The organism is Micromonospora sp. LZ34 (assembly GCF_052981855.1).
Window position 1 is genome coordinate 1 of the sequence record NZ_JBRIQN010000035.1, and the last position, 56,570, is coordinate 56,570.

Here is a 56,570-nt window from a genome sequence, read left to right on the forward strand (position 1 = left end):
GGGACCGTGGGTCATTCGAGCACCGTACTTTGAGTAGCTTAGATGGCGACGGCCGCGTGCAGGGCAATCAGCACTACTGGGCAGGTAGATGAGTCCGTCCTGGTTGACCATGGACACCCGTGTGGGGGGTCGCCCGACCCCTGGGGGTCGCCGGAGGGGGAGTTTCGGCCGGGACAGCGAGGGTCTCGGTTGCACGCCGTTTGCGTGCAACCCTCCCCCCACCGGGTCTCTGTGATCTCGCGATGCGAGATCACGATGTTTGATATGAGCCAACTCATCGATCAGTCGTCATGTCGATGTGCATCGACATGATGGTCATCGTGGGGGTGCACGTGGGTGTACTGGTGCAGTGGCACCACCCTGCCCGGCGGGGTGCCCAGGGTTGCCGGGGTGCCGCGCTGCCGGGTGCCGGGCGCGCGCGCCCAGGGCCAGGTTGGCGCTGGTGGTCCTGGTGCCGGTGCTGGTGTTCGTCAGGGTGTTCGTCAGGGTCTAAGCCGTGTTCGGCCATGGTCTACGTCGCCCCGCTGAGACGGGACGCCCCCCGGTTTTGCAGGCACGCCCCGGATCGCAGGCACGCCCCCTGGGTATGTCCCGCAAAGGGGTAGCCCCTTCGAGCGGACATACCCCCTATCGACGTTGCCCCTGCAACGCGGCCGTTATGGGAGGGTAGCCCTTTGCGCGGGGAAGGGTGGGGGCTTGTCCCCGGCCCCCTTTTTTGCGGCCCGCTGAGACGCACGCTAACGAGATCAACTCACCATGCCGGGCTGTTGCGTCGCCTCCAGATCAGATGCGGTTCTTCACCGTGGTAGACACCCGGCCGTCCTTTTCGGCTGCCTCGCAGGTCAAGCTCACCGAGTTCTCGACGGTGGGCATGAGCGGGGCCATCATGGTGTATCGCATGGTCCCGTTCACACCCCAGCCATTGTCGGTCTCCCACGTCTCCTGCAGGTCGACGCCCTTCACGATGATGATCAGGCGATCACTGTCGCTGTTGCTGACACGCCTGTGGGCTTCCCGCTCAATCGCAGTACGGCACTCCCGCTGCGCGGTCTCCTTCGACAAGCCCGCCGCACGGACCCGCCACACGACGGCGGCGGTTGCCACGACGGCGACGGCTGCCACGACGAGCAGCACGATCCCCGCGCCGGCCGCGATCCACAGCCAGCGCCGCCGCTCGGCCGGCGGCGCCGGCGGCGGGGGCGCGGGCGACGGGGCGAGGCCGACGGGGAATCGATGCAAATCGTCGTTCACTAGCTGGTCCTTCCGGGCTGTTCGTAAAAGGCAGGGCAGGAGTCGGACGGCGAAGCTTCTACCCGCGCATCTCAATAACCGGGATGGGCCGTGTCGGGTGATGGTCAGCGGCGATGCCTCGGCGCGGCGGCTGATGAAGCCGCCGCGTCTAGTGGCTTACTTCGAAGTCGTTTCCGGCGGATCGGCAGGGTCTACATCGCCTGCCCCGCGCCGTAGGTGGATGACGATGCCCGCCGGACCGGCCGCGATGGCTAGCGGGGCACCGACGAACCGCAGCGCCCAGGGACAACACGGCTGGTGGGTGACGGTGACGGTGAGCACGGGCTCGCCGGTGATCCCGCTCTGCCGATGGAAGGACAGCGACGTCTGCCGGACAGTCGGGACAGGCGTTGGCTGCGACCTCGGTTTTGATCATCGGGTTGGTGGTCACGTAGATGTATCCCTTCATCGAGAACGGCAGGGCGTCGTCGGGGCAAGTCACCAGAGGGGTAGCTCCTTCTCCCCCGAGTCGAGCCTTGACGCCGTCGCCGACCGGCACTCGGGGCACCGGTCGACTCCGACGGCGCGCATGATCTGCCGATCGCAGCCGGCGCACGGTCCCCAGCCAGCCGATTCCGAAGGGAGCACCGAAGGGAGCGAAGGGAGCAGGGTTTCGGACTGTGCACTCTTCGCTCCCTTCGTGCTCTCTTCGTCGTCGGCCAGTCGCCACATCCAGCCGGCGTCGAAGTGGTCCTTCTCCGACTTCACACGGGCGCGGCGCTTGGCCCGCTTCAACGTGTCCTTGCTGAATCCGGCCTTGTCGCCGGCCTTGTAGACGTCGTTGGCTTCGGCCTCCCCGCCGGCCAACTACCAGGTGACACCCGAGGGTCCGGTGACCACACCGTCCACCGTGCGGCGGTGGATTCGCGGGCACTCACCGCTCAGTGGCTTCGACGACGGTGCGTCGGTGCTGCGGTTCTTCAGCCACGCGCCCAGCAACGAGGCGGAGGAGTTCCTGCTGCGCGACCTTGGGCGCGGCCTCGCCCGGCTGATACCCGAGAGTCCTCCTGCCCGTGACCAACGTGATGATGATGATCTGATTGGAGACGGTGACGATGGCCGTCGATGACCTGTGGTACCTGAGCAAGCGCGGCCCGGACGGCAAGCGTCTACCGAGTAAGCGGCACGGGCGGGGGAAGCGGTACCGGGTCCGGTGGACCGACCCGAAAACCGGGCGGCCGGTGACCCAACTCTTCGAGAAGAAGGCGGCGGCCGAGGCGCACGATGCGAAGATGCGGGCCGACGTGGCTCGCGGCACGTACAAAGACCCGAAGGCTGGCCGGGTGACGCTGGCTGAATACGCGCGCGGCTGGCTAGACGCGCAGACGTGCGACCCGGCAACGAGGGAGGCGCTGGAGATCCGCTTCCGGCTGCATATCCTTCCGGCGCTTGGCCACCGGGAGCTGCGCGACCTTGAATCACACCCATCGATCATTCGTTCGTGGGTTCGCGGACTCAGGAACACCCGTGATGACCGGGCCATGGCGGCGAGCACGGCGAAGACCGTGTTCGCGAACCTGTCCGCAGTCCTGTCGGCGGCAGTCGATGACGAGAAGATTTCGCGGAACCCGTGCCGGGTCAAGTCGGTGAAGCCACCGGCACCGGAGCGGCGGAAGGCCGTCCCGTGGTCGTACGACCGAGTCGAGGCGATTCGGTCGGGCCTCGCCGACCGGTACGCGGCGACCGTGGACTGTGGCGCTGGCATCGGACTGCGCCAGGGTGAGGTCCTTGGCTTGGCGGTGGAGGATGTGGACTGGCTGCGCCGCGTCGTTCACGTGCGTCGACAAGTGAAGCAGATTCGCGGTCGGCTGGTGTTCGCGCTGCCCAAGGGGCAAAAGGAGCGTCAGGTGCCCCTGACCGAGCCGGTGGCGCTGCGGCTGGCGGCGCACCTGAAAGCCTGGCCAGCCCGATCGGTGACGCTGCCGTGGGGCGTGCCGGACGGCAGGCCGGTCACCGCAAACTTGATCTTCACCAGCCGGGAAAGCAAGGCGGTCAACCGCAACTACTACAACGCCCATCTATGGAAACCGGCGCTCGTCGCGGCCGGTGTGAGCCCGAAGCCGAAGCCGGGGGAGAGGTACGCCCCGTCGCGGGAGAACGGGTTTCACGCGCTGCGGCACCGGTACGCGAGCGCAATGCTGGCCGATGGCGTGGACATCCGGGAGCTTGCCGAGTACCTCGGTCACGACGACCCCGGATTCACCCTGCGGACGTACACGCACCTGATGCTGTCGGCGGAGGAAAGAGCACGACGGGCCACCGGTCGCGCGTCCGGCGCGGCGACCGATGGCCCGTCGTCTGTACCCAATCTGTACCCAGGGGTCTGCGCGGCGCATAATCCCTGGTCAGAGCGTTGTTACCTTAGCAGTCGAAGTACATCGCGAACTCGTGCGGGGTCGGGCGCAGGCGCACCGGGTCGACCTCGTTGGTCCGCTTCCACTCGACCCAGGTCGAGATCAGGTCCGGCGTGAAGACGCCGCCGTCGAGCAGGTAGTCGTGGTCGGCCTCGAGCGAGTCGAGCACGGCCGACAGCGAGCCCGGCACCTGCTTGACGTCGCCCCACTCCTCCGGCGGGAGGTCGTAGAGGTCCTTGTCGATCGGGGCCGGCGGCTCGATCTTGCTCTTGATGCCGTCCAGGCCGGCCATCATCATCGCCGAGAAGGCGAGGTAGACGTTCGCCGACGGGTCCGGGACCCGGAACTCGACCCGCTTGGCCTTCGGGTTGCTGCCGGTCACCGGGATGCGGGTGCAGGCGGAGCGGTTGCGCTGCGAGTAGACCAGGTTGACCGGCGCCTCGAAGCCCGGCACCAGCCGGCGGTACGAGTTGACCGTCGGGTTGGTGAAGGCGAGCAGCGACGGGGCGTGGTGCAGCAGGCCGCCGATGTACCAGCGGGCGGTGTCCGACAGGCCGGCGTACCCGGTCTCGTCGTAGAACAGCGGCTCGCCGTTCAGCCAGAGGCTCTGGTGGGTGTGCATGCCGGAGCCGTTGTCGCCGAAGAGTGGCTTCGGCATGAAGGTCGCGGTCTTGCCGTTGGCCCACGCCTCGTTCTTCACGATGTACTTGAAGAGCTGGAGCTGGTCGGCCGCGTGCAGCAGGGTGGAGAACCGGTAGTTGATCTCGGACTGGCCGGCGGTGCCCACCTCGTGGTGCGAGCGCTCCACGGTGAACCCGGTGTCGACGAGCCGGCGCACGATGCTGTCCCGCAGGTCGGCGTAGTGGTCCACCGGCGGCACCGGGAAGTAGCCGCCCTTGTACGCGGTCTTGTAGCCGCGGTTGCCGCCCGGCTCGTCGCGGCCGGTGTTCCAGGCGCCCTCGATCGAGTCGATGTAGTAGAACGACTGGTGCGCCGAGGTCTCGTGGCGGATGGAGTCGAAGATGTAGAACTCCGCCTCCGCGCCGAAGTAGGCGGTGTCGGCGATGCCGCTGGCCGCCAGGTAGGCCTCGGCCTTCTTGGCCACGTTGCGCGGGTCCCGGCTGTAGGCCTCGCGGGTGAACGGGTCGTGGATGAAGAAGTTGAGCGCGAGGGTCTTCTGCGCCCGGAAGGGGTCGATGAAGGCGGTGGCGACGTCCGGGAGCAGGAGCATGTCCGACTCGTGGATCGCCTGGAAACCGCGGATCGACGACCCGTCGAAGGCCAGGCCCTCGGTGAAGAAGGCATCGTCGACGGACTCGACCGGCAGGTTGAAGTGCTGCATCACGCCGGGCAGGTCACAGAAACGTACGTCGACGAACTTCACGTCCTCGTTCTTGAGGTATCGCAGGAGTTCCTCGGGATTGGCGAACACACGTCCTCCTGGCACGTCCACGGGTGGCTAGGCTCTTGGCGACGCTATGGCCGCGCGGTTGCCCGGCCATGTCTTGAGTGTTTCTGCCGTGTTACGTCCCTCGCGCAGCGTCATCCGCGCCGCTCAACCGGGGCTGGGCGGCCGACCGGGAGCAACCGGCTGTGCCAGTGTATGGACACTTGACATGGTTGGTCCCTTTTTGCGCGGTGGGTACGGCTGATCCCACCCGGCCGCCCTCCATACCGCCTACTACCCTTGATCGCTGTGACCACGCCGCATGACCGCCCTGCACCGCCCGCCGCGGATCCCGCATTCACCCCGCCGAGCCTGGGGCGCCGGTTCGGGGCGCTGGTCATCGACTGGGTGCTCTGCCTGCTGGTGTCGAACTTCTTCGCCGACCCGGTACGCGACGGCTGGGCGCCGGTGCTGGTGCTGATCCTCGAGTACGGCTTCTTCCTGGGCCTGTTCGCGCAGACCCCGGGCATGTACATCACGAAGGTCCGCTGCGTCGCCTGGGCCGACGGCGGCCGGATCGGCCTGCTCCGCGGCCTGCTGCGGGGCCTGCTGCTGGCGCTGGTGGTGCCGCCGCTGCTGATGGACGAGCACCGCCGCGGCCTGCACGACCGGCTCACCGGCTCGGTCGTCACCGACGCCCCCCGTCCCTGACCACGTCCGCCGCGCCGCGCCCGGCTCCGCTGTGCCGGATCCTGGCGGCGCCATGATCGGCTGTCCCCGGGCAGGTCGCTGACCGCGGGTCCGCCCAGCTCACCGTCAGACGATCGAGGACCACCGGAGGCCGCGCGGACGGCAGGAGCCGGGGCCGACCGGCCCCGGCTCCTCGCGTACGTGGTGGGTCAGCGACCGCGCGTCTGGCGGAAGGCGCCGCGCGGCGGCCGCATGTTCTTCGGGACGGCGCCCTTGGGCATCTGCGGCCGGGCGGTGAGCGCCTTGAGCCGCTTGTCCAGCGAGTTGACGTCCTTGCCGCTGAGGTTGCGCGGCAGCCGCATCAGCGTCATCCGCAGCTTGCGGATCGGCAGCTCGCCCTCCTCCTGGCCGATCACGTAGTCGTAGAGCGGCGCGGAGCCGATCACCTTGGCCAGCCGGCGCTTCTCCTGGCCGAGCAGGCCCCGGACCCGCTGCGGGTTCCCCTCGGCCAGCAGGATCACCCCGGGACGGCCGATGACCAGGTGCACCATGTCCATCTGGGTGGTGGAGCTGACGGCCGGGGTCACCCGCCAGTCGCCGCGCATGCTCTCCATGATCTGGGCCGCCGCGCCGGGCTGGCCCTCGGCCGCGTTCATCATCGCCCGGTTGGACCGCAGGTTGAGCACGATCAGCAGCGCCAGCAGGGCGAACAGGATGCCCACCGGCAGCCAGACCCAGCCCCAGAGGACGACCGCGACGACGGTGAGCGCGAGCGGGATCAGCACCGCGGCGGCGGCCAGCGGCGCGAACCACCTGTCCTGCTTGGCGGTGAACTTGAACACCATCCCGATCTGCTTCAGCCGCTGGCCGAACGAGACCTTCTCCTGGGGCTTTGCCATGCCCCAGAGTCTAGTGGTCGGCGCCCGTCGGGTTGATCCGCGGCCGGTGGTCGGTGGACTGAGTACCTTACGTCGCCGACCGGCCCGGTGAGCCCCGGCGTAAGGAGGGGGAGCGGCCGAAGATCAGGCAGCGTGCCCATGCCCCGGTGGCACCTTCGCGCGGAGAGTCAAGGTCAGCAGATGACACGACGCACGACAGGAGCCCGACATGTTCGGCAACGACGCGGAATTCCTTCTCTCCCTGCACCGCACGCACGCCGCGGAGCTGCGCGCCGAGGCGGCGGCGGACCGGCTCGCCCGGTCGCTGACCCGGCGCGGAACCCGGGGCTGGCTCGGCCGCCGCCACCAGGCGGGCAGCACCGACGACGCACGCCGGTGACCGCCCCCGCCCCGCCGGCGGCCGGCCCCGGTGCCGAGCCGCCGGCCGAGCCGCCGGCCGGGTCGACCGGCGGCGCCGGCGGCGGCGCCGGCCGTGGCATGCTCGGTGCCGTGACCGCACGCGCCGCCAGCAGCGTCCTCGTCGGCCGTCAGAGCGAACTGACGGCCCTACGCGACGCCCTCGCCCGGGCCCGCACCGGGGAGCCCACCACGGTGCTGGTGGGCGGCGAGGCCGGGGTGGGCAAGACCCGGTTGCTCGAGGAGTTCGGCGGGCTGGCGGGCGTCGCCGGCGCGCGGCTGCTGATCGGTCAGTGCCTGGAACTGGGCGAGGCCGGCCTGCCGTTCGCGCCGTTCGCCGCCGCGCTGCGCGAGGTGCTGCGGCACGACGGCCCCGGCGTCCTCGACGGGTACGAGGCGGAGTTCGCCCGGCTGCTGCCGGAGCTGGCCCGGTTCCCGGCCGGAGCCGCCGCGCCCGCCCCCCTGCCGATCTCCGACGCCCCGCGCGGCTACCTGTTCGACCTGGTCGCCGGCCTGTTCCACCGGCTCGCCGCGGCCCAGCCACTGGTGCTGGTGATCGAGGACCTGCACTGGGCCGACCGGTCCACCCGCGACCTGATCGGCTTCCTGGTCCGGGCCGCCCGCACCGCCCGGCTGCTGCTGGTCTGCACCTACCGCACGGACGAACTGCACCGCGGGCACCCGCTGCGCCCCTTCCTCGCCGAGCTGGACCGCGCCCGCGGCGTCGAGCGGGTCGAGCTGGGCCGGCTGGACCGGGACGGCACCGCCGCGATCCTGGCCGACCTGCTCGGCGCCGAACCGGCCGCCCGGGCCGTCGACGACGTCCACGACCGCACCCAGGGCAACCCGTTCTTCATCGAGGAGCTGGCCGCCGCCGGCGACCCGATCGGCTGCGCCGCACTGCCGGACACCCTGCGCGACCTGCTGCTGGCCCGGGTGGACCGGCTGCCCGACGCGGCCCAGCGGGTGCTGCGCATCGCCGCGGCCGGTGGCACCCGCTTCGCCCACCAGCTGATCGCCGAGGTAGCCGGCCTGCCCGAGGCGGAGCTGGAGGACGCCCTGCGCGCCGCCGTCGCCGCCCAGCTGGTGGTGGCCGACCCGGACGGCGACTACGAGTTCCGGCACGCCCTGGTCCGCGAGGCCGTGCACGACGAGCTGCTCCCCGGCGAGCACGCCCGGCTGCACGCCCGGTTCGCCGCCGCCGTCGAGGCCCAGCCCCACCTGGTCCCCGCCGGTCGCGCGCCGGCCGAGATCGCCCACCACTGGTACGCCGCGCACGACCACCCCCGGGCCCTGGTGACCGCCCGCGCGGCCGCGTCCGCCGCCGCCGAGCGGTACGCGTACGCGGAGCAGAGCCGGCTGCTGGAACGGGTGCTGGAGCTGTGGGAGCTGGTGCCCGACGCGACCGACCGGCTCGGCATGGACCACCTCGCGGTGCTGGAGGAGACGCTGACCGCCGCCACCACCGCCGGCGACTACAAGCGGGCGCTGACCCTGACCCGCGCCGCGCTGGGCGAGGTCGACGCCGCTGCCGAGCCGCTGCGCGCCGCCCGGCTGCTCGACCGGCACGCCCGGATGCTGGCCATGCTGGGCAAGGCCGACGGCGCCGCCGAACTGCGGGAGGCGTACCGGCTGGCCGGCCTGGTGCCGGACGGGCCGGAGCGGCTGCGCCTGCTGGCCGGGATCACCGCCCAGCTGGCCCGGATCGATCCGGTGGACGGCACCCGGCTCGCCGGCGAGGTGCTGGCCACGGCGGAGGCGGCCGGGATCGACGCCTCGCTGCTGCCGCTGCAACTGGCGGTGCTCTGCCGCCGCGACGGCTCGGCCGACCTGGGGCTGGCCGACCTGCGCCGCGCCGAGGAGCTGGCCCGGGCCGCCGGCAACCCGGAGGCCCTGGTCAGCGCGTTGGTCTACAGCTCCGACGCGCTCTTCGAGCTGGGCCGCTACGCCGAGTCGGCGCAGGCCGCCGCGGACGGGGTCAGCGAGGCCCGCCGGGTCGGGATCAGCCGCTCCACCGGCGCGTACCTGCTCTCCAACCAGGCCGAGGCGCTGCTCGCCCTGGGCCGGTGGACGGAGGCCGAGGAGGTCTGCGCCGAGGCGGCCCGGATCGACCCGCCCGGCGTCTCCGGCCTGCACTGGCTGCAACTGCGCGCCGGGCAGCGACTGGCCCAGGGCCACCCGGGCGCGGACGAGGCGGTCGGCCGGGCGTTGAGCTTCCTGACCCGCCCCTACCTGCACCCGCACCAGCGGTTGCCGCTGCTGGAGCTGCGGCTGGAGGCGGCGCTGGCCGCCGACGACGGCACCGAGGCGCGGCGCGCGGCCGAGGCGGCGCTGACCGACCCCGCCCTGTCCAGCTGCCCCCGGTACGGCTGGCCGTTGCTGACCGCCCTGGCCCGAACCGCCCGGTGGCTCGACGACGCGCCGCTGGCCGCCCGGGTCGCCGCGCTCGCCGCCACGGTGCCGGTCCGCTTCCCGGCCGAGCGGGCGCACGCGGCCGAGGTCGCCGCCACCGTCGCCGGCGGGGACGACCCGCTGGCCGCCTGGCGGACGGCGGTCAGCGCGTGGCGGGCCGACGGCCAGCCCTGGCCGCTGGGCCGGGCGCTGCTGTCGCTGGCCGAGGCGGCCGCCGCGGCCGGGGAGCGGGACGAGGTGTCGGCGGCGGTGGCCGAGGTCGCCACGATCGCCGACCGGCTCGGCGCGCCGCCGCTGGCCGAGCAGGCCGCCACCCTGGCCCGCCGGGTCGGGCTGCGCGGCGCGACCCGGGGCCGCCCCGGCGCCGACCTGCTCACCCTGCGCGAACAGGAGGTGCTGCGGCTGGTGGCCGAGGGGAACAGCAACAGCCGGATCGCCGAGCAGTTGTTCATCTCGCCGAAGACGGCGAGCGTGCACGTCTCGCGGATCATCGCGAAGCTCGACGTGAGCAACCGGGTCGAGGCCGCCGCGCTCGCCCACCGCCTCGGCCTCCTCGCCGAACCCGCCACCCACTGACCCCCCACCCACCCTGAGGGCTCGCGCACGTTCACGGAAAGAGTGGCCATGACGCGCGGAACAGCCACTCTTTCCGTGCACGAGCGGCTCTCTCCGTGCACGAGCGGCTCTCTCCGTGCACGAGCGGCTCTCTCCGTGCACGAGCGGCTCTCTCCGTGCACGAGCGGCTCTCTCCGTGCACGAGCGGCTCTCTCCGTGCACGAGCGGCTCTCTCCGTGCACGAGCGGCTCTTTCGTGCACGAGCGGCGGGCCGCTCGGGGCGTCGGGATGGAGGTCAGCGGCGGGGCAGGTAGATCCGCCAACCGTCGACGGTGACCAGGTCGAGGCGGCCCGGTTCGGCGCGCATCCGCTCGTCTAGGCGGGCGGCCAGCGGCGAGCCGGCCGGCGCGACCCAGGCCGGCGCCGCGGCCCGCTGCACCGCCTCCCGGTACGGCAGGTAGCGGTCGTGACCGGGGCGCAGGTCGTCGCCGACCACCGCGCAGACCACGTCCTCGGCGCTGGCGAAGGTGAGCCGGTTGCAGGTCCAGTAGCCGCCGTACACGTGCCGGACGCCGCGCTCCCGCAGGGCGGACACGAGTCCGGCGTGCCGGGCCTCGGCGGCCTGCGCGGCCGGGGCGGTGCGGACCGCGCCGGCCGTGGCCACCGCGGCGGTGCCGACGCCCGCCGCGAGCACGCCGACGGCCGCGACCCGGAGCGCCACCGCAGGCCACCGCGCCGCGGCCGAGGTGGCCGACCGGAGACCGGCCCCCCGGGCGGCCGCCCAGAGCGGCCAGAGCAGGGCCGGCAGCGAGATCAGCAGGCAGGACAGGTAGCGGGAACTCTCCACCGGGGTCAGCCCGGCCGCGCTGCTGCCGGCGTACGTCGCGAGCGTGGCGACGCCGGCCACGACGAGGGCGAGCCGCACCGCCGCCCCCACCCGCACGTCCACCGTCCCGCGCCGGGCGGCGGTGCGACCGGCGCGGAGGGTGTGCCAGGCGGTGGCGGCGGCGATGACGGACAGCACCGGGAGGGCCGCCGCCCACCACAGCTGCCAGCCGGCGCAGTGGCTCGGCGAGCAGAAGCCCATGCCCAGCGGCGGCCCGAGCACCAGCGCGCCGTGCAGCCGGTCGGCCCAACCGGCGGGCTGGTCGGCGCCGCCGGCGGTCAGCACGGCGGCGAGCGGGTTACGGCCGGCCAGCAGGCTGTGCCCGAGCAGCGGGGCGGCGCCGAGCACGGCGGCCAGCCCGAGCAGCACCCCGGCCCGGCCGCGCAGTTCCCGCCACCGGAACCCGACCAGCACCGCGCCGGTGGCCGCCACGTACGGCAGCACCAGCGGGTCCACCCAGACCATCAGCCCGGCGAGGAACCCCCAGGCCGCCCAGCGGGGCAGCCGCCGGCCGGGCCCACCGGCGGCCAGGTCGTACGCCAGCAGCGCGAGCGCCACCCCGGCCGGGTTCATCTCGGGGTAGCCGCCGCCGGCGATCAGCTGGTTCTTGACGATCCGGTCCGAGCCGAGCGCGAGCAGCGCGACCACCAGCAGGGCGAACCAGCGGTCCCCGGTGAGCCGCCGCGTCAGCCGCCAGGCGAGCAGCAGGAACACCGCGTACAGCGCCAGGGTGGGCAGGCGCAGCCCGAGCAGGGACGGCCCGGCCAGCGCGAACACCGGCGCGGCCAGGTACGCCTCCAGGGTGCCCATGTACGCCTGGCCGTAGAACCAGACCGGGAACTCCCGGCCCTCGGCGATGTGCAGCGCGGCCAGGCCCATGGTGGCCTCGTCGCTGTTCGTGGGCGGGACGTCGTGCAGCAGCAGCCAGAGGCGGTAGCCGACCCCGGCCACGATCGCCGCCACGGTGAGCAGGATGGGCAGCCTCGGCCACGGGGAGCCCGGCAGCGCGCCCGGCGCGGCGCGGTGCTGCTGGCGTACCCCCGTGGTCATGGGCCGATCATGGCACCCGGTCGGCCACCGGCAGGGCAGCGGTGCCGGCGGGTCAGCCGGCGGTGGCGACCGCGGCGCCCTTGCGGGCCTCGAGGGCCTGCTGGTAAAGGCGGCCGGCCCGGTACGACGAGCGCACCAGCGGCCCGCTCATCACCCCGGCGAAGCCGATCTCCTCGGCCTCCTCGCGCAGCTCGACGAACTCCTCCGGCTTGACCCAGCGGGTGACCGGGTGGTGCCGGGTGGAGGGGCGCAGATACTGGGTGATGGTGATCAGCTCGCAGCCGGCCTCGTGCAGGTCGCGCAGCGCCTGGGAGACCTCGGCCCGCTCCTCGCCCATGCCCAGGATCAGGTTGCTCTTGGTGACCAGGCCGGCGGCACGGGCCTGCCGGATCACGTCCAGCGAGCGCTCGTAGCGGAACGCCGGGCGGATCCGCTTGAAGATCCGCGGCACGGTCTCCACGTTGTGCGCGAGCACCTCGGGGCGGGATCCGAACACCTCGGCGAGCTGCTCCGGGACGGCGTTGAAGTCGGGGATCAGCAGCTCCACGCCGCAGCCGGCCTGCAGCGCGTGGATCTGGCGCACCGTCTCGGCGTAGAGCCAGGCGCCGCCGTCGGGCAGGTCGTCCCGGGCCACCCCGGTGACGGTGGCGTAGCGCAGGCCCATCGCGGCCACCGACTCGGCGACCCGGCGCGGTTCGTCGGCGTCGAACTCGGCCGGCTTGCCGGTGTCGATCTGGCAGAAGTCGCAGCGCCGGGTGCACTGGTCGCCGCCGATGAGGAAGGTGGCCTCCCGGTCCTCCCAGCATTCGTAGATGTTGGGGCAGCCGGCCTCCTGGCACACGGTGTGCAGCCCCTCGCGCGAGACGAGCCCGCGCAACTGGGTGTACTCCGGGCCCATCTTGGCCTTGACCTTGATCCACGGCGGCTTGCGCTCGATCGGCGTCTCGGCGTTGCGCGCTTCGATCCGCAGCATGCGCCGCCCCTCGGGGGCGGGCGTCGCGGTGCGCGCGGCCGGGCCGGTCGTCGGCGCTGAGTGCTCGATCGTCACGAATCCGAGCCTACGCCGGACGGCCGCCGTCGATGTACGTCGGGCGACCGGCGTCACGCCGCCGGGCTTGTGACGGTCGACACCCGGCCACTGTGAAAAGGCGTCACATCCGAGCCGGCCGGCCTGCTACCGTCCCCGGCAAAGCTGTGACGGAGCCGAGTACCGGGCCGATCCGCCAGTCCAGAGAGCCGCCGATTGCTGCGAGGCGGTCTGGCGCCGGCCCGCGAAGACCCTCCCGAGCTGCGGGAAGAACGGCGCCTGCGCCCAGTAGACCCCGCCCGGCTGGCCCCGGTCACCAGGCGACGAACGAGGCCCCCGTTCGCGGGGGCGAAGGTGTGGTGGCACCGCGAGGTTCCCGCTCGCCCACACCTCCCGGGGATCGCGTTGCGACCAGACCGAGGAGGTAAACGCCGTGCAACGCATCCTGTCCCACCAGCTTCCCGCCCATGTCGGCGCGCCCGTCCGGATCGCCGGCTGGGTGCACCGCCGCCGACTGCTCAAGTCGGTGGCCTTCCTGATCGTCCGGGACGCCGCCGGGCTCGCCCAGGTGGTGGTCACCGACCCGGCCGTCCGCGCCCAGCTGGCGGCGCTGACCGAGGAGACCGTCGTCGAGGTCACCGGCACAGCGGTCGCGAACGACACCGCGCCCGCCGGGGTCGAGGTCACCGCGCCGGTCGTACGACCGCTCGGCCCGCCCGCCGAGCCGCCCCCGTTCGACCTCTACCGGCCCGCGCTGACCGCGACCCTGCCCACCCAGCTCGACCACGCGCCGGTAGCGCTGCGCCACCCGACCCGCTCGGCGGCGCTGCGTGTCTCGGCGGCGGCGGTGGCCGGCTTCCGCGCCGCGCTCGACGCCCGCGACTTCGTCGAGATCCACACTCCGAAGGTGGTCGGCTCGTCCACCGAGAGCGGGGCGAACGTGTTCGGGCTGGACTGGTTCGGCCGGCCCGCGTACCTGGCCCAGTCGCCGCAGTTCTACAAGCAGCTGATGGTGGGCGTCTTCGAGCGGGTCTACGAGGTGGGGCCGGTGTTCCGGGCCGAGCCGCACGACACCGTCCGGCACCTGGCGCAGTACACCTCGCTCGACGCCGAGCTGGGCTTCGTCGCCGACCACCGGGACGTGATGGCCGTGCTGCGCGACGCGCTGGCCGGGATGCTGGGCAGCGTCACCGAGCGGGCCGGTGCCGCGCTGGCCGTGCTGGGGGTCACCGCCCCGGCGGTGCCGGCGGAGATCCCGGCCGTGCACTTCACCGAGGCGCTGAAGATCGCCGGCGCGCCGGCCGACGAACCGGACCTGGCCCCCGCGCACGAACGCGCGCTGGGGGAGTGGGCGCGGCGCGAGCACGGGTCGGAGTTCCTCTTCGTCACCGGCTACCCGATGGCGAAGCGGCCGTTCTACACCCATCCGGACCCGGCCCGGCCGGCCTACTCCAACGGCTTCGACCTGCTCTTCCGCGGCCTGGAGCTGGTCACCGGCGGGCAGCGGCTGCACCGGCACGCCGACTACCTGGCCGCGCTCGCGGCGCGCGGCGAGCCGGTCGAGCCGTACGCCGGCTACGTCGACGCGTTCCGGCACGGCATGCCGCCGCACGGCGGCTTCGCCATCGGCCTGGAGCGCTTCGTCGCCCGGCTGACCGGCGCGACCAACGTCCGCGAGGTCACCGCCTTCCCGCGCGACCTGCACCGGCTCACGCCGTGACCGGTGCGCGGATCAGGTCCCGCCCGCGGGCACGCTAGGGCGCGATCGGGAAGCGGCGCTTGTGGTCCGTGGCCCGGTAGCGGGCCACCAGCGCCGCCTCCACCTCCGCCGGGACCGGCCGGCCCTCCAGGTAGTCGTCGATGTGCTCGTACGCCAGGCCGAGCGCGTCCTCGTCGAGCCTGCCGGGAGCCAGGCCCTCCAGGTCGGCGGTGGGCGCCTTGCCGACCAGTTCGGCAGGGGCGCCGAGCGCCGCGGCGAGCGCGCGGACCCGGCGCTTGGTCAGCCCGGTCAGCGGGACGACGTCCGCCGCGCCGTCACCGTGCTTGGTGAAGAAGCCGGTGACCGCCTCGGCCGCGTGGTCGGTGCCGACCACCAGCCCGCCCGCCGCCCCGGCCACCGCGTACTGGGCGATCATGCGCTGCCGGGCCTTGATGTTGCCGTGCACGAAGTCCTGCTGAGCGGCGTCGCGGAAGGTCAGCCCGCCGGCGACCAGCGCCTCCAGGGCGGCGTCGGCGGCCGGCTTGACGTCGACCGTGAGCACCCGGTCCGGCCGGATGAACTCCAGCGCGGCCTGCGCGTGGTGTTCGTCGGCCTGCACCCCGTACGGCAGGCGCATCGCGACGAAGACGGCCGGGTGCCCGGCGTCGCGGGCCCGTTCCACGGCGAGCTGGCAGAGCCGGCCGGCGGTGGTGGAGTCCACGCCGCCGCTGATGCCGAGGACCAGCGCCGCCAGCCCGGTGTCGACCAGACGGTCGGCGAGGAAGACGACCCGGCGCTCGATCTCCTCGGCGGCGTCGAAGGTCGCCGGCACCTGGAGCTCCTCGGCGATCCGCCGCTGGGTCGACAGCACGTCGGTCATCGGGATTCCGTTCTCCGTCTCAGGCGGGACCGAGCAGGTCCCAGAGGTTGCCGGCGAGGTCGCGGAAGACGGCGACCCGGCCGTACGACTCGGTGCGCGGGGGTTTCACGAACTCCACCTTCGCCTCGACCATCCGCCGGTAGGTGGCGTCGAAGTCGTCGACCTGGAGGAAGAAGCCGACCCGGCCGCCGGTCTGCGCGCCGACCGCCTCCTGCTGCCGCTCGCCGTCGGCACGCGCCAGCAGCAGCCCGGTCCCGCCGCCCGGCGGGCGGACCACCACCCAGCGCTTCGGTCGGCCGTCGTTGGTCAGCGAGGGCTTGTCCTCCGCCAACTCGAAGCCGAGCACCTCGGTGAAGAAGGCGATCGCCGGGTCGTACTCGGCGACGACGAGGGTGACGAGGTCGATCCGCACGGCCGGTCAGGCCAGCAGCGCCGGCAGCCGGCGCTCGACCACGGGCAGCACGTCGGCGACGGTGACCGGGCGGCCCAGCTCGGCGGTGAGCGAGGTGACCCCGGCGTCGCGGATGCCGCACGGCACGATCCGGTCGAAGTAGCCCAGGTCGCAGTCGCAGTTGATGGCGAAGCCGTGCAGGGTCACCCCGCGGGCGACCCGGATGCCGATGGCGGCGACCTTGCGGGCCGGGCCCCGGTCGTCCTCCGGCACCCAGACCCCGCTGCGCCCCTCGACCCGGCCGGCGGTCAGCCCGAACTCGGCGCACACGTCGATCAGCAGCTGCTCGGTGCGGCGGACGTAGGCGACCACGTCCACCGGGTCGGGCAGGCGCAGGATCGGGTAGCCGACCAGCTGCCCCGGGCCGTGCCAGGTGATCTTGCCACCGCGGTCCACGTCGACGACCGGGGTGCCGTCCACCGGACGGTCCCACGGCTCGGTGCGCTTGCCCGCGGTGTAGACGCTCGGGTGCTCCAGCAGCAGCACGGTGTCACCGCGCTCGCCGGCCACCACCGACTCGTGCAGCCGGCGCTGCTCGTCCCAGGCGGCCTGGTAGTCGAGGACACCGGCGCGGACGGCCGTGAGGCCGGGGGTCGTCGTGGTCACGGTGTCCAGCGTAGTCCCGTACTCGCCGGTCACCTGGGGTGAGCCGGCTCACCACGGGCGGCTCAGGCCGGCGGGACCCGCCACAGCCAGACGTCGTCCACCCGCTGCGGCTCGCCGAGCAGCGCGGTCACCGTGCGGCGCACGGTGTCCTCGTGCACGTCGTACTTCGCCCCGTGCACCCGGTCCGGCAGCACCACCACCTCGACCCCCCAGTACCGCAGGTCCGCGCGGACCGCGGTGACCGAGCCCGCGGTGATGATCGGCGTCAGGCCGTCCCGGCCGGCCTGATCCACCAGGGCGTCGAACGTGCGGGGGACCGGGCCGATCCGGCCCCGGCCGTCCGGGCCGCCGGGGCCGAGGAAGAACCCGGACGGGATGGCGAACTCGCCCTGCCGGTGGGAGAGGGCGTACGCCTGCCAACGCTGGCCGTCCGGGTAGACGTCCAGGGTCAGCGGCACCGGGGTGAGCACCCCGCCGGGGGAGACGTGCTCCCGCCAGGTACCGGCGGTGATGAACCGCGGGATCGGCTCGCGCTCGGTGGTCAGCAGTGGCGCCGGCACCAGCGGCACCAGCGCCACGGCGAACCCGACCGCCCAGGCCCGCCGCGCCGACGGGCGCCGGGGCGGGTCGGCGCGCAGCCGGTCTACGGCGTGCGCCAGCAGCAGCCCGATCATCGGGGCCACCACCAGCGCCAGCCGCGCGGGCAGGGCGGCGTTCACCACCGGCAGTTGCCCGACCAGGTCGAAGGGCATCGGCAGGTCGGTGCGGCGACCGTCGACCTTCGCCTCCGGCCCGAAGGAGAGCACGGTGAAGACCACCGCGGTGACCCCGATCGCCCAGAGCGTGGCCCGACGGCCCGGGTCCGCGCGCCGCCACACCGCCACGAAGCAGGCCACCGCGAGCAGCAGCAGCGGTACGCCGAAGAACGAGTTCTCCTCGGTCGGGTTCGGCGCCAGTCGGGTGCCCAGCCCCACCTCACCGGCGAGCGACCGGCGCGGGTACGCCCCGTACGCGGCCACGTCCTCGGAGTGGATCACCGCGTCGAAGCCGGTGCCGTGGAAGCGCTGCGGGCCGGCGAAGTGCAGCCAGAGCGGGTAGGCCAGCAGCACCCCGGCGACCACGGCGGTCACCGCCAGCCCGCGCAGGAAGGTCGGCAGTGCGGCCCGGGCCTGGGCGCGGCGGGCCGGGTGCAGCGCCCAGACGGCGAGGAAGACGCCGAGCGCGAGGGCGGTGAAGAAGAGTCCCTCGGCCGCGATGGAGAAGGCGATCGCGACCAGGACGCCGAGCACCATCCCGTCGCGCAGCCAGTGCTCCGGGCGGCGCAGCGCGAACACCCGCCAGACCAGCAGCGGCACCAGCCAGCCGGCGGTCCAGTTCAGGTGGGCGTTGGCGTGCGAGACCATGCCGGGGGAGAAGGCGATGAACAGCGCGCCGACCGCGGCGGCCAGCGGGCTGCGCACCAGCTGCCGGGAGAGCAGCCAGTACCAGGCCAGCGCGGTGGCGGTCAGGTTGAGGGTGAGGATCACCAGGAACGTCGCCGGCGGCCCGATCAGGTAGGTCAGCGGGGCGAAGACCGCCGCGTACACGGTGATCGAGGTGTTGACCGCGAGGTTCACCCCGTCCGGCACGTTGATCAGGTACGTGAAGAACGGGTTCTCCCCGTGGGTCAGCGCGTGCCCGCCGAAGGCCAGCAGCCACTCGAAGAGCGCCTGGTCGCTGGAGTTGACCGTGATCGTGCGGACGTTCGGGTCCCGCCACAGCCCGCTGGTCACCCAGACGGCGAGAGCGAGCGCGGCCAGCGCCACGAACAGGTCGGCCCGCCGGTCGCGGGCGACGCGCGGCGGCGAGGCGGGCGAGGGCGCCAGGGACGGGGAGATCGGCACGCAGCGGACGTTACCAACCGGACCTGGACACGCCGGTCAGACCCGAGGGCTCGGCGGCTGTGTCGGGCCACCCGGGCGCCCCGCCCTGCCGACCGGCCGGAACGCCGGCCGGCGAAGCCGCCGCACACGTCGATCACGATGAATGTGTGAGCGTGCCCCATGTCACACCATCGACACATCGACGTAACGTCGCGGCAATTCGCGGGTGACCCAGTTCACAATCCCCCGTCAGGAGGCCCCCCGTGCGCCGCTCCCCATCCCTGCTCGCCCGCCTCACCGGCGCCGTCGCCGGCGCCGTGCTCGTCGCCGCGGCGGCGTTGACCGTCGCCGCGCCCGCCCAGGCCGCCAGCCTCACCCAGGTCACCGGTTTCGGCTCCAACCCCGGCAACCTCGCCATGTACGCCTACCGGCCGGACAACCTGCCGGCCAACGCGCCGGCCGTGGTGCTGCTGCACGGCTGCACCCAGAACGCCGCCGGCTACTTCGCCAACTCCGGCTGGCAGAAGTACGCCGACCAGTGGAAGTTCGCCCTGATCGTGCCCCAGCAGTCCAGCAGCAACCAGCCGCTGAGCTGCTTCAACTGGTTCGTCGAGGGGGACATCACCCGGGGCCAGGGCGAGGCGCTGTCGATCAGGCAGATGGTCGACTACGCGAAGAACACCTACGGCACCGACGCCAAGCGGGTCTTCGTCAGCGGGCTCTCCGCCGGCGGGGCGATGAGCGCCGTCATGCTCGCCACCTACCCGGACGTCTTCGCCGCCGGCTCGGTCATCGCCGGCCTGCCGTACCGCTGCTCGCCGCCGGCGTCGACCAGCACCTGCCAGTACAGCGGGGTGGACAAGACCCCGGCCGCCTGGGGTGACCTGGTCCGCGCGGCCTACCCCGGCTACTCCGGCCCGCGGCCCCGGGTGTCCATCTGGCACGGCACCTCCGACTCGACGGTGGTGCCGGCCAACGCCGTCGAACTGCGCGACCAGTGGACCAACGTCCGGGGCGTCCCGCAGACCCCGACCAGCACCGCGTCGCTGCCCGGCAACACCAGCCTCGAGGTGTACGGCAACAACGACGTCCGCCTCTACCGGGTCTCCGGGATGGGCCACGGCACCCCGGTCGACCCCGGCTCCGGCGCCCAGCAGTGCGGCAGCACCGCCGCGTACTTCCTGGACACCATCTGCTCGACCTACCGGGACGCGGTCTTCTTCGGCCTGAACGGCGGCGGGACAGACCCGACGCCCACCAGCCCGACGCCGACCCCGACCAACCCGCCCACCTGCGTCACCGCCAGCAACTACGCCCACGTCACCGCCGGCCGCGCCTACCACTCCGGCGGCTACGCCTACGCCAACGGCTCCAACCAGCGGATGGGCCTCTACAACACCTTCAACACCAGCACCCTCAAGCAGACCGGCCCCAACTACTGGGTGATCGGCTGCTGACCCCCTGAGGAGGAGGGCCCTTCCCGACCCGACGGGCAGGGCCCTCCGCGTCACTCGGTGAGGGCGGCGCGCAGCGCGCTGGGCAGGTCCGGGTGGCGGTAGCTGAAGCCGGCGGCGGTGAGGACGCCGGGCAGCACCCGGGAGCTGGACAGCGCCTCGGTGGAGAAGCCGCCGAGCGCCACCTTCAGCGCCAGCGCCGGGATCGGCATGAACGCCGGGCGGTGCAGCTGCCGGGCCAGCTCCCGGGTGAACTCGGCGTTGGTCGACGGCGCCGGACCGACCATGTTGACCGGTCCGGCCACCGTGTCGGAGTCGAGCAGGAACACCGCCGCCGCCAGCCAGTCCGCCATCGAGATCCACGGCCACCACTGCCGGCCACTGCCCAGCTTGCCGGAGACGCCCAGCCGCATCGGCAGCAGCTGCGGCTTGAGCATCCCGCCGTCGCGGTGCAACGGCAGCCCGATCCGCAGCCGCACCACCCGTACGCCGGCGTCCTCGGCCGGCCGGGTGGCGGCCTCCCAGACCCGGCAGACGTCCGCCAGGAAGCCCTCGCCGGCCGGCGCGTCCTCCTCCACCGCCCGGTCGCCGGTGTCGCCGTACCAGCCGACGGCCGACGAGTTGAGCAGCGCCTTCGGCCGGTCCTCCGCGGGCAGGCCGGCGATGGTGATCGCCAGCGTGGTGGTGGTGTCCACCCGGCTGGACCGGATCACCTGCCGGTACTCGGCGTTCCAGCGCCGGTCGCCGACGCCGGCGCCGGCCAGGTTGACGACCGCGTCGGACTCGGCGACCAGCGCCGGGTCGAGCTGCGCCGCCGACGGGTTCCACTGCCGCTCGCCCGCGCCGCGTGCCGGCCGCCGGACCAGCCGGGTGACCTGGTGCCCGTCGGCGGCGAGCCGGTCCACCAGCCGGGTGCCCAGGAAGCCGGACGCGCCGGCCATCAGGATCCGCATGCTCATATCTTCGGATACGGACGGCGGCCCGGATGCGTTGAGCCGGGTGGACCTTCTCTCATCCCACCGGCGCCGGCCGCAGGTCGGCGAGCAGCCGCTCGACCTCGGCGTACGCGCCGGCGGGCAGCGGGCCCAGCGCGAGCGTGGCGTAGTTCTCCTCGGCCTGCGCGACCGTGCGGCAGCCCGGGATCGGCACCGTCCGGGGGCTGCGGGCCAGCAGCCAGCCGAGCGCGCCCTGAGTGAGGGTACGGCCGTCCGCGGTGAGCGCCGCCCGGATCTGCTCGACCCGGGCCTGCCACGCCGGCGTCGGGCGCCCGTCGGTGAACCAGACCAGCCACTCCGGTGCCATCCCGCGCACGTCGTCCCGGCCGACCGCCCGCTGCGAGCCGGTGAGCAGCCCCATCGCCAGCGGCCCACGGTTCAGGCTGGCCAGGTCGTACGCGTCGCAGACCGCCAGCGTGGCGGCGTTGTCCAGCAGCACCGACTGGTCGTGCTGGATCGCCGCGCAGTGCGGGCCGGCCTTCGCGAACGCCTCGGCCGAGGCGGGGTTGTCGGTGCTCCACCCGTACGCCCGGATCTTGCCCTGGCCGACCAGGTCCTCCAGCGTGTCGACCACGTCGAGCGCCGCGGTGGCCGGCAGGTCGTTGATGTGCAGTTGGTAGAGGTCGACGTGGTCGGTGCCGAGCCGGCGCAGCGACTCCTCCAGGCTCCGCACGCAGTAGGCGGGACTGGCGTCGGTGCCGGTCCACCGCCGGGTCGCCTCGTCGGCGCGGTTGCCGAACTTGGTGGCGATCACCGCCCGGTCGCGGCGGCCGGCGAGCGCCCGGCCGAGGACCCGCTCGCTGTGCCCGGCGCCGTAGTTGCTGGCCGTGTCGAAGAGGGTCACGCCCGCGTCGAGCGCGGCGTGGATGGTGCGGACGGACTCGTCGTCGTCGACCTCACCCCAGCCGAACGGCTGGCCGCCGTCGCCCCACAGTTGCCCGCCGATCGCCCAGCACCCCATGCCGAGCGCGCTGACCTCGATCCCGCTGCGACCCAGTGTCCGTGTCATCGTCATGCGCCCAGCTTTCAACCTGGAGCGCGCTCCAGGTCAAGCGCTAGGCTGCCGCCATGTCCGGCTACGCCCCCTCCGAAGCCGCCCGCCGCAGCGGGTTCAGCCTCGACACCCTCCGGTACTACGAGAAGATCGGCCTGCTCAGCGGCGTCGGCCGCACCTCCGGCGGCCGGCGGATCTTCACCGACGACGACCTCAGCTGGCTGGTGCTGTTCCGCTGCCTGCGCGACACCGGCATGCCGATCGCCGAGATGTGCCGCTACGCCGAACTGGCCCGCGAGGGCGACCACACCGCCGGCGAGCGGAAGGCGCTGCTCCAGCGGCACGCCGAGCGGGTCGAGGAGCAGATGCGCCTGCTCCAACGCCAGTACGACCACCTCCGCGAGAAGATCCGCTTCTACGAGCGCCCGGCGGACTAGGGGTGCGCAAAACGCCTCATACCTGGCGGAAAGGGGGAAAGATGGCCCGGTAGGCCAGGCGACACGGGGTGGCCGGGGAGCCGACAGGAGAGGACCATGAGCAGGTTCGAGCACTTCGGATTCGGGGTTCCCTGGGAGGACGCGGCGAACTACTCGCAGGCGGTCAGGGCCGGCAACCTGCTCTTCATCTCGGGCCAGCTCAGCCACGACATGGGCGGCACCTTCCGCCACGAGGGCGACTTCGCCGCCCAGGCCGCTGCGACCTTCGACAACCTCGACGCCGTCCTGCGCCGGTTCGACGCGCAGCGCGCGGACATTGCCGAGATCAACGCCTTCGTGGTGGACCTGCCGGTCAACTTCGAGGCCTTCGGTGCCGCCTGCCGGCACTACTTCGGCGACCACCGCCCGGCCAGTAACGTCTTCGGGGTCACCGCGCTCGCCTTCCCGCCGCAGCTGATCGAGGTCGCCGCGACCGCCGTCCTTGCGTCCTGAGCCGAGTCTTCGTCGCCGAGCGGCCGACGCCTTGAAGCTGGCAGAGCGTGATACCGCTGAGTCATATTGATGACTCACAGGCATCACCCTCGATCCCGAAGGTTGCCGCCGGGACGGTGGTCGCTCAGCTGACGGAAGCGAGGCGGGCGAGCACCGGGGCGAGCGGGTCGAGCGCGTCCTTGCGTACGACGAACCGGGTGACGCCCCAGCGGCGCCGGTGCTCGGCGACCGCCGCGACGATCTCGTCCTCGGTGCCGATCAGCACGAACGGGGTGGCCAGCAGTTCGGCGACGGTCAGGCCGGTCTCCTCGGCGGTCTTCGCCGCGGCCGCCTCGGCATCGTCGGTCACCACGACCTGCTGCACCAGGGCCTCCAGCACCGGCGGCTCGGTGCGACCGGCCGCCCCGGCGGCCACGCAGTCGAGCTGGTGCTCGATCTCCGCCGCGCGCCAGCGCACCTCGTGCTGGTGCCCGTCGGGCAGGGTACGGCCCAGCCCGGCCAGCCCGACCACGTCGGCGTGCGCGCCGGCCCAGCGCAGCAGCGCGGAGTTCGCCCCGCCGAAGGTCAGCGGGATCCGCCGCTGCACCGGGCGCGGGGTCTCCAGCCGGGCCGCCCGCATCGTCAGCTCCGGGGTGTCGACGGTGACCTCGTCGCCGTCGAGCAGGGCCCGCACGGCTTCGGCGACGGCCACACAACGGCGGACCCGGCCGGCGACGTCGGGGCGCTCCCGACCGATCGCGCGCCACTCGGCCGGGGTGTGGCCGGCACCGAGACCGAGCCGGGCCCGGCCGCCGGAGAGCAGGTCGAGGGTGGCCACGTCCGAGGCGAGCAGCATCGGCTCGCGGACACCGGCGTTCGACACGTACGACCCGAGCCCGATCGTGGAGGTCACCGCCGCCGCCGCGGCCAGCGCGACGAACGGCGACGCGACCGCGCCGGGGTGGTCGGCGGCGAGCAGCGCGTCGTAGCCGGCGGCCTCGGCCCGCCGGGCCAGGTCGAGCCAGCCCGGGCCGTCGGTGGGCTGGGCCTGGAGGGAGAAGTTGGCCATCCGCCCACCCTGCCGCCCACGCGGCCCGCCCGGCCAGCCGGTCCGCCCCGATTCTGCTACCGGCAGACCGCCCGTCAGGTCGACGGCTCGTTCTCGACGTGTTCGTGCCAGCGGGCGCGGACGGCGGCCTCGTGCGCCTCGTGCTCGGCCTTCTCCTGGAAGACCACGTCCCGCAGGGCGCGCCGGGAATCGGCCATCACCACCACCTCGACGGCCACCAGGCCCACGCAGATGGCGGTGAGCAGGGCGAGGGCGGCGAGCCCTGGCAGGTGCGTGGCGACCGGGATGGCGGCGAGGAGCAGCACCACCGTGCCGAGCCGCGACCAGGAGACGGTGCGCAGGGTGCGCAGCTGGAAGAGCATGTTCGCGGACAGGTAGCAGGCCACCCCGCCGAAGAGCAGCGGCACACCCGGGCCGTGCGGCGGCTCGGTGACCGGCACCTTCGGGTCGGCGACCTCGTGCACGATCTCCTCGGCGCCCAGCGCGAACAAAATGATGCCGGCGATCATCACCAGGTAGAAGTAGGCGTAGGCGTCCCGGGCCATGGCGACCCGGGCTCGGCCCTTGGTCACGTGCAGCGCGATCCGGGCGGCCGGTCCGATCACGTCGTAATGCGCCCACCAGAGCGCGGCGGTGAAGAAGATGCCGAGCACGGCCGCGGCCACCGCCGGCCAGGTCGGCGGCTGGCCGAGCAGGTTGCTGCCGACGCCGACCGAGATCACCGACTCGCCCAGGGCGATGATCAGGATGAGGTCGTACCGCTCGGTCCAGTGCTCGGCGGAGGTGACCGTCCAGCCCCAGGGGCCCGCCACCAGCCCCATGCCGTACTGGAGCAGGATGACACTGACCCAAAGGCCGTCCCGCACCATCCCGGCCAGGCCGGGGTCGTCGATCATCGGCGGGATCAGCGCGGCGCCGACGAGCAGCAGGGTGCTGATCATCAGCTCGGGCGAGTACTTCAGCAGTAGCCGGCGCTCGCCCGGCCTCTCCTTGGCGACGTGCCAGTAGAGCAGCAGGTGCACGGCGCGGATCGCCACGTAGCTGAGCGCGGCCACCATTGGCCCGGCGGCCATCTGCTGCGTCGGGCCGAACGCCTGGGGGAGGGAGAGCGCGAAGCAGAACAGGGCCGCCATGGCGACGACCATCAGCGCCGGGACGAAGCCCTCGCCGAGCCGGACCCGGGTGGCCACCACGCAGTGCACCACCCACACCCACCAGAGCACGGCGAGCACCAGCATGGCGTGCAGCAGGCTGCGGCCGGAGACGTCCATCGCGGTGGCCCGGGTGATGATGAAGAACGAGAAGACGAAGACCAGGTCGAAGAAGACCTCGAACCGGTCCACCCGGGCGCCGGGGGCGATCGCGATGGCCGGACCCAACCGTCCGCGCCACCGGTCTCCGCCCATCAACCCACTGTCGCAGCGCCCCCACCGCCGGGGGCCGGAATCCGGCTCAGCCCGGCGCTCGGTACCGCAGGCCGTCCATCAACAGGTCGAGCAGGCGGCTCGCCTGCTCGCGCTGGGCCGGCTCACCGGCCGCCAGGGAGACCCCGCTCAGCCCGGCCAGCACGTCCTCCGGTCGGACGTCCGCCCGGACCGCACCGGCCGCGGCGGCCGCGTCCAGCAGCCGGGTGAGCGCGCCGAGCAGCCGGTCCCGGCTCTGCGCGTACGGGTTGGCGCCGGCGGCGATCACCAGGCGCAGCGCGTCGGCCATGCCCCGCTTGGTGGCGAGGTAGTCGACGAAGCGGTCCATCCAGGCCCGGGTGGCCAGGTCGGGCGGCAGCTGGCCGAGCAGCGCCTCCGCCGAGTCGCAGAGCTTGGCCAGCTCGCTGCGGTAGGCCGCCTCGACCAGCGCCTCCCGGATGGGGAAGTGGCGGTAGAGGGTGCCGATGCCCACCCCGGCGTCCTTGGCGATGGCGTCCAGGGTTACCTCCGCGCCGGGCCGGGAAAACGCCCGTACCGCGGCGTCGAGCAGTCGCTCGCGGTTGCGCTGCGCGTCGGCGCGCAGCGGTCGAGGGGCGGTCTCCGGCACGGCTCCTCCTGGCGTCGTCCGCGGCCCTTGTCGCGGGGCGCGGGGTGGCAAACGGAGGAGCCTCCGGTTAGTCTCGACCGTAACGGAGGATCCTCCGCTTCTCATCGTAGCGGCCGGACGGGCGTCCGCGCCGCATCGGACAAGGACGGATCATGACCACCAGCACACCTGTCAGCACGCCCTTCAGCCGCGAAAGCACGGCGATGGAGGTGGTGCGGGGCATCGACCTCGCCGGTCGGCGGGCCGTCGTCACCGGCGGTGGATCCGGCATCGGGGTGGAAACCGCCCGTGCCCTCGCCGCCGCCGGGGCCGACGTCACCCTCGCGGTCCGCAACCCCGAGGCCGGCCAGCGCGCCGCCACGGACATCATCGGCAGCACCGCCAACGACCGGGTCCTCGTCGCCCCGCTGGACCTGGCCGACCTGGGATCGGTGGCCACCTTCGTGGCGACCTGGGACGGCCCGCTGCACATCCTGGTCAACAACGCCGGCATCATGGCCTCGCCGGAGATGCGCACCGCGCAGGGCTGGGAGATGCAGTTCGCCACCAACCACCTGGGCCACTTCGCGCTGACCACCGGGCTGTACCGGGCGCTGGCCGCGGCCGGCGGCGCGCGGGTCGTCTCGGTCAGCTCGGCCGCCCACCTGCGCTCTCCGGTGGTCTTCGAGGACATCCACTTCCAGCGGCGGCCGTACGACCCGTGGCAGGCGTACGGGCAGTCCAAGACGGCCAACGTGCTCTTCGCGGTGGACGCGACCCGGCGCTGGGCCGACGACGGCATCCTCGCCAACGCGCTGATGCCGGGCGCGATCCGCACCAACCTCCAGCGCTACATCAGCGAGGAGGAACTGGACCGGATGCGGGCGCAGAGCGGCGGCGGGGCCGCGTACTGGAAGAGCACCGAGCAGGGCGCCGCCACCTCGGTGCTGGTCGCCACGTCGCCGCTGCTGAACGGCGTCGGCGGGCGCTACTTCGAGGACTGCCAGGAGGCCGGCCCGAACCAGCCCGGCACCCGCACCGGCTACGCGCCGTACGCCCGGGACCCGGAGGCCGCGGAGCGGCTCTGGCAGGTCTCCGAGGAGACCCTCGGAGCCGCCTGACCGCCCGCCGGAACGACGAAGGGCGCCCCGGTCACCGGGGCGCCCTTCGCATGCTACCGAACTACAGGCCCAGCTCGGCCTCGAAGTTGCCGGCCTCCAGCCGCTCCTTGACCGCGACCAGGAAGCGCGCCGCGTCCGCGCCGTCGATCAGCCGGTGGTCGTAGGAGAGGGCCAGGTAGACCATCGACCGGACCGCGACGACCTCGCCCAGCTCCGGGTCGTTGACCACGACCGGCCGCTTGACCACAGCACCCGTGCCGAGCATCGCCGACTGCGGCGACGGCACGATCGGGGTGTCGAAGAGCGCGCCCCGGCTGCCGGTGTTGGTCAGCGTGAAGGTCGCCCCGGCGATCTCGTCCGGGCTGATCTTGTTGGTCCGGGTGCGCTCGGCCAGGTCGGCGACCCGCTTGGCGATACCGCCCAGGTTCAGGTCGCCGGCGTTGTGGATGACCGGCACCAGCAGGCCCCGCTCGGTGTCCACGGCGATGCCGAGGTGCTCCGCGTCCGGGTAGGTGATCGTCCCGCCCTCGAGGTCCATCCGGGCGTTGACGATCGGGTACGCCTGCAGCGCCTCGACGGCGGCGAGGGCGAAGAACGGCAGGAAGGAGAGCTTCACGCCGTGCCGCTGGAGGAACGAGTCCTTGGCCCGGGCCCGCAGCTTGGCGATCCGGGTGACGTCCACCTCGATCACCGTGGTGAGCTGCGCCATCTCGTGCAGCGACTCGTGCATCCGCTTGGCGATGGCCGTGCGGATCCGCGGCAGCTTCTCGGTGGTGCCCCGCTTCGTGCTCGGCGTCGGCTTCGCGGCCGGCTTGGCCGGGGCCGCCGCCGGGGCGGGCTGCGCCGGGGCCGGCGCGGCCTTGGCCGCCTTGGCCCGCTCGGCCGCCTCCAGCACGTCCTGCTTGCGGATCCGGCCACCGACGCCGGTGCCGTTGACCGAGGACAGGTCGACGCCGTGCTCGCTGGCCAGCTTGCGCACCAGCGGGGTCACGTAGCCGGCCGCCTCCTCGCCGCCACCGGCCGGGGCGGGCGCGGCCTGGCGCTGCGGGGTCGGGGCGGCCGGAACCGCCCGCTGCTCGGCCTGGGCCGGCTGCGCCGCGACCTCGGCCTCCGCCGACGGCTCGTTGTAGGACAGGCCCGGGGTCGGCTCCTGCACCTGGGGCTCGGGCGCCGGCGCCGGCTTCGCCTCGGGCTTCGGCTCGGGCTTGGGCTCCGGCTTCGCCTCGGCCTTGGGCTCCGGCTTGGGCTCGGGTTTCGCCTCGGCCGGGGCGGCGCCGGCGGCACCGATCACGGCCAGTTCGGCGCCGACCGCGGCGGTCTCGTCCTCGGCGACCTTGATCTCCAGCACGGTGCCGGCGACCGGGGACGGGATCTCGGTGTCCACCTTGTCGGTGGAGACCTCCAGCAGCGGCTCGTCCACCTCGACGGTCTCGCCGACCTGCTTGAGCCAGCGGGTGACCGTACCCTCGGTGACGCTCTCGCCGAGGGCCGGCATGGTGACCGGGGTGCCGCCGCCCGACGGCGCCGGGGCGGCCGGGGCCGGCTCCTCGACGGCCGGCTGCTCCGCCTCGGGCTGAGGCTGCGCGGCCGCCTCGGCGGCCTGCTCGGCCGGCTGCTCCTGCGGCGGGGCGGCCTCGCCCTCACCGGAGATCACCGCGAGCTCGCTGCCGACCTCGGCGGTCTCGTCCTCGCCGACCACGATCCGGCTCAGCACGCCCGCCGCGGGGGACGGGATTTCGGTGTCGACCTTGTCCGTCGACACCTCGAGCAGCGGCTCGTCGACCTCGACGGTGTCGCCCTCCTGCTTGAGCCAGCGTGTGACGGTGCCCTCGGTGACGCTCTCGCCGAGCCGGGGCATGGTGACCGATACCGGCATCTCTTACGACTCCTTCATTCCCCTGGTGCGATCTCGCCCGTCTGCCGCCGGACGCCGCGGAATCAGTTCTCGATCAGGCGTGCGCGTGCAGCGGCTTGCCGGCGAGGGCCAGGTGCGCCTCGCCCAGGGCCTCGCTCTGCGTCGGGTGGGCGTGCACGAGCTGCGCCACCTCGGCCGGGTACGCCTCCCAGTTGTAGATGAGCTGCGCCTCGCCGATCAGCTCACCGACCCGGGCGCCGACCATGTGGACGCCGACCACCGGCCCGTCCTCGACCCGGACCAGCTTCACGAAGCCGGCCGTCTTGAGGATCTGGCTCTTGCCGTTGCCACCCAGGTTGTAGTTGTAGGACTTGACCTTGTCCGCGCCGTACTGCTCCTTGGCCTTCGCCTCGGTCAGGCCGACCGACGCCAGCTCCGGGTCGGAGTAGGTGACCCGCGGGATGCCGGCCTCGTCGATCACGGCCGGGTTCTGGCCGGCGATCTCCTCGGCCACGAAGATGCCCTGCTGGAAGCCGCGGTGCGCGAGCTGCAGACCGGGCACGATGTCGCCGACCGCGTAGACGTTCGGCACGCCGGTGCGCAGCCGCTCGTCGGTCAGCACGTAGCCGCGGTCCATCTTCACGCCCTGCTCCTCGTAACCGAGGTTGGCCGTGTTCGGGCCGCGGCCGACGGCCACCAGCAGCAGCTCGGCCTCGACGGTCTCGCCGCCGGCGATGGTCACCTTCACGCCGTTGTCGGTCTTCTCGACCTTCTCGAACGGCTTGCCGACCTTGAAGTTGATCTTCCGCTTGCGGAAGGCTCGCTCCAGTGCCTTCGACGACTCCTCGTCCTCGGCGGCTACCAGCCGGGGCAGCGCCTCGACGATGGTGACGTCCACCCCGAAGGACTTCCAGACGCTGGCGAACTCGACGCCGATCACGCCGCCGCCGAGCACGATCGCGGAGGTGGGGACCCGGTCCAGGGTCAGGGCGTGGTCGCTGGTGATGATCCGCTCACCGTCGATCTCCAGGCCGGGCAGGCTCTTGGCGTACGAGCCGCTGGCCAGGATCACGTTGCGGCCGGTGTAGCGCTTGCCGTCGACCTCGACGGCGTTCGGCGCGACCAGCTTGCCGTGCCCCTCGACGATGGTGATCGCCTTGTTGCTCTTGAGCATCCCCTGGAGGCCCTTGTAGAGCCGGGCGACCACGCCGTCCTTGTACGAGTTGACGCCGGCCATGTCGATGCCGACCAGCTCGGCCTTGATGCCGAACTGCTCCGACTCGCGGGTCTGGTCGGCGATCTCGGCGGCGTGCAGCAGCGCCTTGGTCGGGATGCAGCCGTTGTGCAGGCAGGTGCCGCCCAGCTTGCCCTTCTCGACCAGCGCGACGGAGAGGTTCAACTGGGCGGCCCGCAGCGCCGCCGCGTAGCCGCCGCTGCCACCTCCGAGGATGACGATGTCGAAGGTTGCGTCGTTCGGCTCGCTCACGTCCAACTCCCAGGTCGCGTCGCTGCATCGGGGGTCACGGCGGGGTCGTGCGAACACACCCCACCTCGGTCATCTTGTCACCACCGCGGACAGGGCGCGTAGTGAGGTGCCCAACGACACGTCCGCGACACGTACGCTTGGCGCGACCTTCGATGGACGCAGGATGGGGGAGACGGTTCGGTGGGACTGTTCCGACGACGCAAGAAGGCTCGCACGGCAAGCCTCGACCGCGCCGCCGATCGCGCCGATCTGGACCATCTCGAGAACTTTGTCCGGACCAGGCGCGGGGTCGAGGCGTACATCGAGCCCCGGACCACCGTCACCGAGACCACGGTGATGCTGATCGCCGACGACGGGGAGTGGACCCGCCGCCGGATCGACGGCCCGGACGGGGCCCGGCGGTTCGCCCACCGGATGAGCATCCCGGTCTACGACGTCCGGCTGATGGGCTACCCCCAGCGCATGCGCGACTTCAACGAACGCCGCAAGCGCCGCCCCGAGCTGTACTGACCCGCGCCGCGCGCTCCCCCGCGCCCAGAAGGGCCTCGTACACGGAAAGAGTGGCCATCCCGGACGGAATGGCCACTCTTTCGGTGTACGTGCGCGGATCTTGAACGGCGCGGGGTGGGTCAGCCGTTGGCGGCGACGTCGTCGACCAGGTGGACCAGGGTGCGGACCGGGACGCCGGTACCGCCCTTGGTCCAGTAGCCGGTCGGCTCACCGGAGTGGTAGCCCGGCCCGGCGATGTCGATGTGCGCCCAGGCGACGTCGTCGGTGACGAACTCGCGCAGGAACACCCCGCCCTGGAGCATGTGACCCGCCCGGTCCATGCCGGCGTTGACCTGCGAGATGTCGGCCACGTCGGAGTCCATGCCCTTGCGCACGTCGTCCGGCAGCGGCATCGGCCAGGCCGGCTCGCCGACCGCGTCGCCGGCGACCTTCACCCGCTCGCACAGCTCCGGGCTGCCCATCACGCCGGCGACCTTCTTGCCCAGCGCGATCACCTGCCCGCCGGTGAGGGTGGAGGTCTCGAAGAGGTAGTCGCAGCCGTCCGCGCAGGCCCGGGCGATCGCGTCGGCCAGGATCATCCGGCCCTCGGCGTCGGTGTTCAGCACCTCCACCTTCTTGCCGTTGAACATGCTGATCACGTCGCCCGGCCGGTACGACGTGCCGGACGGCATGTTCTCCGCCATCGGCAGGTACCCGGTCACCGCCACGGACGGCTTGAGCGCGGCGATCGCCAGCATGGCGGCGCCCACCGCGGCGGCGCCGGCCATGTCGGACTTCATCTCCCACATGCCCTGCGCCGGCTTGATCGAGATGCCGCCGGTGTCGAAGGTGATGCCCTTGCCGACCAGCGCGACCCGCTTGCCGGTGCCGCCACCGGCCGGGGTGTAGCTGAGCTTCACCAGCCGCGGCGGGGCCTCCGAGCCCTGCCCGACGGCGATGATGCCGCCATAGCCGCCGGCGCGCAGCGCCTCCTCGTCCAGCACCTCGACCTCGAGCCCGGCCTCCCGGGCGGCGGTGGCCACCGCGTCGGCGAAGGCTGGGGGGCGCAGCTCGTTCGGGGCGGTGTTGACCCAGTCCCGGCTGCGTCGGACCGCGCCGGCGACCGCCTGGGCGCGGGCCACCTCGGCCCGGGCGCCGGCGTCCCCCGCGTCCGGCACGGCCACCAGCACCTCGGCCACCGGCTCGCGGCGCGCCGGCTGCGGCCGGGTCTTGTAGCCGGCGAAGCGGTAGCCGCCGAGCAGCGCGCCCTCGGCCACCGCGCGCAGCGCGGCCGCGGCGTCGGTGTCGTCCGGCACCGGCAGGGCGAGCGCCACCCGGGGCGCGCCGGCCAGGGCCCGGACGGCCGCGCCGGCCGCCCGGCGCAGGGTCTCCGGCGCCGGGGCGGCGCCCGACGGCTCCGGGCCGAGCCCGACGGCGGCGATCACCGGGGCGGTCACGGTGCCCAGGGTGGCCAGCTTGACCACCTCGCCGGGGCCGCCGGTCGCGCCGAGCAGCGCCAGCGTCTCGGTCAGCTTGCCGTCGAAGGCGGCGGCGATGCTCTCCGCGCCACTGGCGAGCAGCAGGGTGCCGGCGAGGCCGCTGGTGGCGTCCTGCTCTCCGGTCTGGCTGTGCACGCCGATCACGATCGCGTCGACGGCGAGCTCGGCGGGGTCGGTGTCGACCAGGCTCAGGGTGGTGCTGGGCGATGTCACTGAAGCTACTCCGGGCGGGCCGGGCCGGCCGCGTCGTCGCGTACCGGCGATGAAGGTCTCCGGCGGACCGTACCCGCCGGACGTCGGGGATGTCCCGCCGACAGCTCCGGCGGGTCCCGCCGATGCTAACCAGCCCGTCCGGTGACGGTAAGTTGCCACCCATGACCGACGTGACCTCCGACGCCGCCGCGACCCGGCTGCGCCGTTCCCCGCTGCACGAGCGGCACACCGCTCTCGGCGCCAAGTTCGCCCCGTTCGGTGGCTGGGAGATGCCCCTGGAGTACGCCGGCGGCGGGGTGCTCAAGGAGCACACCGCGGTGCGTACCGCGGTCGGCGTCTTCGACGTCTCGCACCTGGGCAAGGCGCGGGTGAGTGGGCCCGGCGCGGCGGAGTTCGTCAACGCCTGCCTCAGCAACGACCTGGGCCGGATCGGGCCGGGCCGGGCGCAGTACGCGCTCTGCTGCGACGACGCCACCGGCGGCGTGGTGGACGACATCATCGCCTACCTGCACGGCGACGACCACGTCTTCCTCATCCCGAACGCCGCGAACACCGCGGAGGTGGTGCGCCGGCTGCGCGCCGCCGCGCCGCCGTCGGTCACGGTCACCGACGAGCACGAGGCGTACGCCGTCCTCGCCGTGCAGGGCCCGCGTTCGGCCGAGCTGCTCGGCGCGCTCGGGCTGCCCACCGGACACGAGTACATGAGCTTCTCCACCGCCACCCTCGACGGGATGCCGCTGACCGTCTGCCGCACCGGCTACACCGGCGAGCTGGGCTACGAGCTGGTGGTGCCGGCCGAGCACGCGGTCGCCGTCTGGGACGCGCTCTTCGCCGCCGGGGCGGCGTTCGAGCTGCGCGCCTGCGGGCTGGCCGCCCGGGACACCCTGCGCACCGAGATGGGGTACCCGCTGCACGGGCAGGACCTGTCGCTGGAGATCACCCCGGTGCAGGCCCGCTCCGGCTGGGCGGTCGGCTGGGACAAGCCGGCCTTCTGGGGCCGCGACGTGCTGCGCGCCGAGAAGGCGGCCGGCGCTCGGCGTACGCTGCGCGGCCTGGAGGCCGTCGACCGGGCGATCCCGCGCCCCGGGATGACCGTGCACGTCGGCGACACCCGGGTCGGCACGATCACCAGCGGCACCTTCTCGCCGACCCGGAAGCAGGGCATCGCCCTCGCCCTGCTGGACACCGCCGCCGACCTCGCCGACGGCGACCTGGTCGAGGTCGACATCCGCGGCCGCCGCGCCCAGATGCGCGTCACCCGACCCCCCTTCGTCCACCCCTCCGTCAAGTAACCCACCCCGCGCACACCACCTCGTTGATCATGGGGTCGGCGGCACGATCAGAGATCGACGTCGCCGCCAACCTCATGATCAATACCGGGTGGCGGCGGGCGGTGGGGGCCGGTCAGGGGGTGGGGGGTTCTCCGGCGTCGAGGACGGCCTGGGTCCAGCCGCCCTCGATGACGCCGGTGCCGTCGAGCAGGGCCCAGTCGACGACGTCGGCCGCCTCCACCACCACCGGGCTGCCGATCCGGACGGTCGGGTCGGTGTTGGCGTCGCTGGCGCTGGCGCCGACGATCCGCTCCGGGGACTCCCACGAGGTCACTCCGGCCCAGACGAACTCCGGGCCGTCGTCGCCGGGCAGGCCGTACTTGACCACCAACTGGGTCTCCGGCGGCAGCTGGCCGGCGACGAACCGGGCCCGGATGTCGCCGAGTCCGGCGCGGGCGGTCGCGATCGCCTTGCTCATCGCGTCGCCCGACCGGGCGTAGCGCACGTCCGGCTGGATGCCGGAGAAGAGAATGGCGCAGGCGGCGGCGAAGTAGCGCCCGGGCGGGCCCGGGTGACCGGCGGGCGGGTGCAGGCTGAGGAACGAGTCGGCGTCCGGGTCGGTGGCCGGGTCCAGCTCCAGCCGGAGCAGCACCGGCGCGGTGGCCCCGTGCTGCTCCGGATTGCCGTACGCCACCGCGATGTCGTGCCCGGTCACCGTGGCCAGCACCGGCAGCTGCACGAACGCGGGCACCTCCTCGCCGGCCAGCCCGTCGGTCCAGTCCCGCAGCAGCCGCCGCGCGGCGCCGGTCATCACCGCGCCCCAGGCCCGGGTGAGGTGGTCGGGCACCCCCTGGGTCTGCAGTTCCAGCAGCCCGAACCGGCGCAGCCCCTTGGTGGTGAACCAGAGCCCCTCCGCGTCCGAGGAGTACGGCACCAGCACCCAGTCGACCAGCCGGATCCGCCCCTGCTCGTCAGGGAGCGAGCGCAGCGCCGTGGCCGGGTCGAGGAACTGGAGCCCGAAGACGTCCACCACGTCGCCGCCGACCGACTCGGCGACCGCGGCGGCCACCGCCCGCGCCGCCCACTCGTGCGCGGGCGGCCACCCGGGCCGGTACTCGGCCTGCACCACCACCAGGTGACTGGCCGCGGCCAGCCGGTCCAGCTGTTCCCGGCCGGCGCCGAACGCGGTGAGCAGGTCCGGCGGCAGCTGCGGGAACTCGCTCACCGTCCGGGTGTCCACGCTCATCAGCGGGCTGTCCAGCATCTGTCGGGCCAGCCCGTACACCGGCTCGGCCAGCCGGCCGGCCAGCGCCGCCACCGCCGATTTCGGACTGACCTTCGGCAAGCCGGTCATCGGCACCAGGTAGGTGGCGCTCAGCGACTCCGGCACCGGTACGGGCAGGAAGTCGTCGGTGATGAGCATGTCGTCCCCCGGTTGCCGCGCCCTGCTGTCGTGGGAAGACGCTACCCGGCGCGGCGCGCCGGACTCAGCCGGACAGCACGAGTCCCAGGTAGACCAGCGTGGTGACCAGTTCCACGGTCGCGCCGAGCACGTCGCCGGTGACGCCGCCGAGCCGGCGTACCACGTGCCGCAGCAGCGCCACCGCCACGGCCAGGGCGGCGGCGACGGCGACCGGCCCCTGCCACGGGCGGCCCGGCACCGCGGCGACCGCCAGCAGCGCGACGGCGGCCGTCCCGACCACCAGCGCGACCGGCCCGACGGTGCCGGCGACCAGCGCGCCGAGCCCCTCCGGCCGGGCCGCCGGCACGCCCCGCCGGCAGGCCACAGCGACCCCGAGCCGGCCGGCCGCGGTCGCCGCCACCACCGCCGCGAGCGCCGCCGGCCACGACCGGCCGGCCAGCTCCGCGAGGGCCGCCGTCTGCACCAGGAGTACGACCACCAGCGCGACCACCCCGAACGGGCCCACGTCCGGTTTCTTCATGATCTCCAGCCCGGCCGCCCCGCGCCGGTACGACCCCAGCGCGTCCACGGTGTCGGCCAGCCCGTCCAGATGCAGTCCGCGGGTGAGCAGCGCGCCCGCGCCGACCGTCACCCCGGCGGCGACCAGCGGCGGCGCGACCGCGGCCAGGAGCAGCAGCACCCCGGCGAGGAGCGCGCCGAGCAGCACGCCCACCGCCGGGGCCAGCGCCATCGCCGTGCCCGCCACCGCCCGGTCGATCCGGCCGGCGCGCACCGGCAGCGTGCTGAAGGTGGTCAGCGCCAGCCGCGCCCCGTCGGCGAGCCGCCGGTCAGCCGGCACGCCGGCCGGACGGGTCCACCGGCTGGCCGTCCGGTTCGGTGGTGGTCGGCCCGGGCCCGGCCGGCTCCGGCTCGACGAACTCGCGCTGCTCTTCCTCCTCGTCCTCCGGCTCCGGCTCCTCGTGGTCGGAGCCGCCGCCGAGCGAGGGGCGGGCGGGCAGGGCGGCGGCCAGCGACAGCACCGAGCGCAGCAGCGGCAGCACGGCCAGCGCGTTCGCCCCCTCGCCGAGGTCGAGCCGCACGTCCAGCAGCGGGGTCAGGCCCAGCACGTCGGCGGCGAGCCGGGCCGCCGGGTCGCCGCCGTGGTCGGCCAGCAGGCACCAGTGTCGCGCCTGCCCGGCCAGGTCCCGGCTCACCATGCCGGCGGCCAGGCCGACCGGCCCGTCGAGCATCACCGGCAGCCGGCGGGCCGTCGCGCCGAGCAGCACACCGGTGGCGATCGCGACGTCCCCGCCGCCCAGTTCGGCCAGCACGTCCTTGGCCCCCCGCGGCGAGCGGCGGGTGCGGTGCAGCGCGTCGCGGACCGCCGCGCACCGCTTCATCCAGGCCGCGTCGTCGATCTCGCCCGCCTCGGTCACCACCCGGCCCAGCACGGCGGGCGGCTCGGCGCCGGCGGTCGCCGCGAGCACCGCCGCCGCGGCGGCCTCGGTGCCGGCGCCGCACGCCGCCAGCACCAGCAGCCGTACGCCGGCGTCGGCGGCCTCCTCGGCGAGCCGCCAGCCCTCGCGCAGGGCCGACTCGACCTGCTCGCCGGTGAGCGCCGGCTCGGCCTCCATTGGCCCCGCCGCCGGCGCCTCCACCACCTGCAGGCTCGCGCCGCACTCGGCCGCCAGCCGGGCCAGCGGGCCCTCGCCGGCGCGGGCCTGACGGGCCCGGCGGGCCGACTCACCGGCCACCGTGCCGGCGGCCGCCCCGCCGGCGTGGTCGCCGCGCAGCAGCAGCACCCGCACCGAGCCCCAGGCGGTCGGCGTCGGGGTGCCCTGGGTGGCGGCCGCGAACCCGACCACCCGCTCCAGCACGCCCAGCCCGGCGCCGGGCACGTCCAGGGTGGCCAGCCGCTCGATCGCCTGCGGGCCGGCGTACTCGTCGGGCATGGGCAGTTCCATGCCGGGCTGGATGACCAGGCCGGTGGCGACCATCGGCAGCGCCATGGTGGGCGCGGCCCACGGCGTGGCCGGCTCGGCGGGCGGGGTGGCCGGTGGCACCGGGGTCAACACCTCCGGCCGGGTGACCGGTTCGGGGGCGACGACCGCGCCGTTGACCGCCGGGGCTGCCGGCTCGGCCGGGGCGGGCCCGGCCTGGGCCGGCACGGTCGCCGCGCGCGCCGGCCCGGCCGGCTTGAGCCAGGCCGGCTGGCCGGCGACCACCAGCACGACCGCGTCGCAGGCGTCGGCGACCGCCCGGTTGGCCGCCCCGAGCGCGTCGGTGAACGCCCGGCCGAGCGGGGTGGTCGGCACCAGGGAGAGCCCGACCTCGGGGCTGACCAGCACCAGCCGCGCCGCGCAGGACCGCACCGCGGCGGCCAGTTCGGCGATGGTGGCGGTGTCGTCGGCCGGCTGGTGGGCCGGGTCCAGCAGCACGGTCACCCAGCCGCCGAGGTCGTCGACGAGCAGCGTCTCGTTCGGCTGGGCGGCGGCGATCACGTCGGCCAGCCGGCGCGGGTCGGCCGCGGTCTCCTCGGTGCGCCAGGTTTCCGGACGCCGGGAGCGGTGTGCGGCCAGCCGGGCGGCCCACTCGGCGTCGTCCGCGGGCGCGTCGGCGGCGGTGGCCACGTAGCGGACCGTGGGCGCGTCGGCGACCAGGGACTCGGCGAACTCCGACTTGCCGGACCGGATGCCCCCGAGCACCAGGACCGTGTTCCACCCGTCAACGGACATGCCCGTACCTTAAGGCCGCCCGGCGTCCGCCCGCCGGCCGGCCCGCGTGCCCGCTCCCGGCACCCGGTGGCCTGCTCCGCCCGGCCGGCGGACCGGCCCGCCGACGGTCAGTCGCAGTGCTCGAACCCGCTGCCGTAGCTGGCGCCGCCGGTGGACCCGCCCCACTTCACGCACACCCCGGCGGCCTTGGCCCTCACCGGCCCGGCGTAGTAGTCGAACGAGCCGCTGTCGGTGCTGCGCGCGCGGCCCTGCACCTCCAGGTACGCCGAGACCGGCGTCTTCGTGCCGACGGCGGTCTCCTTCATGGTCACCACGCAGTTGTAGCCCGTGCCGGCGTGGTAGAGCAGGTACACCCGTCCCTTGCGGGTGCCCGAGACGGTCAGCGACGCCGAGTCGATCACCTGGTAGCCGCTGCCGCACGCCTGCGCCGGCGTGTACGGGTTGGGCTTTTCCGGCCGGCTGGTGGTCGGCGTGGGGCTCGGCCGGCTGGTGGTGCCGCCGATCGGCGCCGGCCCGCCCGGCGCGGGGGCGGTCGACCGGCCGGCCGCGCCGGACGGCGGCGCCGCCGTGGCCGACGGGGTGCCGCCCGGCGTCGGCCCGGTCCGCAGCCGGCCGTTGCCGTCGGTGGCCGCCGGTGCGGGCGCGCCGGAGACCGGGACGCCCGACTCGCCGGTGAGCGCCGCCGGGGTGTCCCCGGCGCCGGGATCGTCGCCGGCGAACAGCGTCGTCGCCGCCACCACGCCGACCAGGAGCAGCAGCACGGTGGCCGCCGCGCCGACCAGCGCCATCCGGCGCCGGCCCGGCCGCGGCCGGACCGCGTCCTCCCGGGTCGGCGGTAGCCCCCAGGCGTCGGTGCCGGTCTGACCCGGCGCGGGTGCCGGCCGGCCGGCGTTCGCCGGTGCCCGGCCGGGCGCAAAGCCACCGGGCGCGAAGCCACCGGACGGTGGGCCGCTCGGCGGCGACACCGGGGCGGGAGAGGACCCGGGGGGCGAGACCGGCGCGGCGGCCGGCCCGGAGGGCGAAACCGGCGCGGCGGCCGGTCCGGAGGGCGGGAGCGGCGCGGCGGCCGGCCCGAACGGCCACACCGGCGCGATGGCCGGCGGCGGGACCGGCCCGGGCGGCGCAATCGGCGCAGCGGCGCTTCCCGTGGGCGGGCCGGCGGGCGGCGGCGGCCCTGCCGGCGCCGGCAGGGCCGACGGCTCGCCGATGCCGGACGTACCCCGGAACGAGCCCGAGCGGTCCGAGGCCGGCGGCGGCGTCGGGGCGGCCGCGCCCGAGGCGGACGGACCGGCACCGGAGACCGGCTCGGCGGCCGGGGGCGGCGCGGCGGCGGGGGTGGGCCCGGCCATCGCCCACGGCGGGCGGGCCGAGACCGGGATGCTCGCCAGCGTCGCGTCCCGGGTCTCGGCGGCGGCCTCGGCGAGCGCCGCCGCGCTCGGGTACCGGTCGCCCGGACGCTTCGCCATCGCCCGCTCCACCAGCGCGACCACCGCCGGCGGGGTGCCCGCCGGCAGCGGGGCCGGCTCGTCGTGCTGGTGCCGCAGGGCCACCTGCAACGGGTTCTCACCCTCGAAGGGCGGACGCCCGGCGAGGCAGAAGTAGGCCACGGCGCCGAGGGCGTAGACGTCGGTCACCGGCGAGACCGGCTGGCCGGTGGCCTGCTCGGGGGACATGTACGAGGCGGTGCCGAGCATCGTGTGGGCGGCGGTGATCCCGGCCGTGCTGCCCGAGCGGGCGATGCCGAAGTCGACCAGCACCACCCGGCCGTCGGGCTTCACCAGCAGGTTGCCCGGCTTGACGTCGCGGTGCACGATGCCGGCCAGGTGGGCGGCGTGCAGCGCCTCGGCGGCCTGTGCCACCACCGACATGGTCGAGGCCGCGTCGAGCCGGCCGGCCTGCCGGATCCAGCCGCCCAGCGGCTCCCCGTCGACGTACTCCATCACCAGGTAGTCGACCTCGCTGCCGTCGGCGAGCGTCGACCGGCCGACGTCGTGCACCGCCACCACGCCGGGGTGCCGCAGGGCCGCCAGCATCCGTGCCTCGGCCCGGAACCGGGTGGTGAACTCCGGATCGGCGGTCAGCCCCGGCAGCAGCACCTTCACCGCCACCTCGCGTTCGAGCAGCAGGTCCGTGCACCGCCAGACCGCACCCATGCCGCCGGTCGCCACCCGTTCGCCCAGCCGGTACCGCTGGCTGAGCACCACCCCTTGAGTCAGCACCGGGCCACGGTACCGGCCGGCTCCGTCCGCATCGATCAAGCCCCGGCCCGGTCCAGGAGGCGAGCGCCCGACCGTCGCGCGCCCGGCCGACTACGCTGGCGAGGGTTCGTCCCACGGGACATCAGCGGCGAGGGGAGACGCGGCATGGCGTGGAGCTGGCGGTACGAGGGCACGAACGGCGAGTCGGTCGAGGGGCCGGCGGAGTCGTTCGGCAGTCAGGCGGATGCCGAATCCTGGATCGGCCAGACCTGGCGCGAGCTCGCGGCGTCCGGCGTCACCTCGGTCGCGCTCGTCGAGGACGACCGGGTGGAGTACCGGATGAGCCTGCTGCCCACGGCGGAGTGATGGCTGGCGACCGTCCGGGGCCGCTGGTGCTCGGCATGCCCCGGGCGGCGTTCCGGCCCAGCCCGGTCTTCCTCGCCCTCGTGGCGCTCTTCGTCACCAGCGGGGTGCTGACCTGGCAGGGGTTCGGCAACGTCCGGTTCGACGTCTTCCTCTTCGTCGTCTCCGGCTGGCTGGTCTCGCTCTGCCTGCACGAGTACGCCCACGCGGTGGTCGCGTACCGGGCCGGTGACCGGGGGGTCGCACACCGCGGCTACCTCACCCTGAACCCGCTGAAGTACAGCCACCCGCTGCTGTCCATCGCGCTGCCGGTGCTGGTGGTGCTGCTCGGCGGGATCGGCCTGCCCGGTGGGGCGGTCTGGGTGGACCGGCACCATATCCCTGGACGGCTGCGGCACACCCTGGTCAGCCTCGCCGGCCCGGCCACCAACGTGCTGTTCACCCTGGTGCTGGTGGCGGTGCTGCGGCTGGGCGCCGGTGGCGGCGGGCCGGTGGAGTTCTGGGCGGCCGTGGCGCTGCTGGCCTTCCTCCAGCTCACCGCGAGCGTGCTCAACCTGCTCCCGGTGCCCGGCCTGGACGGCGGCAACATGATCCAGCCCTGGCTGAACCCGCAGTGGCGCCGGATGTACGACCTGTTCGCCCCGTACGGCTTCATCCTGCTGTTCGCGCTGCTGTGGAACCCGCGGATCGGCGGCTGGTTCTTCGACCTGGTCTTCGCCGTCGGTGACCTGCTCGGCCTGCCGCCCTGGCTCTACGCCACCGGGCTGGACCTGATCCGCTTCTGGCGGGGCTGACCGGCCCGCTGCCAGCCGCCGGCCGTCCCGGTTCGCGGGCGAGCCGGCACCGGTCGCCCGGCCCGGCCGGCTGGGGAGCCGGCCGGGCCGGAACGCGTCACGGCCGCTGCGCGGGGCTCTCGGTCCGGGCCGGGTCGCGCTCGGTGATCGGCTCGACGATCTCGTCGATCGCCTTGAGCAGGTCCGCGTCCAGCTTCACGCCGGCCGCCTTGACGTTGTCGTGCACCTGCTCGGGACGGGACGCCCCGATGATCGCCGAGGAGACGTTCGGGTTCTGCAGCACCCAGGCGATGGCGAGCTGGGCCATGCTCAGCCCGGCCTGCTCGGCCAGCGGCTTGAGCCGCTGCACCCGGGTGAGCACGTCGTCGGTCAGCCACTTGGCGATGAACCCGGCGCCGGACTTTTCGTCGGTGGCGCGGGAACCGGCCGGCGGCGGCTGGCCGGGCAGGTACTTGCCGGAGAGCACGCCCTGCGCCATCGGCGACCAGACGATCTGCCCGACGCCCAGTTCCTCGCTGGTCGGGACCACCTCGGACTCGATGACCCGCCAGAGCATCGAGTACTGCGGCTGGTTGGAGATCAGCGGGATGCGCAGCTCGCGGGCGAGCTGGTGGGCCTCGCGGATCTGCGACGCCTTCCACTCGGAGACGCCGATGTAGAGCGCCTTGCCGGAGTGCACGACGTCGGCGAAGGCCTCCATCGTCTCCTCCAGCGGGGTGCTGTAGTCGTACCGGTGGGCCTGGTAGAGGTCCACGTAGTCGGTGCGCAGCCGGCGCAGCGAGCCGTTGATCGACTCCATGATGTGCTTGCGGGACAGGCTCCGGTCGTTGCGGCCCGGCCCGGTGGGCCAGTACACCTTGGTGAAGATCTCCAGGCCCTCACGCCGTTCGTTCTCCAGCGCCCGGCCGAGCACGTCCTCGGCCCGGGTGCCGGCGTAGACGTCGGCCGTGTCGAACGTGGTGATGCCGGCGTCCAGGGCGGCCCGGACGCAGGCGAACGCCGCGTCCTCCTCGACCTGCGAGCCGTGGGTGATCCAGTTGCCGTACGAGATCTCGCTGACCATCAGGCCGGAACGGCCCAGGTGTCGGAATTCCATGTCTCCGACCCTAGTCCCGGGCGGCGGTCAGGCCGGCAGCAGGACGTCCCGCATCCGCGCGGCGAGCCACCGCCGGAAGGAGTCCTCGGTCCAGCCGCAGCGCAGCACCAGGGCCGCGTAGTGCGCCGGGTCGTTGAAGAACCACAGCTCGTCGACGGCCCGCTCGATGTCGGCGCCCTGGCGCAGCGGGCCGAAGGTGCGCGCCTGCTCGACCACCATCCGCGCCCCGGCCCGCCGGTTGCGCAGCAGCGTCTCCCACACCTCGGCCACCTCGGGGGTCTCGTCGGCCGCGCGGCGGACGGTCTCGAAGACCCGGGCGGCACGCCCACCGATGAGGGTGCACACCCCGGCGTAGCCGTCGAGCACCTCGCGCTGGCCACGCGCGTCCCAGACCGGCCGGAACCAGGGTCGCTGCGCCACCGGCACCGGCTCGTCGTCGCCGGCCAGCGCCTGGTCGAGCACCTGGCGCAGCAGGGCCGCCTTGGAGCCGAAGGCGGCGAACACCGTGGGGCGGGCCACGCCGGCGGCGGCGGCCACGTCGGCCAGGGAGGTCGCCGCGTAACCGCGGGCGACGAAGAGCTCGGTGGCGGCGGCGACCACCGCCTGGCGGGTGCGCCGCGCGCTCTCCTCCCGGACCCGGGACCGGTACGGCCGGGTCGGCTTTCCGTCCTTGACGTCATCCATGACGACGCGATACTAACAATGTATTCATTAGACGCTGGCTATCCAATATTCCGTCGTCTGGTCAAGACGACGCCAACCGGAGGAGGCGGCATGTCCGTCGGCCCGTACCTGCGCCGCCCTGACGAGGGGGAGGCGTACTGGTTCCTCGGCAACCTGGTCACGATCAAGGCCGCGGGTGCGCAGACCCGGGACCGGCTGACCGTGGCCGAATTCGTCAACCCGCCGGGCTTCGCCCCGCCGCTGCACCGGCACCAGGTGGAGGACGAGATGTTCTACGTCCTCTCCGGGACCGCGCGGTTCCACTGCGCCGACCAGACCTTCCTCGCCGGCCCGGGCGACTTCGTGCTGCTGCCGGTCGGCCTGGCGCACACCTTCACGGTCGGGCCGGACGAGCCGCTGCGGGCCCTCCAGCTCACCACCCCGGGCGGGTTCGAGCGGTTCGCCGCGGAGGCGGGTCTGCCCGCGGCCGAGCGGCGGCTGCCGGATCCGCTGCCGATCGATCCGGCGGCTCTCGGGCACGCCGCCGCGCGCAACGGCATCGAGCTGCTGGGTCCCCCGCCGACCGCGTGACCCGCGCCGGCAGGTGTGGACGACAGACCGACGGCTCGCGCGGCACCGCCCCGGTGGCCGGCGCCGGCCCGGGCCGGGCCTGGGCCGGCACGGTCGCCGCGTCCGGCGGGGCCGGTCAGCCGATCGGATGCGTGCACCGGGTCCGGGCGGTGGGGCGGCCCGGCTGCTCCGGTCAGAGCACCGGGTTGGTGTCGGTGAGCAGTCGCTCGATCTCCGCGACCACCTCGCCGCGGTCGCGGTGCACCGGGTCGATCAGCGGCTGACCGCGCCGGTCCAGCGCGCCCCAGCGTCCGGCGCCGGTGGCCACCAGGAACGCGACCGGGTGGATGACCACCGCCGGGTGGGCCGGCGGCACGATCACCCGCCCGGTCCGGTCGACCACGCCGCGGCGGCCCGCCACGTCCACCACGGCCAGCCCCTCGTCGGTGAAGTCGTCCACCTGGCGGCCGTCGGACAGCGTCGTGGCGAATCCGTGGTAGCGGGTCGGCAGGACGATCTGGCCGTTCCGGTCCACCGCGCCCCAGCCGTCCCGGCGCACCGCCGCCACTCCGCGCCGGAACGGGCGTACGTCGGCGAAGCCGGGCGGGATCGCCACGTCGCCGTTGGGACGGATGGCGAGCCAACCGGCGCTCCTGTCGCGCACCACCCAGGCCAGGCCGTCGGAGAAGGAGCGGACCGCGAGATACGACGGTTCGATCACCGTCGTGCCGGTGAGGGCGATCAGTGACCAGCGGTCCGTCTCCGGCCGGCGCACCCAGGCGAGTCCCTCACGGAACGGCTGCGCCTCGACGTACCGGGCCGGGATCACCAGGTCGCCCTCCTGGTCGGCGTACCCCCAGAGCAAGCCGTCGCGGGCCGGAACCGGGGGCCGGACGCGGTCCAGCAGGTCGTCCCGGCTGCGGGGGTGCGGCCCGAAGCCGTGCTCGGCGGCCCGGTCGGCGACCGCGTCCAGCGAGGTCCGGATCCGGGCCAGCAGCTCGGCGTCCGCGGCGCCGCGCAGGTCCAGCGCGAGCTCGAAGTGCTGGCACGCCTCCAGCAACCGGCCCTGGTCGTAGGCGGACCGGCCGGCGTGTTCGTGCAGGGCCGCGCGCAGCCGGTCGGGCAGCTCGGCCGAGTTCGCCTCGGCGAAGAGCCGGTCCGCCTCCGCGTGGTCACCCCGCCAGCGCAGCACGTGCGCCAGCCGGGCCTGCGCCAGCGCGATCCGTCGCAGCTCGCCGGTGGCCTCCGCGTACGTCAGGGCGAGCCGGCCGTCGGCGAGCGCGTCGTCCAGCTCGCTGAGGATCCGCGACACCACCGCGCGCAGGCTGAGCAGCCGCGCCCGGGACCGGTTGTCGACGGTCGTGCCCAGCTTCTCGGTGAGACCCCGCCGGATGGCCCGCAGCTCGTCCGGATCCTCCGCCACCTCGCGCAGCGTGGCCGGGTCGAGCCGCCAGCGGTAGCTGGCCAGCACCTGCTCGGGGTCACCCTGCGGGCCGGGCGTCTGCTCGGCGACCGGGTCCGGCCCGCCGGCCGGGGACCCGGGCGGCGCGGAGACGGGAGCGGCGGGTGCCGCCGAGACCGGTGCCGAGGGCGGGGCCGACACGGGTGCCTCGGGCGCCTCGCGTGCCTCGGGTGCCGAGGCGACGGGCACGGCGGGCGGTGCCGAGACGGGTGCGGCCGGCGGCGCGGAGACGGGTGCGGCCGGTGGGCCGGAGACGGGCGTGGCCGGGGGTGCGGAGACGGGTGCGGCCGGTGGGCCGGAGACGGGCGGGGCCGAGATGGGGGCGACGGGTGCCGCAGCGGCGGGTGCCGGGAGCGGTGCGGCGTCCGGTGCGGCCGGTGGGGCGGAGACGGGCGTGGCCGGGGGTGCGGAGAAGGGTGAACCGGGTGGCGCGGAGACGGGTGCGGCCGAGGGCGCGGAGACGGGTGCGATGGGCGGCCCGGACACGGGTGCCGCGGGCGGCGCGGAGACGGGTGCGGCCGGTGGGCCGGACCCGGATGCGGTGGCCAGTGTGGACACCGGCCCGCCGGGCGGCGCGGATACCGGTGCCGTGGCCGGTCCGGCGGGGGGCGCCGGCTCCGGCGGCGCCGGGTCCGCGGGCGCGGAGGCGGGATCGGTGGCGGCGGGCGTCTCGGCGGGTGGCGCCGACACCGGCGGCACCGCGGGCTCCGGGTCGTCCGCGCCCTCGCCGCCGGGCCGTACCGCCGCCGGGGAGACGGGTGCCGCCGGCGGGGCCGGGACCGGTGCGACCGGCAGGTCGCCGGTCGGCCCTTCGTCGGGTAGCGGTGGTTGCCGGTCGGCCGATGGGCCGGGGGTTGCCGCACCCGGGGCCTCGTCCGCTGTCCCGATCGGCTGCGGCACCGCCTCGGGCATCGCCGGGTGGCCGGTCTCCGGCGCGGTGGCCCGCTGCTCGGGGGCGGTCGCCGGCGCCCCGACGGCCGAGGATGCCGACACCGGGTGGCCGGCGGCCGGTGCCGACCGGGGCTCGCCCGGTGGGGGCTCGTCGTCGACGTGCGGCGAGGTGGTCGGGGCCGGATGGTCCGGGGCAGCGGGAACGAGCGCCCCCGGCCCGGCCGAATCCGGCTGCGCCGGTGGCGCGGACACCGGTGGCGCCGCTGCCGGAGCCGGGACAGGTGCGGTCGCGTCGGGGTCGACCGGCGGGGCCGAGACCGGTGTGACCGTGTCGTGGTCTGCGGCTGGCGCGGAGACCGGCGCCGTGGCGTGGTCCGTGGGCGGCGGGAGGACCGGCTCGGTCGACGGGCGGCCGGCGGGGGCGACCGGCGCCCCGGCATCGTCGACGACCGGCGCGGGCGTGACGGACGACGAGTCGGCGCTCTCCGTCGCGACGGTCGGTGCGGTGCCGTCCGCCTCCGATCGAGCGGGCCCGAACCAGGCGTCCGGTCCGCCCCGGGTGTTTCCGCCCGCCGGTGTCGGGGGCCCGGCGGGTGCGGGCGGCTCGCTCGGCGGCGGCGGGACGTAGACCTTCGGCCGGTCCGGGCTGATGGCCAGGGGCGGCGCCGGCTCCGCCACCCGGGAGGACGGCGTGCCGGCGCCCGACGGCGGACGGTCGACCGGCGCGGGGCCACTCCGCCCGGTCGGGTCGGTCGGTGACGCCGGCGGTGCGCTCGCCGGGGCGGCCGCGGCGGTCGACGGCGCGTCCGGGGTCGGCACGAACTCCACCCGCAGTCGGGCGGCGGGCGGCCCGGAGACGGGCGCGTCCGGTGTGGACGAAGGACCGGTGGCCGGCGGTCGGTGCTCGGCGGCGGGCACCTCGGGCCGACCGGTGGTTCCGGGCGCCGCGGGCACCGGGCCCCACGGCGGCGGGGGCGCGGCGGGCCGTCCCTGGGCACCGGGAGCCGGCCGGCCGAATGCGGGCGGCGCGGAGACCGGACGATCCCCACGGCCGGGGCGCTCCGGCGCGGCCGGGTGCGGCGGTGGCACCGGGCGGCCGGAGCTCGGGGGCGGGGTGGCCGGGCGCCCGGTGGCCGGCGAGACGGGTCGGTCGGCGGCTCCGGCCGGTGGACCGAAGGCGGGCGGTGGGGAGACGGGACGCGGTCCGGCGGCCGGCGCGGCCGGTCGCTGGCCGGGGGACGCCGGCGAGACGGGCCGGTCGGCGTAGGGCGCGCGGGGGCCCGTTTCGGCGTGTCCGGGTCGGGCCCGGTCCGGTGGGGCCGGCGAGACCGGACGGTCGCCCGGTGGGGCGGGGGAGACGGGCCGGTCGGTGTAGGGCGTGCGGGTGTCGGGTCGGCCGCGTGCGGGCAGGTCGCGGTCGGCCGGGGCAGGGGAGACCGGCCGGCCGGAAACCGGGAGGTCCCGGGCCGGCGCGCCGGCGGCGGGCATCCTGGGCCGCTCGTCGACCGGCGCAGGGGCGTCCCGGCGGTCGCCGGAGCGGGGCGGGCCGGCGGGTTCCGCCGGCCGGCGGTGCTCCGGGCGCGGATCCGCGCGGTGCTCCGGGCTCCGGTCGTATCCCGGCCGCACGGGACCGGGCGCCGGCCAGGGCAGGATGTCGTCCGGCCGCGACGGCGGGTACTCCCGCGGTTCCCGGCGGGATTCCGGCCGGGCGTCCTCACGGGGGCGCCGGTCCGGGTACGTCTCGGCCCGGGCGGCCGCCTCGCGCGGCTGCCACCGCTCGTCCGGCTCCGGCCGGCGGCGCTCCGCGTCCTCGTACGGCCGCCCGCCGGTCACCCGGTCCGGGCGCTCCCACCGGCCGGCCTGCCCGGCGCGGTCCCCGGGTCCACGGTCCCGGCGCTCGGCGGCGAACCGGTCCGGGTGCTCGGCGGGGAACCGCTCGCGCTGGTCGGCGGGTCGGCGCTCGCCGGCGTACCGGTCGCGCTGTTCGGCCGGGGGTCGCTCGCGCTGGTCGGCGGCGCGGTCCCACTGGTAGCGGGGCCGGCGGGTGCCCTCGGCGGGTCGCTGGTCGTAGCCGTTGGCCGACCGGTCCTGGGCGGCCGGGCGGCGCGCCGGTGGTTCCTCGTCCGGCTCCGGCAGCCAGCCGGGTTCCGGGTGGCCGGCGGGGGAGACGGGCGCGACGCCGGACCGGCCCCGGCCGGGTGGCTCGTGCCGGGGCGCGCGGTCGTCGTAGCGGTCGTGGCCGGGGTCGCGGGGTGCGGTCCGGCGGGGGCCCTCGACGTCGTACGGGGCGCGGTCGCCCCGGCGGCCCGGGTCCGGGCGCTGGCGGTCGTCCGGCCGCCCGGGCTCCCCGCGCCCCGGGCGGTACGGCCCGTCGTCGTACCGCCGGCCGTCGCGGCCGTTGTGCCGGTCCCAGCCGTCCGGTTCGTCCTCCCAGGACCGGCCGATGTACGTCCCGTCCGGGCGGGTCGGTGCGAGTGGGGGCACCTCGGCGCGGCCGACCACCGCCGCCCGGCCACGGGGTGCCGGCGGTGGGGTGTGCTGGACGCCGATGTCGCCCGGGTAGCGCTGGCCGGGAAACTGGGGATGCCACTCCGTGGTCGGCTCGACGACCCAGGACGGCTCCGCCGGGTCGTGCCACCGGTCCGCGTAGCCACGGCTCATCCGGGTGGCCCGTCGCCGGTGCGGGACCGGGTGCGGGGAGCGGACGGAGCGGGCCGGCCGTCCCGGGCGGCGGGTCGCCGGCCGAGCAGGCGTCCGTCCTCGCCGACGCGCGCGATCGTGCCGGGGCGACCGCCGGTCGTCCGCTCGCTCACGGCCGCGTCCCGGTGGCCGGCTCGCGTCCGCTCGCTCACGGCGATGTCACCTCGTCGGAAATTGTCGCGCTGGGCACCCAGCCGGCCGGTAAAGTCGCCCGTTCCGGCACGGCGTGGCTGCGGAAGGAGGGTAGCGGCGTGGGCTCGCTCACCGCCACTGTGGCACCGCCCACCGCCTCAAACGTTATCCTATGGTTTCGGACATTTAGGGCAATAGCCCGATCGGGCTTCCGACGATACTCCACCTACCGGCAGGCGGCCGTGGCCGGCGTCGTCACCAACTGCGTCTTCGGTTTCCTACGCTGCTACGTCCTGCTCGCCGCGGTCGGCGCGGCTGGCACGGTGGCCGGGTACGACCGGGCCCAGCTCGCCACCTTCGTCTGGGTCGGCCAAGGCCTGCTCGCCGTCATCCTCCTCTGGGGATGGACCGAGCTGGCCGACCGGATCCGCACCGGCGAGGTCGCCGCCGACCTGCTCCGCCCGGTGCACCTGGTGACCAGCTACCTCGCCGCCGACCTGGGCCGGGCCGGTTACGCCGCGCTGGCCCGGCTGCTGCCGCCGGTGCTGGTCGGGCCGGTCTTCTTCGCCGTGTACCTGCCGGGTCGGTGGACCACCGGCCCGCTCTTCGTGCTCTCCGTGCTCGTCGCCGTCGTGCTCTGCTTCGGCTGCCGCTACCTGGTCAACGCCACCGCGTACTGGCTGCACGACGTGCGCGGGCCGGTGATCCTCTGGACGCTCGCCTCGGGCGTGCTCTCCGGGCTCTACTTCCCGCTGCGCTTCCTGCCGGAGTGGCTCCAACTGGCGCTCTGGCTCGGCACCCCGTTCCCGAGCCTGCTGCAGACCCCGCTGGACGTGCTGGTCGAGCGGGACCCGACCGGCACCCAGGCCGCGCTGGTCGGTGTGCAGGTGGGCTGGGCGGTGCTGGTGCTGGCGGCCTGCCGGTTGGTGCAGCGCCGGGCCGAACGCCGGCTGGTGGTGCAGGGTGGCTGAGCTGTCCGGCCTCCCGGGCCCGCGCCCGGCCGGCGGGTCGACCGTCGCGCCGCGGGCGGGTGGCGCGCTGGCGGCGTACCGGGCGCTGCTCGGGGCGCAGGCCCGGTCGCAGACCGCCTACCGGACGTCGTTCGTGGTGGACCTGGTCGGCAACGTCGGGTCCACCGTCTTCGACGTGGTCACCGTGCTGGTCGTCTTCGGCGTCACCCGGGAGCTGGGCGGCTTCACGCTGCGCGAGACGATGGTCATCGTCGGCATCTCCACCAGCGCGTTCGCCATCGCGGACCTGCTGGTCGGCAACATTGAGCGGCTGCCCCGCTACGTGCGCACCGGCCTCTTCGACGCCGTGCTGCTCCGCCCGCTGGGCGCCCTGCCGCAACTGCTGCTGATGGACCTGCCGCTGCGCAAGGTGTCCCGGGCGGTGTTCGGGCTCGCCGTGCTGGCCGTGGCGGTCGGCTCGGCGGGGATCCAGTGGACCCCGGCGCGGGCGCTGCTGGTCGTCCTGGCCCCGCTGGCCGCGGTGGTCTTTTTCGGCTCGGTCTTCGTGGCCACCGCCACCGTCTCGTTCTTCTGGGTCGACTCGGGCGAGCTGGCCAACTCGGTCACCTACGGCGGGCGGGACTTCGCCAGCTACCCGATCACCGTCTACGAGGGGTGGTTCCGCGCCCTCTTCGCGTACGGCCTGGGGTTCGCCTTCGTCGGCTACCACCCGGCGCTGGCCCTGCTCGGCCGGGCCGACCCGCTCGGCCTGCCGTCCTGGGTCGGCTGGGCCGCGCCGGGCGTCGCGCTGGTCGCCGCCGGAGCGGCCGCCGCGGCCTGGCGCACCGGCGTCCGTCACTACCGGAGTACGGGATCATGAGCGTCATCGAGACCAGCGGCCTGCGCAAGGAGTTCACCGTGCGGGTCAGAGCCGGCCGGCTGCGTCGCGAGAAGCGGCTGGTCACCGCCGTGGACGGGATCGACCTGCGGGTCGAGCGCGGCGAGCTGCTCGGCTACATCGGACCGAACGGCGCCGGCAAGTCCACCACGCTCAAGATGCTCACCGGGGTGCTGACGCCCTCGGCCGGCGAGGTACGCGTCTGCGGGCTGCGCCCGGTCGCCCAGCGCACCCGGCTCGCGCTGCGCATCGGCGTGGTCTTCGGCCAGCGCTCGCAGCTGTGGTGGGACCTGCCGCTGCGCGACTCCTTCGACCTGCTGCGGCACGTCTACCGGGTGCCGCCCGCCGAGCACGCCGCCCGGCTGCGCCGCTGCCGGCAGCTGCTCGACCTGGACGCGTTCCTGGACACTCCGGTCCGGCAGCTCTCCCTCGGTCAGCGGATGCGCGGCGAGCTGACCGCCGCCCTGCTGCACGGTCCCGAGGTGCTCTTCCTCGACGAGCCCACCATCGGCCTGGACGTGGTCAGCCGGCAGGCGGTGCGGGGGTTCCTCGCCGAGCTGGGCCGTGCCGGGGACACCACGCTGGTGCTGACCACCCACGACCTGGCCGACATCGAACGGCTCTGCCGCCGGCTGGTGGTGATCGACCACGGGCGGGTGGTGCACGACGGGTCGATCGCCGCGCTGCACGAGCGGTACGGCTCCCGCCGGCTGGTGGTGGCCGACCTCGACGCCCCGGTGCCCGAGCCACCGGTGCTGCCCGGCGCGGCGCTGCACCGGGTGGAGAACGACGGGCACCGGCTGGTGTTCGCGCTGGAGTCGGCGCGGGTGGCCGAGGTGGTGGCCGGGCTCGCCGGGCTGGGCACGCTGCGGGACGTCTCGGTCGTCGAGCCGGACATCGAGGACGTGGTGGCCCGGCTCTACCGCCGGGAGCGTCAGGGGTGCTCCATCACCAGCACGGCGAAGGTGCCGGGGGCCAGCGCTTCGTAGCGGTGCGGGGCGTCGCCGGGAAAGGTGGCGTAGTCGCCGGGACCGAGCTCCACCTGGTCGGACTCCGGGCCGACGCGCATCCGCCCGGCCGCGACCACCACGTGTTCGATGCTGCGGGGGGTGTGCGCCTCGGCGGTGCGGACCGCGCCGGGCTCCAGTTCGATGAGGTAGATGTCGCGCCGGGCGTGGGCCGACCCGGCGGTGAGCAGCGTCCCGGCGAAGTCGGCGTGTTCGGAGCGGACCCGCGGGCCCTCGCCGGCCCGGATCACCCGTACGGCCGGGCTCGGCGGCTCGACCAGCCGGCTGAACGGCACGCCCAGCGCCACGCCCAGCGCCCAGAGGGTCTCCACGCTCGGGTTGCCGACCCCCGACTCGAGTTGGGACAGGGTGGACTTGGCGATCCCGGCCCGGCGGGCCAGCTCGGTCAGCGAGATGCCGACCCGCTCGCGTTCGCTGCGTAGGGCGGCGGCGATGGTGGCCAGCGGGGGCGCCTGTTCGGCGGACATGTTCGCTCCGTCGGTCTGTTTGTTCGGTTTGACGACCAGGCTCAGGGTCGTTCATCATGGTGAACCATGCGTACGGTACAACGAACAGCCGACCGCGGGGTACTCCGCGACGTCGCCGCCATCGGGGCGGCGATGATCGCGGTGGGCGCCTCGTTCGGCGCGGTGGCGGTGGCCGCCGGGCTGCCCGGCTGGGCCACCGTCGCGATGTCCGTCGTGGTCTTCGCCGGCGGGGCGCAGTTCATGGCGGTCGGCCTGGTCGCGGCGGGCAGCCCGCTCGCCGCCGTCCTCGCCGGGCTGCTGCTCAACGCCCGGCACCTGCCGTTCGGCCTGACCCTCGGCGACAGCTTCGGCCCCCGGCGGTGGCACCGGCTGCTCGGCAGCCACCTGATGACCGACGAGGCCACCGCGTTCGCGCTGGCCCGGCCCGCCGGGCCGGCGCGCCGCCGGGCGTTCTGGCTGGCCGGAGTGCTCTTCTTCGTGACCTGGAACGTCGGCACCGTGCTCGGCGTGCTGGCCGGCGGCGCGGTCGGCGACCCGGCCGCGCTCGGGCTGGACGCCGCCTTTCCCGCCGGCCTGATCGCGCTGCTGCTGCCCACCCTGCGCGACCGGGACACCCGGCGGATGGCGCTGGCCGGTGCGGCGCTGGCCGTGCTCACCACCCCGCTGCTGCCGGCCGGCCTGCCGGTGCTGCTCGCGCTGGCCGGCCCGGCCCTGCTGGCCGTCCGAGCCGTCCGCGCCGGCCGGGCCGGCACCGGCGACCGGGGAGCCGGGGTGACGCCCGCCCCGGCCCCGGCCACCCGCCGCGTCGGGTGGGGTGGCCCCGGGACCGGTGGACGGGAGGACGGGGGGACCTCCGCCCCGAACCCCGTCACCGGTGCCGTGACCGGCGTCCGGGAGGTCGGGGTGACGCCCGCCCCGATCCCGGACGCCGGGCGCGCGGTCGGGACGGGGACGCCCGGACCCGGTGCGGCCCGGAGGACGGGAGGTACGTCGTGCTGATCGCGGTGATCCTGGCGCTGGCCGCCGGGACGTACGGCTTCCGGGTCGCCGGCGTGCTGCTGCGCGACCGGCTCGACCTGCCGGAGTGGTCCCGCCGGCTGCTGCCGGTCGGCGCCGCGGCCCTGCTGGCCGCGCTCGCGGCCACCGCCGCGCTGACCGAGGCCGGCGCCTTCGCCGGCTGGGCCCGGCCGGCGGGGGTGCTGGCCGGCGTGCTGCTCGCCTGGCGGCGGGCGCCGTTCGTGCTGGTGGTGGTCGCCGCCGCCGGCACCACCGCCCTGCTCCGCCTGCTCGGCGTGCCGTGACCCGGCGGACGGCCGCCGGAACGGAAGCGGCCCCTCACCGCCGCGCGGGAGGGGCCGGATCCGTCGAGGTCAGACCGGGTCGCCGAGGTTGACCTGGGGCTGTGGGGCACGCATCCGGCGGAACGTGATCGAGCGCATGATCGCGTAGAGGTAGAGCGAGCCCATCCGCTGCCCGGTGTTCGGGAAGCGTTCGCGGACCAGCTTCCTGATCTTGCGGCAGATGAGGATCGAGTCGATCACCACGCCGAGGGCCAGCGCACCCCAGAGGATGTTGGACACCAGTCGGACCACCGGGGGCATGGCCGCGTTCGAGCCGATCAGCACGATCAGCGCGCCGCCGAAGAACCAGGTGCCGACCGTACGCCGGGAGTCGACCACGTTGCGGGCCAGCAGCCGCTCCGGGCCGCGGTCGCGCGGGCCGCCCTCGCGCCGGAACTCCGCCGCCGCCTCGGCCCGCAGCTTGCGCCGGTGCTCCCGCTGCTCTTCCTTGGTCATCGGCTTGGTGGGCCCGGCCGGCCGGCGGCCGGCGCCCGGCCGCTTCGGCGTCTCACGTCCCTTCGCCGGGGTGTAGCCCCGGGGACGCGTGGCGGCGGCCTCGTCCTCGGCGGTCACCGGGGTGACCGCCTCGTCGACGAGGTCGGTGGACTTGCGGCGAAACAGCGACGGCACGCGGAAAGGGTAGCCAACCGACGGCGCCCGGTGCACATCGCGGTGCACCGGGCGCGGTCGTGGGTGAGGCAGGTTACGGTCGCTCGACGTGCGCGCCCAGGTCGGCCAGCTTCGCCTCGAAGTCCTCGTAGCCCCGGTTGATCAGGTCGACGCCGTAGACCCGGGAGGTGCCCTCGGCGGCCAGCGCCGCGATCAGGTGGCTGAACCCGGCCCGCAGGTCGGGGATGACCAGGTCGGCGGCGTGCAGCTTGCTCGGCCCCGCGATCACCGCCGAGTGCTTGAAGTTGCGCCGGCCGAAGCGGCACGGGGTGCCGCCCAGGCAGTCCCGGTAGACCTGGATGTTCGCGCCCATCGAGTTCAGCGCCTCGGTGTAGCCGAGCCGCTGCTCGTACACCGTCTCGTGGACGATCGACAGGCCGCGGGCCTGGGTCAGCGCCACCACCAGCGGCTGCTGCCAGTCGGTCATGAAACCGGGGTGCACGTCGGTCTCCAGGGCCACCGACTTCAGCTCCCCGCCCGGGTGCCAGAACCGGATGCCGCCCTCCTGGCCCGGGTCGCCCAGCTTCGGCGGCCGGGCGTCGGTCACCTCGTACTCGCCGCCGACCGACCGGAAGATGTTCAGGAAGGTCATCATGTCGGCCTGCTGCGCGCCGAGCACCTCGACATGGCCGCGGGTGGCCAGCGCCGCGGCCGCCCAGCTCGCCGCCTCGATCCGGTCCGGGATCGGCCGGTGGGTGTAGCCGTGCAGCTTCGGCACGCCCTGGATCTCGATCACCCGGTCGGTGTGCACCTTGATGATCGCGCCCATCTTCTGCAGCACGCAGATCAGGTCGATGATCTCCGGCTCGACCGCGGCGTTGCGCAGCTCGGTGACGCCCTCGGCCATCACGGCGGTCAGCAGCACCTGCTCGGTGGCGCCGACGCTCGGGTACGGCAGGGCGAACTTCGTGCCGTGCAGTCCGTTCGGCGCCGAGAGGTGCAGCCCCTCCGGGGTCTTGTCGACCGTGGCGCCGAACTCCCGCAGCGCCTGGAGGTGGAAGTCGATCGGCCGGGGGCCGATGTGGCAGCCACCCAGGTCGGGGATGAAGGCGTGGCCGAGGCGGTGCAGCAGCGGCCCGCAGAACAGGATCGGGATCCGGCTGGAGCCCGCATGCACGTTGATCTGGTCGGTGCTGGCGCTCTCCACGTTCGCCGGGTCGAAGACCAGCTCGCCGTCCTCGTCGCCATCGGTGACCTTGACCCCGTGCAGGCCGAGCAGGCCGCGGACGACCTCGACGTCACGGATCTTCGGCACGTCGAACAAGCGGCTCGGACTGTCGCCCAGCAGTGCGGCGACCATCGCCTTGGAAACCAGGTTCTTCGCGCCGCGCACGCGGATCCGCCCTTCCAGCGGAGTGCCTCCGTGGACGACCAGGACGTCGTTGGTCAACGCAACCTCCAGCGCGTCGGTGCTGTTGATGGTGGGGCTCACGATGTCATCGCTACCCGGAACGCGGACCGGTCGAAACGAGCCGCGTGCGTCATCGCCCCGGCAGCATAGCCCTCAGTGATGAAAATGGACCCGGTCACATCGCCCCTGAGGGCACTTATCGGTGATCCGGCCCTTTTGCGTACGAGGGTCGCTACCGACAGTGATCACCGGGTGCCGGGCGGCGGGCTGTCCGCGCCGGGCAGGGCGAGCATCTGGTCCAGCGCCACCCGGGCGTGGTGGGCGGTGTCCGCGTCGACGGTGATCTGGTTGACCACCCGACCGGCCACCAGCTCCTCCAGGGCCCAGACCAGGTGCGGCAGGTCGATCCGGTTCATCGTCGAGCAGTAGCAGACCGCGCGGTCGAGGAACATGATCTGCTTGTCCGGGTGGGCCAGCGCGAGCCGGCGGACCAGGTTCAGCTCGGTGCCGACCGCCCAGGCGGAGCCGGCCGGGGCCGCCTCGATGGTCTTGATGATGTATTCCGTCGAGCCGACGTGGTCGGCCGCGGTGACCACCTCGTGCCGGCACTCCGGGTGGACCAGCACGTTGACCCCGGGCACCCGCTCGCGGACGTCGTTGACGCTGTCGAGGGTGAACCGGCCGTGCACCGAGCAGTGCCCGCGCCACAGGATCATCTTCGCGTCGCGCAGCTGCTCCGGGGTGAGCCCGCCGTTCGGCTTGTGCGGGTCGTAGAGCACGCAGTCGTCCAGCGAGAGGCCCATCTCCAGCACCGCGGTGTTGCGGCCCAGGTGCTGGTCGGGCAGGAAGAGCACCTTCGAACCCTGCTCGAACGCCCAGTCCAGGGCCCGCTTGGCGTTGGAGGAGGTGCAGACCACGCCGCCGTTGCGGCCGACGAAGCCCTTGATGTCGGCCGAGGAGTTCATGTACGTCACCGGGACGGTCTGCGCCGCGATGCCCAGTTCGGTGAGCACGTCCCAGGCGGTCTCGACCTGCGACAGCACCGCCATGTCG

At 74.4% G+C, this 56,570-nt stretch carries 50 protein-coding genes (1 of these 50 running past the window's edge); 20 read left to right on the forward strand and 30 right to left on the reverse strand.

The annotated features are described in order from the left end of the window. Positions 1-783: 783 nt before the first annotated feature. Entirely contained in the window at positions 784-1,251 is a 468-nt protein-coding gene (locus ACVCAH_RS27935) for a hypothetical protein (RefSeq protein WP_447139202.1), read from the reverse strand. 477 nt (positions 1,252-1,728) lie between these two features. After that, entirely contained in the window at positions 1,729-2,097 is a 369-nt protein-coding gene (locus ACVCAH_RS27940) for a hypothetical protein (RefSeq protein ID WP_447139203.1), read from the reverse strand. 25 nt (positions 2,098-2,122) lie between these two features. Between ACVCAH_RS27940 and ACVCAH_RS27945 the strand changes: the two genes are divergently transcribed. Then, positions 2,123-2,359, forward strand: a complete 237-nt coding sequence (locus ACVCAH_RS27945) for a hypothetical protein (protein ID WP_447139204.1) — start codon at positions 2,123-2,125, stop codon at positions 2,357-2,359. Further along, a complete protein-coding gene (locus ACVCAH_RS27950; protein ID WP_447139263.1) occupies positions 2,340-3,761 on the forward strand; it encodes a tyrosine-type recombinase/integrase in 1,422 nt (473 codons plus the stop codon). Before ACVCAH_RS27945 ends, ACVCAH_RS27950 begins: the two co-directional genes overlap by 20 nt. Here the strand turns inward: ACVCAH_RS27950 and glnA are convergent. Next, positions 3,652-5,076 carry a type I glutamate--ammonia ligase gene (gene glnA / locus ACVCAH_RS27955; RefSeq protein ID WP_447139205.1) on the reverse strand — a complete coding sequence of 475 codons (1,425 nt, stop codon included), beginning with the start codon at positions 5,074-5,076 and terminating at the stop codon, positions 3,652-3,654. The genes ACVCAH_RS27950 and glnA overlap by 110 nt on opposite strands. A gap of 264 nt (positions 5,077-5,340) precedes the next feature. Between glnA and ACVCAH_RS27960 the strand changes: the two genes are divergently transcribed. Further along, positions 5,341-5,742, forward strand: a complete 402-nt coding sequence (locus ACVCAH_RS27960; protein ID WP_447139206.1) for an RDD family protein — start codon at positions 5,341-5,343, stop codon at positions 5,740-5,742. Positions 5,743-5,930: 188 nt separating this feature from the next. On the opposite strand, the gene ACVCAH_RS27965 is transcribed toward ACVCAH_RS27960, so the two are convergent. Beyond that, positions 5,931-6,620 carry a DUF4191 domain-containing protein gene (locus ACVCAH_RS27965; RefSeq protein WP_447139207.1) on the reverse strand — a complete coding sequence of 230 codons (690 nt, stop codon included), beginning with the start codon at positions 6,618-6,620 and terminating at the stop codon, positions 5,931-5,933. A gap of 208 nt (positions 6,621-6,828) precedes the next feature. Between ACVCAH_RS27965 and ACVCAH_RS27970 the strand changes: the two genes are divergently transcribed. Then, a complete protein-coding gene (locus ACVCAH_RS27970) occupies positions 6,829-6,999 on the forward strand; it encodes a hypothetical protein (RefSeq protein WP_447139208.1) in 171 nt (56 codons plus the stop codon). Between the two features lie 110 nt (positions 7,000-7,109). Continuing rightward, positions 7,110-10,004 (forward strand): helix-turn-helix transcriptional regulator, encoded by a 2,895-nt coding sequence (locus tag ACVCAH_RS27975; RefSeq protein ID WP_447139209.1) that lies wholly within the window; start codon positions 7,110-7,112, stop codon positions 10,002-10,004. Between the two features lie 274 nt (positions 10,005-10,278). Here the strand turns inward: ACVCAH_RS27975 and ACVCAH_RS27980 are convergent, their stop codons facing one another. Together ACVCAH_RS27980 and lipA are read right to left on the reverse strand one after the other, a co-directional pair. After that, positions 10,279-11,919, reverse strand: coding sequence for a hypothetical protein (locus tag ACVCAH_RS27980; RefSeq protein ID WP_447139210.1), 1,641 nt, complete (start codon positions 11,917-11,919; stop codon positions 10,279-10,281). A 52-nt stretch (positions 11,920-11,971) separates the two neighbouring features. Then, complete coding sequence (lipA, locus tag ACVCAH_RS27985) at positions 11,972-13,024, reverse strand: lipoyl synthase (protein ID WP_447139211.1); 1,053 nt, start codon at positions 13,022-13,024, stop codon at positions 11,972-11,974. A gap of 355 nt (positions 13,025-13,379) precedes the next feature. Between lipA and aspS the strand changes: the two genes are divergently transcribed. Then, entirely contained in the window at positions 13,380-14,666 is a 1,287-nt protein-coding gene (aspS, locus tag ACVCAH_RS27990) for an aspartate--tRNA(Asn) ligase (protein WP_447139212.1), read from the forward strand. A gap of 34 nt (positions 14,667-14,700) precedes the next feature. On the opposite strand, the gene nadE is transcribed toward aspS, so the two are convergent. The 4 genes from nadE to ACVCAH_RS28010 form a co-directional block, all read right to left on the reverse strand. Then, positions 14,701-15,525: an ammonia-dependent NAD(+) synthetase gene (nadE, locus tag ACVCAH_RS27995; RefSeq protein ID WP_447139213.1), complete on the reverse strand. Its 825-nt coding sequence runs from the start codon at positions 15,523-15,525 to the stop codon at positions 14,701-14,703. Between the two features lie 19 nt (positions 15,526-15,544). Beyond that, a complete protein-coding gene (locus ACVCAH_RS28000; protein WP_447139214.1) occupies positions 15,545-15,937 on the reverse strand; it encodes a VOC family protein in 393 nt (130 codons plus the stop codon). Positions 15,938-15,943: 6 nt separating this feature from the next. Beyond that, complete coding sequence (gene lipB / locus ACVCAH_RS28005; RefSeq protein WP_447139215.1) at positions 15,944-16,582, reverse strand: lipoyl(octanoyl) transferase LipB; 639 nt, start codon at positions 16,580-16,582, stop codon at positions 15,944-15,946. 62 nt (positions 16,583-16,644) lie between these two features. After that, positions 16,645-18,465 carry a DUF2079 domain-containing protein gene (locus tag ACVCAH_RS28010; RefSeq protein WP_447139216.1) on the reverse strand — a complete coding sequence of 607 codons (1,821 nt, stop codon included), beginning with the start codon at positions 18,463-18,465 and terminating at the stop codon, positions 16,645-16,647. Positions 18,466-18,707: 242 nt separating this feature from the next. On the opposite strand from ACVCAH_RS28010, the gene ACVCAH_RS28015 reads away from it, so the two are divergent. Further along, positions 18,708-19,901, forward strand: coding sequence for an extracellular catalytic domain type 1 short-chain-length polyhydroxyalkanoate depolymerase (locus ACVCAH_RS28015; RefSeq protein ID WP_447139217.1), 1,194 nt, complete (start codon positions 18,708-18,710; stop codon positions 19,899-19,901). Between the two features lie 50 nt (positions 19,902-19,951). Here the strand turns inward: ACVCAH_RS28015 and ACVCAH_RS28020 are convergent, their stop codons facing one another. Then, complete coding sequence (locus tag ACVCAH_RS28020; protein WP_447139218.1) at positions 19,952-20,851, reverse strand: TIGR01777 family oxidoreductase; 900 nt, start codon at positions 20,849-20,851, stop codon at positions 19,952-19,954. A gap of 58 nt (positions 20,852-20,909) precedes the next feature. Further along, entirely contained in the window at positions 20,910-21,908 is a 999-nt protein-coding gene (locus ACVCAH_RS28025; protein ID WP_447139219.1) for an aldo/keto reductase, read from the reverse strand. A 53-nt stretch (positions 21,909-21,961) separates the two neighbouring features. Between ACVCAH_RS28025 and ACVCAH_RS28030 the strand changes: the two genes are divergently transcribed. Continuing rightward, complete coding sequence (locus ACVCAH_RS28030) at positions 21,962-22,324, forward strand: MerR family transcriptional regulator (protein WP_447139220.1); 363 nt, start codon at positions 21,962-21,964, stop codon at positions 22,322-22,324. Positions 22,325-22,420: 96 nt separating this feature from the next. Continuing rightward, positions 22,421-22,816, forward strand: a complete 396-nt coding sequence (locus ACVCAH_RS28035; RefSeq protein ID WP_447139221.1) for a RidA family protein — start codon at positions 22,421-22,423, stop codon at positions 22,814-22,816. A 124-nt stretch (positions 22,817-22,940) separates the two neighbouring features. Here ACVCAH_RS28035 and ACVCAH_RS28040 read toward each other — a convergent pair whose 3' ends face one another. The 3 genes from ACVCAH_RS28040 to ACVCAH_RS28050 form a co-directional block, all read right to left on the reverse strand. Further along, on the reverse strand, positions 22,941-23,864 hold the full coding sequence (locus tag ACVCAH_RS28040) for a TIGR03621 family F420-dependent LLM class oxidoreductase (RefSeq protein ID WP_447139222.1): 924 nt from the start codon (positions 23,862-23,864) through the stop codon (positions 22,941-22,943). A 74-nt stretch (positions 23,865-23,938) separates the two neighbouring features. Beyond that, a complete protein-coding gene (locus ACVCAH_RS28045; protein ID WP_447139223.1) occupies positions 23,939-25,270 on the reverse strand; it encodes a low temperature requirement protein A in 1,332 nt (443 codons plus the stop codon). A gap of 46 nt (positions 25,271-25,316) precedes the next feature. After that, the gene (locus tag ACVCAH_RS28050) at positions 25,317-25,895 is read right to left on the reverse strand and encodes a TetR/AcrR family transcriptional regulator (RefSeq protein WP_447139224.1); all 579 of its coding nucleotides are present in this window, start codon (positions 25,893-25,895) and stop codon (positions 25,317-25,319) included. A 152-nt stretch (positions 25,896-26,047) separates the two neighbouring features. On the opposite strand from ACVCAH_RS28050, the gene ACVCAH_RS28055 reads away from it, so the two are divergent. Then, positions 26,048-26,995 (forward strand): SDR family NAD(P)-dependent oxidoreductase, encoded by a 948-nt coding sequence (locus ACVCAH_RS28055; RefSeq protein ID WP_447139225.1) that lies wholly within the window; start codon positions 26,048-26,050, stop codon positions 26,993-26,995. Positions 26,996-27,056: 61 nt separating this feature from the next. On the opposite strand, the gene sucB is transcribed toward ACVCAH_RS28055, so the two are convergent. Both sucB and lpdA read right to left on the reverse strand, forming a co-directional pair. Then, positions 27,057-28,871, reverse strand: coding sequence for a 2-oxoglutarate dehydrogenase, E2 component, dihydrolipoamide succinyltransferase (gene sucB / locus ACVCAH_RS28060; protein WP_447139226.1), 1,815 nt, complete (start codon positions 28,869-28,871; stop codon positions 27,057-27,059). Between the two features lie 73 nt (positions 28,872-28,944). After that, a complete protein-coding gene (lpdA, locus tag ACVCAH_RS28065; RefSeq protein WP_447139227.1) occupies positions 28,945-30,336 on the reverse strand; it encodes a dihydrolipoyl dehydrogenase in 1,392 nt (463 codons plus the stop codon). A gap of 180 nt (positions 30,337-30,516) precedes the next feature. Between lpdA and ACVCAH_RS28070 the strand changes: the two genes are divergently transcribed. Next, entirely contained in the window at positions 30,517-30,846 is a 330-nt protein-coding gene (locus tag ACVCAH_RS28070; RefSeq protein ID WP_447139228.1) for a hypothetical protein, read from the forward strand. Between the two features lie 119 nt (positions 30,847-30,965). On the opposite strand, the gene ACVCAH_RS28075 is transcribed toward ACVCAH_RS28070, so the two are convergent. Further along, positions 30,966-32,537, reverse strand: coding sequence for a leucyl aminopeptidase (locus ACVCAH_RS28075; protein ID WP_447139229.1), 1,572 nt, complete (start codon positions 32,535-32,537; stop codon positions 30,966-30,968). Between the two features lie 161 nt (positions 32,538-32,698). Between ACVCAH_RS28075 and gcvT the strand changes: the two genes are divergently transcribed. After that, the gene (gene gcvT, locus ACVCAH_RS28080; protein ID WP_447139230.1) at positions 32,699-33,829 is read left to right on the forward strand and encodes a glycine cleavage system aminomethyltransferase GcvT; all 1,131 of its coding nucleotides are present in this window, start codon (positions 32,699-32,701) and stop codon (positions 33,827-33,829) included. 112 nt (positions 33,830-33,941) lie between these two features. Here gcvT and ACVCAH_RS28085 read toward each other — a convergent pair whose 3' ends face one another. The 4 genes from ACVCAH_RS28085 to ACVCAH_RS28100 form a co-directional block, all read right to left on the reverse strand. After that, a complete protein-coding gene (locus ACVCAH_RS28085; RefSeq protein ID WP_447139231.1) occupies positions 33,942-35,231 on the reverse strand; it encodes a DUF2314 domain-containing protein in 1,290 nt (429 codons plus the stop codon). Between the two features lie 64 nt (positions 35,232-35,295). Beyond that, complete coding sequence (cobS, locus tag ACVCAH_RS28090; RefSeq protein WP_447139232.1) at positions 35,296-36,069, reverse strand: adenosylcobinamide-GDP ribazoletransferase; 774 nt, start codon at positions 36,067-36,069, stop codon at positions 35,296-35,298. Next, on the reverse strand, positions 36,059-37,945 hold the full coding sequence (gene cobU, locus ACVCAH_RS28095; RefSeq protein ID WP_447139233.1) for a bifunctional adenosylcobinamide kinase/adenosylcobinamide-phosphate guanylyltransferase: 1,887 nt from the start codon (positions 37,943-37,945) through the stop codon (positions 36,059-36,061). The genes cobS and cobU overlap by 11 nt, the downstream gene beginning before the upstream one ends. A 107-nt stretch (positions 37,946-38,052) precedes the next feature. Beyond that, positions 38,053-40,164: a protein kinase domain-containing protein gene (locus tag ACVCAH_RS28100; protein ID WP_447139234.1), complete on the reverse strand. Its 2,112-nt coding sequence runs from the start codon at positions 40,162-40,164 to the stop codon at positions 38,053-38,055. A 144-nt stretch (positions 40,165-40,308) separates the two neighbouring features. Between ACVCAH_RS28100 and ACVCAH_RS28105 the strand changes: the two genes are divergently transcribed. Continuing rightward, positions 40,309-40,509, forward strand: a complete 201-nt coding sequence (locus tag ACVCAH_RS28105; RefSeq protein ID WP_447139235.1) for a hypothetical protein — start codon at positions 40,309-40,311, stop codon at positions 40,507-40,509. Further along, positions 40,509-41,300, forward strand: coding sequence for a site-2 protease family protein (locus tag ACVCAH_RS28110; protein ID WP_447139236.1), 792 nt, complete (start codon positions 40,509-40,511; stop codon positions 41,298-41,300). Before ACVCAH_RS28105 ends, ACVCAH_RS28110 begins: the two co-directional genes overlap by 1 nt. A gap of 97 nt (positions 41,301-41,397) precedes the next feature. Here ACVCAH_RS28110 and ACVCAH_RS28115 read toward each other — a convergent pair whose 3' ends face one another. Continuing rightward, complete coding sequence (locus ACVCAH_RS28115; RefSeq protein ID WP_447139237.1) at positions 41,398-42,396, reverse strand: aldo/keto reductase family protein; 999 nt, start codon at positions 42,394-42,396, stop codon at positions 41,398-41,400. A 27-nt stretch (positions 42,397-42,423) separates the two neighbouring features. Beyond that, positions 42,424-43,080 carry a TetR/AcrR family transcriptional regulator gene (locus ACVCAH_RS28120; protein WP_447139238.1) on the reverse strand — a complete coding sequence of 219 codons (657 nt, stop codon included), beginning with the start codon at positions 43,078-43,080 and terminating at the stop codon, positions 42,424-42,426. A gap of 90 nt (positions 43,081-43,170) precedes the next feature. Here ACVCAH_RS28120 and ACVCAH_RS28125 point away from each other — a divergent pair, with 90 nt between their 5' ends. Then, complete coding sequence (locus tag ACVCAH_RS28125) at positions 43,171-43,650, forward strand: quercetin 2,3-dioxygenase (RefSeq protein ID WP_447139239.1); 480 nt, start codon at positions 43,171-43,173, stop codon at positions 43,648-43,650. A gap of 172 nt (positions 43,651-43,822) precedes the next feature. Here ACVCAH_RS28125 and ACVCAH_RS28130 read toward each other — a convergent pair whose 3' ends face one another. After that, a complete protein-coding gene (locus tag ACVCAH_RS28130; RefSeq protein ID WP_447139240.1) occupies positions 43,823-48,643 on the reverse strand; it encodes a WG repeat-containing protein in 4,821 nt (1,606 codons plus the stop codon). Further along, positions 48,640-48,834 (reverse strand): hypothetical protein, encoded by a 195-nt coding sequence (locus ACVCAH_RS28135; protein WP_447139241.1) that lies wholly within the window; start codon positions 48,832-48,834, stop codon positions 48,640-48,642. The genes ACVCAH_RS28130 and ACVCAH_RS28135 overlap by 4 nt, the downstream gene beginning before the upstream one ends. A gap of 99 nt (positions 48,835-48,933) precedes the next feature. Here ACVCAH_RS28135 and ACVCAH_RS28140 point away from each other — a divergent pair, with 99 nt between their 5' ends. The 3 genes from ACVCAH_RS28140 to ACVCAH_RS28150 are packed head-to-tail and all read left to right on the forward strand — an operon-like array spanning position 48,934 to position 51,651. Beyond that, a complete protein-coding gene (locus ACVCAH_RS28140; RefSeq protein WP_447139242.1) occupies positions 48,934-49,785 on the forward strand; it encodes an ABC transporter permease in 852 nt (283 codons plus the stop codon). A gap of 1 nt (position 49,786) precedes the next feature. Next, positions 49,787-50,644 (forward strand): ABC transporter permease, encoded by an 858-nt coding sequence (locus tag ACVCAH_RS28145; protein WP_447139264.1) that lies wholly within the window; start codon positions 49,787-49,789, stop codon positions 50,642-50,644. Continuing rightward, complete coding sequence (locus tag ACVCAH_RS28150; RefSeq protein WP_447139243.1) at positions 50,641-51,651, forward strand: ABC transporter ATP-binding protein; 1,011 nt, start codon at positions 50,641-50,643, stop codon at positions 51,649-51,651. Before ACVCAH_RS28145 ends, ACVCAH_RS28150 begins: the two co-directional genes overlap by 4 nt. Here ACVCAH_RS28150 and ACVCAH_RS28155 read toward each other — a convergent pair. Continuing rightward, complete coding sequence (locus ACVCAH_RS28155; RefSeq protein WP_447139244.1) at positions 51,597-52,157, reverse strand: helix-turn-helix domain-containing protein; 561 nt, start codon at positions 52,155-52,157, stop codon at positions 51,597-51,599. The two genes, ACVCAH_RS28150 and ACVCAH_RS28155, sit on opposite strands and share 55 nt — an antisense overlap. A 66-nt stretch (positions 52,158-52,223) precedes the next feature. Between ACVCAH_RS28155 and ACVCAH_RS28160 the strand changes: the two genes are divergently transcribed. Together ACVCAH_RS28160 and ACVCAH_RS28165 are read left to right on the forward strand one after the other, a co-directional pair. Then, on the forward strand, positions 52,224-53,156 hold the full coding sequence (locus tag ACVCAH_RS28160) for an AzlC family ABC transporter permease (RefSeq protein WP_447139245.1): 933 nt from the start codon (positions 52,224-52,226) through the stop codon (positions 53,154-53,156). Further along, a complete protein-coding gene (locus ACVCAH_RS28165; protein ID WP_447139246.1) occupies positions 53,150-53,458 on the forward strand; it encodes an AzlD domain-containing protein in 309 nt (102 codons plus the stop codon). Before ACVCAH_RS28160 ends, ACVCAH_RS28165 begins: the two co-directional genes overlap by 7 nt. Before the next feature lie 69 nt (positions 53,459-53,527). On the opposite strand, the gene ACVCAH_RS28170 is transcribed toward ACVCAH_RS28165, so the two are convergent. From ACVCAH_RS28170 to nadA, 3 genes are all read right to left on the reverse strand, one after another. After that, the gene (locus tag ACVCAH_RS28170) at positions 53,528-54,127 is read right to left on the reverse strand and encodes a DUF3043 domain-containing protein (protein WP_447139247.1); all 600 of its coding nucleotides are present in this window, start codon (positions 54,125-54,127) and stop codon (positions 53,528-53,530) included. A gap of 73 nt (positions 54,128-54,200) precedes the next feature. Continuing rightward, entirely contained in the window at positions 54,201-55,556 is a 1,356-nt protein-coding gene (murA, locus tag ACVCAH_RS28175) for a UDP-N-acetylglucosamine 1-carboxyvinyltransferase (protein ID WP_447139265.1), read from the reverse strand. 206 nt (positions 55,557-55,762) lie between these two features. Continuing rightward, on the reverse strand, positions 55,763-56,570 hold the 3' portion of the coding sequence (gene nadA, locus ACVCAH_RS28180; RefSeq protein ID WP_447139248.1) for a quinolinate synthase NadA. 392 nt of this gene lie beyond the right edge of the window; only the last 808 of its 1,200 coding nucleotides appear in the window; its start codon lies beyond the right edge, outside the window; its stop codon occupies positions 55,763-55,765.

Coding starts and splice junctions, on each gene's coding strand:
- ACVCAH_RS27965 (WP_447139207.1), bottom strand. CDS start 6,620: ATGGCAAAGCCCCAGGAGAAGGTCTCGTTCGGCCAGCGGCTGAAGCAG.
- ACVCAH_RS27970 (WP_447139208.1), top strand. CDS start 6,829: ATGTTCGGCAACGACGCGGAATTCCTTCTCTCCCTGCACCGCACGCAC.
- ACVCAH_RS27980 (WP_447139210.1), bottom strand. CDS start 11,919: ATGACCACGGGGGTACGCCAGCAGCACCGCGCCGCGCCGGGCGCGCTG.
- nadE (WP_447139213.1), bottom strand. CDS start 15,525: ATGACCGACGTGCTGTCGACCCAGCGGCGGATCGCCGAGGAGCTCCAG.
- ACVCAH_RS28020 (WP_447139218.1), bottom strand. CDS start 20,851: ATGCGGATCCTGATGGCCGGCGCGTCCGGCTTCCTGGGCACCCGGCTG.
- ACVCAH_RS28025 (WP_447139219.1), bottom strand. CDS start 21,908: ATGACGATGACACGGACACTGGGTCGCAGCGGGATCGAGGTCAGCGCG.
- ACVCAH_RS28030 (WP_447139220.1), top strand. CDS start 21,962: ATGTCCGGCTACGCCCCCTCCGAAGCCGCCCGCCGCAGCGGGTTCAGC.
- ACVCAH_RS28035 (WP_447139221.1), top strand. CDS start 22,421: ATGAGCAGGTTCGAGCACTTCGGATTCGGGGTTCCCTGGGAGGACGCG.
- ACVCAH_RS28040 (WP_447139222.1), bottom strand. CDS start 23,864: ATGGCCAACTTCTCCCTCCAGGCCCAGCCCACCGACGGCCCGGGCTGG.
- ACVCAH_RS28045 (WP_447139223.1), bottom strand. CDS start 25,270: ATGGGCGGAGACCGGTGGCGCGGACGGTTGGGTCCGGCCATCGCGATC.
- ACVCAH_RS28055 (WP_447139225.1), top strand. CDS start 26,048: ATGACCACCAGCACACCTGTCAGCACGCCCTTCAGCCGCGAAAGCACG.
- sucB (WP_447139226.1), bottom strand. CDS start 28,871: ATGCCGGTATCGGTCACCATGCCCCGGCTCGGCGAGAGCGTCACCGAG.
- gcvT (WP_447139230.1), top strand. CDS start 32,699: ATGACCGACGTGACCTCCGACGCCGCCGCGACCCGGCTGCGCCGTTCC.
- ACVCAH_RS28085 (WP_447139231.1), bottom strand. CDS start 35,231: ATGCTCATCACCGACGACTTCCTGCCCGTACCGGTGCCGGAGTCGCTG.
- cobU (WP_447139233.1), bottom strand. CDS start 37,945: ATGTCCGTTGACGGGTGGAACACGGTCCTGGTGCTCGGGGGCATCCGG.
- ACVCAH_RS28105 (WP_447139235.1), top strand. CDS start 40,309: ATGGCGTGGAGCTGGCGGTACGAGGGCACGAACGGCGAGTCGGTCGAG.
- ACVCAH_RS28110 (WP_447139236.1), top strand. CDS start 40,509: ATGGCTGGCGACCGTCCGGGGCCGCTGGTGCTCGGCATGCCCCGGGCG.
- ACVCAH_RS28115 (WP_447139237.1), bottom strand. CDS start 42,396: ATGGAATTCCGACACCTGGGCCGTTCCGGCCTGATGGTCAGCGAGATC.
- ACVCAH_RS28120 (WP_447139238.1), bottom strand. CDS start 43,080: ATGGATGACGTCAAGGACGGAAAGCCGACCCGGCCGTACCGGTCCCGG.
- ACVCAH_RS28125 (WP_447139239.1), top strand. CDS start 43,171: ATGTCCGTCGGCCCGTACCTGCGCCGCCCTGACGAGGGGGAGGCGTAC.
- ACVCAH_RS28130 (WP_447139240.1), bottom strand. CDS start 48,643: ATGAGCCGTGGCTACGCGGACCGGTGGCACGACCCGGCGGAGCCGTCC.
- ACVCAH_RS28150 (WP_447139243.1), top strand. CDS start 50,641: ATGAGCGTCATCGAGACCAGCGGCCTGCGCAAGGAGTTCACCGTGCGG.
- ACVCAH_RS28155 (WP_447139244.1), bottom strand. CDS start 52,157: ATGTCCGCCGAACAGGCGCCCCCGCTGGCCACCATCGCCGCCGCCCTA.
- ACVCAH_RS28160 (WP_447139245.1), top strand. CDS start 52,224: ATGCGTACGGTACAACGAACAGCCGACCGCGGGGTACTCCGCGACGTC.